Raw genomic sequence first — 57,671 nt, forward strand, 5'->3', positions numbered from 1 at the left:
CCCCCAGCGCGCCCAGGCCCGCGACCAACTCCGACGGATCGGCACCCCACACCACCGCCCGGTGCTCCAACACCGACCGCGACGACACGAGGCTCCACCCCACGTCCACCGCGTCCAGCCCGCCCACCGCAGCGGCCAGCCGCTCCGCCTGCCCCGCCAACGCCTCCGGGCCACGGGCCGAGAGGACCCACGGCAGCGTCGCGCCGCGCCAGGAACGCTCCTCGCCGGCTCCGGCGGCGGCCTGCTCCCCGCCACCCTCACCGGACTCGCCCGACTCGCCGGACTCGCCCGACTCGGCGGAGTCGGCGGGCCTGGCGGCCTCCTCCCCCGTCGGCTGTTCGAGGATCACGTGGGCGTTGGTGCCGCTGATGCCGAACGACGACACACCCGCCCGCCGCGGCTGCCCGTCCGCCTCCCACTCCCGCGCCTCGGTGAGCAGCGACACCGCGCCCGCCGACCAGTCGACGTGGGGCGTCGGCTCGTCGATGTGCAGGCTGCGCGGCATGACGCCCTCGCGCATCGCCAGCACCATCTTGATGACGCCCGCGACGCCCGCGGCGGCGCCGCCGTGCCCGAAGTTGGACTTGATGGAGCCGAGCCACAGCGGCCGGTCCTCGGGCCGGTCCTGGCCGTAGGTCGCGAGCAGCGCCTGGGCCTCGATCGGGTCGCCGAGGGTGGTGCCGGTGCCGTGCGCCTCGACGACGTCGACGTCCGCGGTGCCCAGGCCGGCGTTGGCCAGCGCCTCCTGGATGACCTGGCGCTGCGCCAGCTCGTTCGGCGCGCTCAGTCCGTTGGAGGCGCCGTCCTGGTTGATGGCCGAACCCCGGACGAGCGCGAGGACGGGGTGGCCGTTGCGCCGCGCGTCGGAGAGCCGTTCCACCAGCAGCATGCCGACGCCCTCCGACCAGATGGTGCCGTCGGCCTTCGCGGAGAACGTCTTGCACCGGCCGTCGGCCGCGAGTCCACGCTGCTGGCTGAAGCCGGTGAAGGGGGTCGGGGTGGGCATCACGTTGACGCCGCCCGCGAGGGCGAGGTCGCAGTCGCCCTGACGCAGTGCCTGCACCGCGAGGTGGAGGCAGACCAGCGACGAGGAGCAGGCGGTGTCGACGGTGACCGCGGGGCCGTGGAGTCCGAGGGTGTAGGCGACCCGTCCGGAGATGACGCTGGCCATGGTGCCGGTGGCCATGAAGCCGTCCACGCCGGGCGGCACGGCGCGGCCGGCGACGTAGTCGGAGGAGACGGCGCCCGCGAACACGCCGGTGCGGCTGCCGCGCAGCGACATCGGCGGGATCCCGGCCCGTTCGAACGCCTCCCAGGACGCCTCCAGCAGGAGCCGCTGCTGCGGGTCCATCGCGAGGGCCTCGTGGGGGGAGATGCCGAACGCCTCGGGGTCGAAGTGGCCGGCGTCGGGCAGGAAGCCGCCCTCCACGACGTAGGTCCTGCCCGGCTTGTCGGGGTCCGGGTCGTAGAGGTCGTCGGGCCAGCCGCGGTCGTCGGGGAACGGGGTGATGCCGTCCCTGCCCTCGCTGACCAGCCGCCACAGCCCGTCGGGGGAGTCGGCGTCGCCGGGGAACCGGCAGGCCATGCCCACGATGGCGATCGGCTCGTGTTGCCGGGCCTCGAGGTCGCGCATGCGCCGGCGGAGCTGGCTGAAGTCTGCGGTGACCCGCTTCAGATAGTCACGGAGCTTGGCTTCTGTGGTCGACATCGTCGGCACTTCCTACGGGGCGGGGCGGAACGTCGGGAGGTGGTGGGAGGGGTCGGGCGCGGCGGGTGGCCGGGTGCCGACGGGCTGGTCAGAGCTCACCCAGCTCCCGATCGATCAGTTCGAACATCTCGTCGTCGGTCACCGAGTCGAGGACGGTGTCGTCGAGGACGGCCTCGGCGGGCGTGTCGTCCGCGTCCGGCCGGCTGCCCAGGCGCCAGGCGAGGGCCTGGAGCCGCTTCGCGATCCGGGAGCGGTCGGTGTGGTCCGCGTCGAGTGCGGCGAGGGCGACGTCGAGACGTTCGATCTCGTCGAGGAGGCGGCTGCCGACGGTGTCGGTCGGCTGGAGACGGCCGCCGAGGTAGCCGGCCAGGGCGGCCGGGGTCGGGTGGGCGAACGCCAGGGTGGTGGGCAGGTCGAGTCCGGTCTCGGCGACGAGCCGGTTGCGCAGCTGGACGGCCATCATCGAGTCGAAGCCGAGGTCCTTGATGGGGCGTTCGGGGTCGACCTCCTGCGCCGAGGAGTGGCCGAGGACGGCGGCGATCTGCTGGCGCACCAGCAGCGTGAGGGCGCGTTCGCGGTCGGCCTCGGTGAGGTCCGCCAGGCGGCGGGCCAGTGCCTCGCCGCCGTCGGTGCCGGCGGCCGGGCCCGTGCCGCCCGCGGCGACGCGGCGGCCCGGTGGGGCGGTCTCGGTGGCCGCCGCGAGGGCGCGGAGTTCGGCGGGGAGGGTGCCGGCGTCGGACGCGCGGCGCAGGGCGGCGCCGTCGAGCCGGGTGACGACGGCGGCGGGCCGGTCGAGGGTCAGGGCCTGCGGCAACGCCTGGGCCAGCGCCTCGTCGGCGGGCTCGGTCGCGGCGTCCGAGGGGAGGTCGACACCCGACAGGGCCAGGGCGGGCAGGCCATGGGCGCGGCGGCGCCGGGCGAGCGCCTCGACGCGCGGCTCGGGGCGCCCGGTGCAGCAGGCGAACGCGCCGAGCGGCAGGTCGGCGGTGAGCCGGTCGAGGTGATGGACCGCCTCGACGCTGCCGCTGGTGTCGATGACGGCGGTGAGGGGTTCCTCGGCGGCGGCGCCCTTGAGGACGGCCGCCAGCCAGGCGGCGTCCACGGGGTCGCCCACCACGGTCTCCAGGTCCACCGGCAGCGCGCTGAGTTCGGCGGCGAGGGCGGTGAGGCCCTCGGCGTCGGGACCGGCGACGGTCAGGCGGCGCGGGGCGGCCTCGGACGCCAGGTGGCGGGCGACGGCCGCGGTCAGGGGGCCGCTGCCGGTCAGCAGCACCGTGCCGCCGAGGGCGGCGCGGCGCGGGTCGTCGGCGCCGGGGGCGGCGGGGGGCAGCGCCCGGTGGAGGCGGGGGACGAGGACCGTCTCGCCGTGCACGGCGAGCCTCGGCTCGTTCGCGGCCAGGGCGGCCGGGACGGCCTCCGGCAGCAGGTCGGCGGCGAGGGGGCCGTCGAGGTCGACGAGCAGGAAGCGGTGGGGCGTGGTGTGTTGGGCGGCGTGGACGCGCTGCCAGACGGCCGAGCCGGCGGGGTGGGCGGGCTCCGCGTCGGGCGTGGTGGCGAGGGTGCCGTTGACGACCACGACGAGCCGTGAGTCGGCGAGTCGCTCCTCCGCGCGCCACCGCTCCAGCAGCCGCGCGGCCTCCTCGGCCGCGCCGTCGCCGACGCCGTCGCCGTCGCCGTCGCCGTCGATGCCGCCGAGACCGTCGTGGCCGTCGCGTCCCGTGGCGGGCCGGGGGGCGTGGACGGCGAGGACGAACTCCGGCGCCGGGATGCCCACGTCGAGGGCGGCGAGGATCGCGTCCAGGTCGGTGTAGGAGTCCACGGCGTGCCCGCCGTCCTGGATCGCGGCGCCGACGCCGAGCCCGTCGTGCCCGAGGACCGCCCAGCGCCGGCCGGCCGGCGGCTCGTCCACCGGCGGCGTCGCCAGCGGCGTCCACTCCCTGACGAGGAGGGCGGGGCCGTCGCCTCCGCCCGCGCGCGCAGCGTCCGCGAGGGCGCGGGCGAGCTGCTCGGCGTCGACGGTGCGCTGGACCAGGGTGTCGACGGTCGCGACCGGCAGCCCCGCCGGGTCGCTGAGGGTGATCCGCAGGCTGTCCTGGCCGACGGGGGCGAGCCTGACCCGTACCTCGGTGGCGCCGGTGGCGTGGAGCGTCACGCCGTTCCACGCCATGGGCTGCCGCAGCGTCCCCGGCTCGGTCGTGCCGTCGAGGGCGACGCCCGCGGCGTGCAGGGCGGCGTCGAGGAGGGCGGGGTGGAGGCCGTAGCGGGCGGCCTCCGAGCGCTGCGCCTCCGGCAGCCTGGCCTCGGCGAGGATGTCCTCGCCGCGCCGCCACACCGCGGTCAGGCCCTGGAACGCCGGGCCGTAGCCGTAGCCGGCGGCCCGCGCGACGGCGTAGAAGTCCGTGACGTCGACGGGTTCCGCGCCCAGCGGCGGCCAGGCGGCCGGGTCGGACGTCGTCGCCTCCGCGGGCGGGGCGTCGGCCGGTTCCGGGGCGAGCGTGCCCTCGGCGTGCAGCGTCCAGGGCTGGTCGGCGGGGGCGTCGTCGGGCCGCGAGTAGATCCGCAGCTCGCGGCCGTCGTCGCCGGCGGTGGAGCCCACCACGATCTGCACCCGGACGCCGCCCCGGCCCGGCAGGGCGAGGGGCGCGAGCAGCAGCAGCTCGCGGACGTGCCCGCAGCCGACCTCGTCGCCGGCGCGGACGGCGAACTCGGTGAGCACCGAGCCCGGCAGGAGGGCGTGGCCGGCGACGGTGTGCTCCGCCAGCCACGGGTGGGTCTGCGCGGAGAGCCGGCCGGTCAGCAGCAGCCCGTCGCCGGCGGCGAGGCTGACGGCGGCGCCGAGCAGCGGGTGGCCGGTGTCGCCGAGGCCGAGGCCGGCGGGGTCGCCGCTCGCGGCGGCGGCGTTCAGCCAGTACCTGCGCCGCTGGAACGGGTAGGGCGGCACGTCGACGCGGCGCAGGGTGCGGCCGTGGTAGAGGGCCCGCCAGTCGACGGGGACGCCGCGCGTCCACAGGCTGGCGGCGTTGGTGACGAACCGCTGGGGGCCGTCCTCGGCGCGGCGCAGCGTGCCGACGGCGACGGCGTGGGCGCCGTGGGCGTCGATGATCTCCTGCATGCCGACGTTCAGCACCGGGTGCGGGCTGATCTCGACGAGGGCGGAGCAGCCGAGGTCGAGGGCCGTCCCGAGGGCGCGTTCGAACTCGACGGTCTCGCGGAGGTTGGCGTACCAGTAGTCGGCGTCCATGGCCTCGCCGTCGTGGACCGCTCCGGTGACCGTGGAGACGACCGGCACGCGGGAGGCGCGTGGCCGCACCGGCGCGGTGGCCGCCAGCAGGTCCTCCCGCAGCGCCTCCATCTGCGGGGAGTGCGCGGGGTGGGTGCCGGGCACGCGGCGGCACCAGACGCCCTCCGCGGCCAGCAGCTCCGCCAGCTCGTCGAGGGCGTCGAACGCGCCGGACACGACGACGCTGGAGGGCCCGTTGACGGCGGCCACCGACAGCTGGCCGGGCCAGCGCTCCAGCCAGGGGTCGACGCGGTCGCGGCCGGCGGCGACCGTCAGGAGGGTGCCGCTGTCCCTGGTCGGCACGACCAGCGCGGCGCGGGCCACGATGACGCGGGCGGCGTCCTCCAGGCTGAGGGCGCCGGCGACCGCGGCGGCGGCCAGCTCGCCCTGGGAGTGCCCGATGACCGCCGACGGCACGACCCCGAGGGCCTCCCAGACCGCCGCCAGGGAGACCATCACGGCCCACAGCGTGGGCTGGAGCACCTCGACGTTCTCCATCCAGCCCGGGTCGGAGTCGTCGGTGAGCACCTCGGTGACCGACCAGTCCACGAACGGCGCGAGCGCGGCCTCGCACTCGGCCATGCGGGCGGCGAACACCGGGGAGCCGGCCAGCATGTCCCTGGCCATGCCGATCCATTGCGAGCCCTGGCCGGGGAAGACGAACGCGACGCCGCCGGCCAGGTCGGCGGTGCCCTGGACGACGTTCCCCGCGCGGTCGGCCACGGCGGCCGTCGCCGTGGCGTCGCCGTCCGCGCCGGGGAGGGCGTCGGGGTCGGCGGCGAGGGTGTCGGCGCCGGCCCGCAGTTCGGCGAGGTCCCGGCCCCACACCAGCGCGCGGTCCTCGAACGCGGACCGCTGCGTGAGCAGCGCGTACCCGAGGGCGGCCGGGTCCTTGGCGTGGGCCGCCACGTCGCGCGACACGGCACCGGCCCGCGCCCGCAGGGCGGCGCCGCCCCGGGCCGTCAGCGCCCACGGCAGCAGGGGCGGCGAGAAGACGACGGGCCCCTCCGGGGTGCTGACCTCCTCCTGCTCCGGCTCGGCCTCCTCCAGGATCACGTGGGCGTTGGTGCCACTGATGCCGAACGACGACACGCCGGCGCGGCGCGGACGCCCCTCGGAGGTCCACGGACGGGAGGCGGTGAGCAGCGACACCGGGCTGGCCGACCAGTCGATGTGCGGGGACGGCGCCTCGACGTGGAGCGTGGGCGGCAGGACGCCCTCACGCATCGCCATCACCATCTTGATGACGCCCGCGACGCCGGCCGCCGCCTGCGTGTGACCGATGTTCGACTTCACCGAGCCGAGCCACAGCGGTCGGTCCTCCGCCCGGTCACGGCCGTAGGTGGCGATCAGGGCCTGCGCCTCGATCGGGTCGCCGAGCGAGGTGCCGGTGCCGTGGGCCTCGACGGCGTCGACGTCGCCCGCCGCCAGGCCCGCGTTGGCCAGCGCCTGCCGGATGACGCGCTGCTGCGAGGGCCCGTTCGGCGCGGTCAGGCCGTTGCTGGCGCCGTCCTGGTTGATCGCGGAGCCGCGCACGACCGCGAGGACGCGGTGGCCGTTGCGCCGCGCGTCCGACAGCCGCTCCAGCAGCAGCATCCCGACGCCCTCCGCCGGGCCGAAGCCGTCGGCCGACGCGGCGAACGCCTTGCAGCGGCCGTCGGGGGCGATGCCGCGCTGGCGGCTGAACTCCACGAACATCGCCGGGGTGCTGAGGATCGTGATGCCACCGGCCAGCGCGAGGTCGCTCTCGCCGCGGCCGAGGGACTGGGCGGCGAGGTGGAGGGCCACCAGCGAGGCCGAGCAGGCCGTGTCCACCGTCATGGCGGGCCCTTCCAGGCCCAGGGAGTAGGCGACGCGCCCGGAGGCGACGCTGGCCGCGCTGCCGGTGCCGATCACGCCCCCGAGCTCGTCGGGGATCTGCGCGGGCGAGGTCGACAGGCTGCTGCTGAGGGCGACGAGCCCGGTGTACACGCCGGTCTGGCTGCCGCGCAGCGTGGTCGGGTCGATGCCGGCGCGTTCGATGGCCTCCCAGGACGCTTCGAGCAGGAGCCGCTGCTGCGGGTCCATCGCCAGCGCCTCGCGCGGCGATATGCCGAAGAAGGCGGCGTCGAAGTCGCCGGCGCCGTCGATGAAGCCGCCCTCGCGGCTGTAGGTGGTGTTGGGCCGGTCGGGGTCCGGGTCGTAGTAGTCGTCGATGTTCCAGCCGCGGTCGGCCGGGTAGGGCGTGATGGCGTCGCCGCCGTCGGCGACCAGGCGCCACAGCTCCTCGGGGGAGGCGACGCCGCCGGGGAAGCGGCAGGCCATGCCGATGATCGCGATCGGCTCGTCCGTCGTGCCCGCCCCGGACCTGGCGGCGGCGCGGGGTGCGGCGGCCTGGCCGGCGGGCTGGTCGTCCGTCAGCAGCTCGGCCTTCAGGTAGCGGGCGACGGCGAGCGAGGTGGGGTGGTCGAAGACCAGGGTGGCCGGCAGGGTCAGGCCCGTGGTGGCGATCAGCCGGTTGCGGAGCTCGACGGCGGCGAGCGAGTCGAAGCCGAGCTCCTTGAACGGCTTGTCCTGGGCGATGGCCTGGCCACTCGCGTAGCCGAGGACGGCCGCCACCTGGCCGCGCACCAGCTCGACGATGGCGCGCTCCCGTTCCGTGCCCGGCAGCGCGGCCAGGCGGCGCAGGAGTTCGCCGGACTGCTCGGTGGCCTCGGCGCCGGCCCCGGCGCCGCGCTCCGCCAGCCGCCGCACCTGGGGCAGCTCGGCGAGCAGCGGGCTCGGCCGGAGCGCGGTGAAGACGGTGGCGAACTGCTCCCAGTCGACGTCGAAGACGGTCAGCGAGGGGTCCCCGTCCCGGACGACCTGCCGAAGCGCCGCGAGCGCCCGCTCCGGCACGAGCGGCGTCAGGCCGGTGCGGCGCATGCCGCGCTCCACCGTGGTCTCGCCGGCCATGCCGGCGCCGGCCCACGGGCCCCAGGCGACGGAGACGGCGGGCAGCCCGGCGGCGCGGCGCTGCTCGGCGAGGGCGTCGAGGAACGCGTTCGCCGCCGCGTAGGCGGCCTGGCCGGGGGAGCCGAAGGTGCCGGCGAAGGAGGAGAACAGCACGAACGACGACAGCTCGTGGTCGCGCGTCAGCTCGTGGAGGTTGAGCGCCGCGGTCACCTTGGGGCGCAGCACCCGCCGCATGGGCTCGGGGGTGAGCGCGTCCAGGACGCCGTCGTCGAGGACGCCGGCCGCGTGGACGACGGAGCGCAGCGGGTGCTCGGCCGGGATGTCGGCCAGGACCTCGGCCAGGCGGTCGCGGTCGGCGGCGTCGCAGGCGGCGATCGTCACCTCGGTGCCGGACGCGCGGAGTTCCTCGGCGAGGTCGGCGGCGCCGGGCGCGTCGGGGCCGCGGCGGCTCAGGAGCAGCAGGTGGTCGGCGCCGGCCGCGGCGAGGGAGCGCGCGAGTTCGGCGCCGAGGCCGCCGGTGCCTCCGGTGACGAGCACGGTGCCGGCCGGGGGCCACGGGGTGTCGCCGGCCTCCGGCGCCGCCGGGGCGGCGACGACGCGGCGGGCGAGCACGCCGGAGCGGCGCACCACGACCTGGTCCTCGCCGCCACGGACGGACAGCAGACCGGCCAGGAGCCGGGCGCCGCGGCCGTCGATGTCCTCGTGCTCGTCGAGGTCGTCGGGGAGGTCGAGCAGGCCGCCCCAGCGTTCGGGCGCTTCGAGGCCGACGACGCGGCCGAGGCCCCAGAGCATGGCCTGCGCGGCGTCGGGCGCCGGGTCGCCCGGCGCGGCGGCGACCGCGCCACGGGTGACGCACCACAGCGGGGCGGTCACGGCGGCGTCCGCCAGGGCCTGCGCCAGCGCGACGGTCGCGGACAGTCCGTGGGGCAGCTCGTCGGCGGCGAGGTCGGTGCCGTCCTCGAGGGCGAGGAGCGACAGGACGCCGGCGACGGCGGCCTCGGGGGCGCCGGGCTGTTCGCCGTCGGCGGGCCGCGGCGCCAGGTCCAGCAGCACCTCGCCGAGTTCGTCGGCGAGCTCCATGCGGTGGGCGTGGGCCGGGTCGACGGTGAGCGTCAGCACCTGGGCGCCGTGGCGGGTGAGGGCCGTGCGGCAGGCGTCGACGAGCCGGGGCGCGGTCGGCGCGGAGGGCACCACGAGCAGCCACGTGCCGTCGAGCGAGGCGGCGGGCGCCTCGACGGGCCGCCAGGAGACCTGGTAGCGGTAGTCGTTGAGAAGGCTGCGCTCGCGACGCTCGCGGCGCCAGGCCGACAGCGTGGGCAGCACGTCGCGCAACGGCTCGTCGCCGTCGACCTGGAGGGCGTCGGTGAGGGCGGCGAGGTTCTGCTGCTCGACCGCCTCCCAGAAGCGCGCCTCCTCCGGGTCGACCGCGAGGGATTCGGGGTGGACGGCCCCGGGGTCCTCGTCCTGAAGCCAGTAGCGCTGGTGCTGGAAGGCGTAGGTCGGCAGCTCGGCGCGGTGGACGGCGCGTCCGGCGAAGGCCGTGCGCCAGTCGACGTGGACGCCGCGGGTCCACAGGCGGGAGAGGGCGGCGGTGAAGCTCTCCACCTCGTCCCGGTCCCGGCGGGCGGAGGGGACGAACGCGGCGGTCGTGTCGCCCGCGTCGAGGCACTCGGCGCCCATCGCGGTCAGCGTGGCGTCGGGGCCGAGCTCCAGGAACGTGACGGCGCCCGCGCGGCGAAGGGCGGTGACGCCGTCGGCGAACCGGACGGTCTCCCGCACGTGCCGCACCCAGTACTCGGGCGTGGCGATCTCGGCCTCGGCGAGTTCGGCGTCGACGAGTTCGCCGGTCACGTTGGACACCATCGGGAGCCGGGGCGTCTGGTAGGCGACCTCTCCCGCGACGCGGCCGAACTCGGCCAGCATCGGCTCCATGAGGTGGGAGTGGAACGCGTGGGAGACCGTCAGGCGGCGCGTCTTCACCCCGGCGTCGGCGAAGGCCCAGCCCGCCTGCTCAAGCTCGGCGGTGGGGCCGGCGAGCACGACGGAGGTCGGGCCGTTGACGGCGGCGACGTCGACGCCGGGTATGCCGTCGAGCGTCTCGCGGACCTGGTCGAGGGTGGCCTGGACGGACAGCATCCCGCCGCCCGCAGGCAGCGCCTGCATCAACGACCCACGCGCGGCCACGAGCCGGCACGCGTCCGCCAGATCGAACACCCCCGCCACGTGCGCGGCGACGATCTCACCAATCGAATGACCCGCCACAAAGTCAGGACGGACACCGAACGACTCCGCCAGCCGCCACGCGGCCACCTCCACCGCGAACAGACCAGCCTGCGTGAAGACGGTCTGATCCAGCAAAGCGGCCGTGTCACTGCCCGGCTCCGCGCCCAACACCTCAGCCAGCGGACGCGGCAACAGACCCTCAAAGCCCGCACACACCTCGGCAAGCGCCTCAGCAAACACCGGGAACCCAGCCGCAAGCCCAGCGCCCATCCGCGCACGCTGCGCACCCTGACCCGTGAACACAACAGCCAGACGACCCTCGACCACACCACCCACCGGCGCGCCGTCCGCGACCGACCGCAGACCGGCCAGCAACTCCTCGCCGTCCCGACCCCACACCACCGCACGGTGCGACAGCTCAGCCCGACCCGACACCAACGACCAACCCACATCCACCGCGTCCAACTCACCCACAGCGTCCGCCAGGCGCCCGGCCTGCGCCGCCAACGCCTCGGTCGTCGCCGCCGACACCACCCACGGCACCGTCGGCAGCTTCTCCCCGGGGACCACGACCGGGCCCGGCACCGCGTCCTCCGGCGCCTCCTCGATCACCACGTGCGCGTTCGTGCCACTGATCCCGAACGACGACACACCCGCACGCCGCGGACGGTCATCCGTCTCCGGCCACTCCCGGCCCCGCGTCAGCAGCTCCACCGAGCCCGCCGACCAGTCGACGAACTCCGACGGCTCGTCCACGTGCAGCGTCGGCGGCAGCACACCCGCCCGCATCGCCATCACCATCTTGATGACGCCCGCCACACCCGCAGCCGCCTGCGTGTGACCGATGTTCGACTTGATCGACCCCAGCCACAAAGGACGGTCCTCCGGCCGCCCCTGCCCGTACGTCGCCAGCAGCGCCTGCGCCTCGATCGGGTCACCCAGCGAGGTGCCCGTCCCGTGCGCCTCCACCGCGTCGACGTCGTTCGTCGTGAGCCCGGCGGCGGCCAGCGCCTGACGGATGACGCGCTGCTGCGACGGCCCGCTAGGGGCCGTCAGACCATTGCTCGCACCATCCTGGTTGATCGAGGAGCCGCGCACGACCGCCAGCACCCGGTGCCCGTTGCGCCGCGCGTCCGACAGCCGCTCCACCAACAGAACGCCGACACCCTCGCCCCAGCCCGTCCCGTCCGCAGCCGACGCGAACGACTTGCACCGGCCGTCCGCCGCGAGCCCGCGCTGCCGCCCGAACTCCACGAACGTGGCCGGTGTCGACATGACGGTGACACCACCGGCCACCGCCATGTCGCACTCGCCGTTGCGCAGCGCCTGCGCCGCCAGGTGCAACGCCACCAGCGACGACGAACACGCCGTGTCCACCGTCACCGCCGGACCCTCAAGACCGAAGGAGTAGGCCACCCGCCCCGACAGGACGCTGCCCGCGGTGCCGGTGCCGACGTACCCGCCGACCTCGTCCGGCACCCGCGACAGGCGGCTGCCGTAGTCGTGGTACATCAGGCCCGCGAACACGCCGGTCCGGCTGCCGCGCATCTCCTCCGCCGGGATGCCGGCCCGCTCGAACACCTCCCAGGTGGCCTCCAGCAGCAGCCGCTGCTGCGGGTCCATCGCCAGCGCCTCGCGCGGCGCGATCGTGAAGGGTTCGCCGTCGAACTCGGCCGCCTCGTAGAGGAAGCCGCCCTCCCGCGTGTAGCTCTTGCCCGGCACGCCCGGCTCCGGGTCGTAGATGCCCTCCACGTCCCAGCCACGGTCCCCGGGAAACTCGCCGATGGCGTCGGTGCCCGTGCTCACCAGCCGCCACAGGTCCTCGGGCGAGGCGACCCCGCCCGGGTACCGGCAGGCCATGCCGACGATCGCGATCGGCTCGCGGTGCGCGGTGAGGAGCTGCTGGTTCTGTCGGCGCAGCTGGTTCGCCTCGGTGAGCGAGGCCCGCAGAGCCTCGACGATCTTCTCATTGCCGATGGGGGTCGCCATGAGCGCTCAGCTTTCTCGTGGATGCGGTCAGGAGTCGGAGTCGCCGAGTGCCATGCGCACGAGGTCGTCGACCCCCATGTCGGCGATGCCGAGCTCCGGATCGGCCTGAGACGACGGGGCCTTCTCCTCTTCCGGCCGCGCCAGGTGCATCAGTGCCTCCATGAGCCCGGCCGCGCGGAGTTGGGCGAGCGGGATCGAGGCCAGCAGCTGGCGGATCTCGGTCTCCTGCGCGTCCTCGGCGGGCTCGGCGCCCCGAGGTGCGAGCTGGGCGAGGATCTCGCGGGCGAGTCCGGCCGGGGTCGGGTGGTCGAAGACGAGGCTCGCGGCCAGACGCAGGCCGGTCGCGGCGTTGAGCCTGTTCCGCAGGTCGACGGCGGTGAGGGAGTCGAAGCCGAGGTCCTTGAACTGCCGCTCGACGTCCACGGCGTGTGCCTCGGCGTGGCCGAGTACCGCCGCCACCTCCGCCCGCACCAGGTCCGTGGCCAGCCGGTTCCGTTCCGCCTCGCCGAGCTCCGCGAGGCGGCGCTTCAACGCGGCCGGGTCCGCCGCGCCCGCGCCGTCCGCGACGGCCGCCCTGCGGGTCCTGACCCGGGGCGCCAGGCCGCGCAGAACGCCCGGCAGCATGCCCCGCTCCGCCTGCTGTCGGAGCGCCGCCGCGTCCAGCGGGACACCCACCAGCAGCGGTTCGTCGGCGTTCCACGCCTCGTCGAAGAGGGCCAGCCCCTGGGCCGCGGGCAAAGGCAGCATGCCGCTGCCGGCCATGCGACCGCGTCCGCGATCGCCCGCGACGCGGGACATGCCGCCCCCGGCCTCGCCGGTCTCCTCCCACAGACCCCAGGCCAGGGAGACGCCCGGCAGGCCGAGGCCGCGGCGGTGCGCGGCCAGCGCGTCGAGGAAGGTGTTCGCGGCGGCGTAGTTGCCCTGTCCCGGGCTGCCGAGTACGCCGGCGACCGAGGAGTACAGCACGAACATGCGCAGGTCGGCGTCGCGGGTCAGCTCGTGCAGGTTGACCGCCGCGTCGACCTTCGGCCGCAGGACCGCCCGGACCTGCTCCTCGGTCAGCGAGCCGATCAGCGCGTCGTCGAGGACGCCCGCCGCGTGGACCACGCCCGTCAGAGGGCGGTCGGCGGGGATCGCGGCCAGCACGGCGGCCAGCTGCTCGCGGTCGGCGGCGTCACAGGCCGCGACGCGCACCGTCGCGCCGTGCTGCTCCAGCTCCCCCGCCAGCCCGGCCGCGCCCGGCGTGTCCGGCCCCTGACGGCTGGTCAGCACCAGGGAGCGGACCCCGTGTGTGGTCACCAGGTGCCGCGCCAGCAACGACCCGAGCGCGCCCACGCCACCGGTGATCAGCACGGTGCCGTCGGGGTCGAGCCCGTCGGGAACGGCGAGTGGGAGAGGTCCGCCGGAGGTCGCGCGGGTCAGCCGTGGCGCGAGGACCTGGCCGCCGCGGACCATCAGCTGGGACTCGCCCGCCGAGGCGGCGAGCTCGACGACGTCCGGAAGCGCGACGCCCTCCCCCTCGCCCGCACCGGCGGAGACGTCGGGGTCGAGGTCGACGAGCAGGAACCGGCCGGGGTTCTCCGACTGCGCGGAACGCACCAACCCCCATACCGGCGTGTGCATCAGATCCCCTACATCGTGCCCAAATCCAGTAACCGCACCGCGGGTGACCACGACCAGTCGTGCCGTGGCCAACCGTTCATCAACCAAGCACGCCCGCAAGATCGTCAACACCCCAGTTACGGCATCCCCCACCCCTATGTTCAGAGGCTCACTCCCCGCAGCGGGGAGGCAGGGAAGCACGAGCGTGCCGGGGGCATCCTGGCCTGCATCAAGGGCTGTGACGAGGGAAGACAGGTCGTCGTACACCGTGACGCCGGCTTCGTCGCCGACGATGCTCGCACCCGGATCGGATCCGAGGACACCCCAGTCACGGACTGGGGTCGCCTCACCACCCTTCAGGGGTATCCATTCCAGCCGGAAGAGCGCGTCCTGGCCGGGCGTGGCCACGGCGGCGAGCTGGTCGCTCGTCACCGTGCGCAGCAGCAACGACTCCACGGCCGCGACCGGGCGGCCCGTCGCGTCGGCCAGCTGGAGCGCGAACTCGTTCGTACCCGTGGGGGTGACGCGTGCGCGAAGGGTGGTGGCGCCGGAGGCGAGCAGGGTCACGCCCGTCCACGCGAACGGCAGGCGCATCCCTCCCTCGCCACGGTCGCCGTCGTTGTCGCGGCCGGCGGCCAGCGCGAGCGCGTTGGCGTGCAGGACCGCGTCGAGGAGGGCGGGGTGCATGCCGTAACGAGCCGCCCGGCCGTGCTCGTCCACGGGTAGCGCGATCTCGGCGAAGATCTCGTCGCCGCTCCGCCAGGCCGCCCGCAGGCCCTGGAAGACGGGGCCGTACGCGTAGCCGGCGTCGGCGAAGCCCTCGTAGAGCCCCGACGGGTCCAGCGCCTCGGCGTCGGCCGGTGGCCAGGTCGCGAGGTCGAACTCGGTGGTGACGGAGGCCCCGGAGGTCACGCCGTCCGGTGACTGCTCCCGTTCGAGCGCGCCTTCGGCGTGGCAGACCCACGGTTCGTCGTCGGCCGCCTGCTCCGGGCGGGAGTAGATCCGCAGCTCGCGCTGCCCGGTGTCGTCGGGCGAGCCGACGACGACCTGGACCTGCACTCCCCCGCGCTCGGGCAGGACGAGCGGCGCCTGCAACGTCAGCTCCCGCACGTGCCCGCAGCCGACCTCGTCGCCCGCACGAACGGCGAGCTCGACGAAACCGGTACCCGGGAAGAGGACCGTGCCGCCGATGGCGTGATCCGCCAGCCACGGGTGGTTCCGCAGCGACAGTCGGCCCGTGAGGACGACGCCGCCCTCGGCGGCGAGGCTCACGGCCGCGCCGAGCAGCGGGTGACCAGCGGCCTCCAGCCCCAGGCCGGCCGCGTCGCCGCCGAGGTCACCTTCCAGCCAGTAGCGGCGGCGTTGGAAGGCGTAGGTGGGCAGGTCGACGCGCTGGACAGCGCGGCCGGCGAAGGCCGTACGCCAGTCGACCGTGACGCCGCGCTGCCACAGGCGGGACAGGGCGGCGGTGAAGGTCTCCACCTCGTCCCGGTCCCGACGGGTGGAGGGAACGAACGCGGCCGTGTTGTCCTCGGCGTCGAGGCACTCGGCACCCATCGCGGTCAGCGTTGCGTCGGGGCCGAGTTCCAGGAACGTCGTCACCCCGGCACGACGCAGCGCGGTGACACCATCGGCGAACCGCACGGCTTCCCGCACATGCCGCACCCAGTACTCGGCCTCGGTGACCTCCATGTCGACGACCTCACCGGTCACGTTCGACACCAACGGGATGCGGGGCGCGCGGTAGGTGATCTCACCCGCGACCTGACCGAACTCGGCCAGCATCGGCTCCATCAGACGCGAGTGGAACGCGTGCGAGACGCTCAGGCGACGCGTCTTCACTCCGTCTTGAGTGAACCGCTCGGCGACCTCGTCCAGCGCCTTCACCGGACCGGCGAGGACCACCGACGTCGGGCCATTGACGGCCGCAATGTCGACATCCGCGACCGTGTCGAGCACGCCACGGACCTGGTCGAGGGTGGCCTGGACGGACAGCATCCCGCCGCCGGCCGGCAAAGCTTGCATCAACGAACCACGCGCGGCGACGAGTCGGCACGCGTCCGCCAGATCGAAGACGCCCGCCACGTGAGCGGCGACGATCTCACCAATCGAGTGACCGGCGACGAAGTCCGGACGGATACCGAAGGACTCCGCCAGCCGCCACGCAGCCACCTCCACCGCGAACAGACCAGCCTGCGTGTACACCGTCTGATCCAGCAACGCGGCCGTCTCACTACCCGGCTCCGCGCCCAACACCTCAGCCAGCGGACGCGGCAACAGACCTTCAAAGCCCGCACACACCTCCGCCAGCGCCTCAGCGAACACCGGGAACCCAGCCGCAAGCCCAGCGCCCATCCGCGCACGCTGCGCACCCTGACCCGTGAACAGCACAGCCAAGCCGCCGTCCACCACACCGGCACCCAGGTCGTCACGGCCCTCGGCCAGGGACCGCAGACCAGCGACCAGCTCCTCGCCGTCCCGGCCCCACACCACCGCACGGTGCGACAGCTCAGCCCGGCCCGACACCAACGACCAACCCACGTCCGCCGCGTCCAACTCGCCCGCAGCGTCCGCGAGTCGCCCGGCCTGCGCCGCCAACGCTTCCCCGCTCCGGGCGGAGACGACCCACGGAACGGTCGGCAGCCGGTCACCGGGCAGCACGACCTCGCCCGGCACCGCACCGTCCTCAACCGGTGCCTGCTCCAGGATCACGTGCGCGTTCGTGCCGCTGATACCGAACGACGACACACCCGCCCGACGCGGACGGCCAGCCGTCTCCGCCCACTCCCGCGCCTCCGTCAGCAGCGCGACCGTGCCCGCCGACCAGTCGACCTGCGAGGTCGGCTCGTCCACGTGCAGCGTCGGCGGCAGCACGCCCGCCCGCAGCGCCATGACCATCTTGATCAGCCCGGCGGCGCCGGCCGCCGCCTGTGTGTGGCCGATGTTCGACTTGATCGACCCCAGCCACAGTGGCTGGCCCTCCGGCCGCTCCTGGCCGTAGGTCGCGATCAGCGCCTGCGCCTCGATCGGGTCGCCGAGGCGGGTGCCGGTGCCGTGGGCCTCCACCGCGTCCACGTCAGCCGGGGACAGGCCAGCGTTGGCCAGCGCCTGCCGGATGACGCGCTGCTGCGACGGCCCGTTCGGCGCCGTCAAACCATTCGACGCACCGTCCTGGTTCGTCGCCGAGCCGCGCACCACCGCGAGCACCTGGTGCCCGTTGCGCCGGGCGTCCGACAGCCGCTCGACGACGAGGACGCCGACGCCCTCGCCCCAGCCGGTGCCGTCGGCCGCCGAGGCGAACGGCTTGCACCGCCCGTCGGCCGCGAGCCCGCGCTGCCGGCTGAACTCCACGAACGCGCCCGGCGTCGCCATGACGGTGATGCCGCCCGCGAGCGCCATCTCGCACTCGCCGTTGCGCAGCGCCTGCGCCGCCAGGTGGAGGGCGACGAGCGACGACGAACACGCCGTGTCCACCGTCACCGCCGGACCCTCGAGACCGAGGACGTAGGCGACGCGACCGGAGATGACGCTGGTCGTCGTGCCCGTCAGCGCGTATCCCTCGGCGCTGTCGGAGATGCGCTGGATTCCGGTGCCGTAGTCCGACTGGACACCGCCGACGAAGGTGCCGACCGGCCGGCCGCGCAGCGTGCCCGGGTCGATGCCGGCGCGTTCCAGGGACTCCCACACGACTTCGAGCAGCATTCGCTGCTGCGGGTCCATCGCCAGCGCCTCACGCGGCGAGATGCCGAAGAACTCGGCGTCGAACTCGGAGGCGGCGTAGACGAAGCCGCCCTCCTGGACGTAGGAGGCGCCGGACGCGTCGGGGTCGGGGTTGTACAGCCTCTCCAGGTCCCAGCCGCGGTCGTCGGGGAAGCCTCCCATGGCGTCGACCCCGTCGTTGAGCAGGCGCCACATCGCCTCGGGCGAGTCCATCCCGCCGGGGAAACGGCAGGCCATGCCGACGATCGCGATCGGCTCGTCCAGGGCGGCGGCGCCGACGGCGGTCGCCGTCCCGGAGGCGTGTGTGGCGCCCGTGGCGGCGTCGCCGCCGAGCTCGCTCAGCAGGTACGCGGCGAGCGCGGCGGGCGTCGGGTAGTCGAAGACGAGCGTGGCCGGCAGGCTCATGCCGGTCGCGGCGTTCAGACGGTTCCGCAGCTCGACGGCGGTCAACGAGTCGAAGCCGAGGTCCTTGAACTGCCGTTCGGCGTTGACCGCCTGGGCGTTCGAGTGGCCGAGGACGGCCGCGACGTGGGTGCGCACGAGTTCCGACACCAGCTTCTCGCGGTCGGCGGCGGCAAGGCCCGCCAGCCGGGCGGCGAGCGAGGAGCCGCCGCCCGCCAACGCCGCGCCGCCGTCGGCCGCACGGCGGCCGACCACACGCACCAGGCTGCGGAACAGTGGGTGCACCGCCTGCTCGGCGCCGGCCGTCTGTGCGTGCTTGCGCATCGCCGCCAGGTCCAGGCGCATCGGGACGGTGATCGCCTCGTCGAGCCGTTGCGTGAGGTCGAACAGCGTCAGCCCGTGCGCTGCCGAGAGGGGCAGGAGGCCGCCTCGGGCCATGCGCGCCAGGTCGGCGGCCGATAGGTTGCCGGAGACGTCGCTCGTTTCCTCCCACAGGCCCCAGGCCAGGGACGCGGCGGGCAGGCCGAGGCTGCGGCGGTGGGCGGCCAGCGCGTCGAGGAAGGTGTTCGCGGCGGCGTAGTTCGCCTGTCCCGGGTTGCCGAGGATGCCGGCGCTGGAGGAGTACAGGGCGAACATGCGCAGGTCGGCGTCGCGGGTCAGCTCGTGGAGGTTGACGGCGGCGTCGATCTTCGGGCGCAGGACGCGGCGGACCTGCTCCTCGGTGAGGGAGCCGATCACGCCGTCGTCCGCGATGCCGGCGGCGTGGACCACGCCGGTCAGGGGGTGCTCGTCGGGGATGGCGGCCAGGACGGCGGCCAGTTGTTCGCGGTCGGCGGCGTCACAGGCCGCCACCCGCACCCGCGCGCCGGCCTCCTCCAGCTCCGCGGCCAGCTCGGCCGCGCCCTCGGCGTCCGGGCCCCGGCGGCTGGTCAGCACGAGCGACCGCACGCCGTGCTCGACGACGAGGTGGCGTGCCAGCAGGGCGCCGAGCGTCCCGGTGCCACCGGTGACCAGCACCGTGCCCTCCGGGTCCAACCCCGCCGGGATCGTCAGCACGATCTTCCCCACGTGCCGGGCCTGGCTCATGAAACGGAACGCCTCCGGCGCCCGCCGCACGTCCCACGTCCGCAGCGGAAGCGGCCGGACCTCATCTCGTTCGAGGAGACGGACGATCTCGGTCAGCATCTCGTTGATGCGGTCGTGGCCGGCCTCCAGCATGTCGAAGGCGCGGTAGCGGACGCCGGGGTGCTCCTCGGCGACCTGTTCCGGGTCGCGGATGTCGGTCTTGCCCATCTCCAGGAACCGCCCGCCGCGCGGCAGCAGCTCCAGCGAGGCGTCGACGAACTCCCGCGCCAGGGAGTCCAGCACCACGTCCACACCATCGCCACCCGTCGCGTTCAGGAACGCGTCACGGAAGTCCAGATCACGCGAGGACGCGATCCGGTCGTGCTCCACACCCAGCTCCGCCAACACCCGCTGCTTCGGCTCACTCGCCGTCGCGTAGACGGTGGCACCCAGGTGCTGGGCGAGCTGCACCGCCGCCATGCCCACACCACCGGCCGCCGCGTGAATCAGCACCGACTCACCCGCCTGAAGGCCCGCGAGGTCCACCAGCCCGTAGTAGGCCGTCAGGAAGACCACCGGAACGGAGGCCGCCTGCTCGAACGACCAGCCCTCCGGCATGGGCACCACGAGCCGCGCGTCGACCACGGCCAGGGGACCGAAGCCGCGGTGCACCAGGCCCATCACGCGGTCGCCGACGGCGACGTTGGTCACGCCCTCGCCGACCTCGACGATGACGCCGGCAGCCTCGCTGCCCAGCATCACCGTGTCCGGATACATGCCGAGGCCCATCAGCACGTCGCGGAAGTTCAGGCCCGCGGCGCGGACCGCGACCCGCACCTCGCCGGCGGCCAGCGGCGCGGCCGACCCGGGGGCCGGGACCAGCGCCAGCGCGTCCAGCGTTCCCGCGCCGGCGCCCGTGCCGACGTCGAGGCGCCACGCGGCCTCGTTCGCCGGCGGGACCAGCCCGCCGCCCGAGGTCACGCGCACCAGCCGCGGCACGAACACCTCGCCTCCGCGGACCGCGACCTGCGGCTCGTCGACGCCGAGGCCGGCGACGACGGCCGCGAGGGCGTCCTCGCCCTCCGTGCCCGGTTCCAGGTCGACGAGCGTGAGCCGTCCGGGGTTCTCGGACTGGGCGGAGCGCACCAGACCCCAGGTCGGGGCGCTGGCCAGGTCGGTCACGTCCTGCCCGGACCGGGTGGCCACGGCGCCGCACGTGACGACGACGAGTCGGGAGTCGGTCATGCGCTCGTCGGCCAGCCAGTCGCGGACCGTCCGCCAGGTGCGCAGCGCGATCTCGTGGGTGGAGGCGGCGAGGCCCTCGCCGGTCTCGCCCGTGTCGCCCACGGCGAGAAGCGTCACGCCGGAGCCGGCGTCCTCGTCCTTGTCCTCCCTGTCCTCGCCCTCGGGCAGTTCGTCGAGTTCGGGGCAGGGGCGGAGGCCGAGACCGAGCGGGTCCCCGCCGAGGGCCAGCCACTGCGAGGTGGGGGGTGTGGCGGCGGCGTCCGCCGTTTCTGCCGGGGTCCAGTCGACGCGGAAGACCGAGTCGAGCCCGGCCGTGTCGGTCGCGAGCTGGTCGGTGGTGACCGCCCGCATCGCCAACGACTCGACCCGTGCCACCGGCCGTCCCGCGCCGTCGGCCAGTTCGATCGACGTGGAGTCCTTGCCCACCGTCGCGCAACGGACGCGCAGCGACGTGGCTCCCACCGCCAGCAGTGACACGCCCGACCAGGCGAACGGCAGCCGCAGCGTGCCGTCACCGTTGCCGTCGGCGTTGCCGTTGCCGTTGGCGTTGCCGCGAGGGAAGGAGCCGAGCCCGTGGGCGTGGAGGGCGGCGTCGAGGAGGGCGGGGTGGAGGCCGTAGCGCGCGGCCTCGGCCTGCGCCGACTCCGGCAGCGCGACCTCGGCGAAGATCTCCTCGCCGCGCCGCCACACCGCCCGCAGACCCTGGAAGACGGGGCCGTAGCCGTAGCCGGTCTCCTCGACGCCCGCGTAGAACCCCGAGACGTCCAGCGCCTCGGCGTCGGCGGGTGGCCAGTTCGCGAAGTCCGTTTCGAGCGAGGGCGCGGTGCGCGGCTCCAGGCTGCCTTCGGCGTGGCAGGTCCACGCCTCCTCGTCACTGGCCTGCTCGGGCCGGGAGTAGACGCGCAGCTCCCGCCGGCCGGTGTCGTCGGCGGCACCGACCACGGCCTGGACCTGTACTCCCCCGCGTTCGGGCAGGACGAGCGGTGCCTGAAGCATCAGTTCGCGCAGGTGCCCGCAGCCGACCTCGTCACCGGCGCGGACGGCCAGCTCGACGAAGCCGGTGCCCGGGAAGAGAACGGAGCCACCGATGGCGTGGTCGGCCAGCCACGGGTGGGTCCGCAGCGACAGGCGACCCGTGAGGACGACGCCGCCCTCGGCGGCGAGGCTGACGGTCGCGCCCAGCAGCGGGTGGCCGGCAGCGCTCTGCCCGAGACCGACCGGGTCGCCGGCCGTCTCGTTCTCAAGCCAGTAGCGCTGGCGCTGGAAGGCGTAGGTGGGCAGGTCGACGCGCTGGACGGCGCGGCCGGCGAAGGCCGTACGCCAGTCGACGTGGACGCCGCGGGCCCAGAGGCGGGAGAGGGCGGTGGTGAAGGTCTCCACCTCGTCGTGGTCGCGACGGGTGGAGGGAACGAACGCGGCGGTCGTGTCCCCGTCCTCCAGGCACTCGGCACCCATCGCCGTCAACGTTGCGTCGGGGCCGAGCTCCAAGAACGTCGTCACCCCGGCACGACGCAGCGCGGTGACACCGTCGGCGAACCGCACGGCCTCCCGCACATGCCGCACCCAGTACTCCGCCTCGGTGACCTCAAGCTCCGCCAGCTCACCCGTCACGTTCGACACCAGGGCGATCGCCGGAGCCCGGAACGTGACACGGCCGACCACCTCAGCGAACTCCGCCAGCATCGGCTCCATCAGACGGGAGTGGAACGCGTGCGAAACCGTCAGACGACGCGTCTTCACCCCGTCCTGGCCGAAGCGGTCGGCGACCTCGTCCAGCGCCTCCACCGCACCGGCGACGACCACCGACGTCGGGCCGTTGACGGCCGCGATGTCGACATCCGCGACCGTGTCGAGAACCTCCCGCACCTGATCAGCAGCGGCCTGAACGGACAGCATCCCACCGCCCGCAGGCAGCGCCTGCATCAACGAACCACGCGCGGCCACGAGACGACAGGCGTCCGCCAGGTCAAAGACCCCCGCCACATGCGCGGCCACGATCTCACCAATCGAATGACCCGCGACAAAGTCAGGACGGACACCGAACGACTCCGCCAGCCGCCACGCAGCCACCTCCACCGCGAACAGACCAGCCTGCGTGAACACCGTCCGGTCGAGCAGAGCAGCCGTCTCACTGCCCGGCTCCGCGCCCAACACCTCAGCCAGCGGACGCGGCAACAGACCCTCAAAGCCCGCACACACCTCGGCAAGCGCCTCGGCGAACACCGGGAACGCCTCAGCGAGCCCGGCGCCCATCCGCGCCCGCTGCGCACCCTGACCCGTGAACACAACAGCCAGACGCCCCTCGACCACACCACCCACCGGCGCGCCGTCCGCGACCGACCGCAGCCCGGCGATCAGCTCGCCAGACTCCCCGCCCCACACCACGGCACGGTGCGACAGCTCAGCCCGGCCCGACACCAGAGACCAACCCACGTCCGCCGCGTCCAGGTCGGCCGCCGCGTCGGCCAGGCGTCCGGCCTGCGCCGCCAACGCCTCACCACTCCGGGCAGAAACCACCCACGGAACGACCGGCAGCCGGTCTCCACCGAGGACAACAGGACCGGATGCCGTCTCCTCCGCCGGCGCCTCCTCGATGACCACGTGCGCGTTCGTGCCACTGATCCCGAACGACGACACACCCGCCCGACGCGGACGACCACCCGTCTCCGGCCACTCCCGCGCCTCACTCAAGAGCGCGACCGTGCCCGCCGACCAGTCCACGTGCTCCGACGGCTCGTCCACGTGCAGGCTCTGCGGCAACACGCCCTCGCGCATCGCCATCACCATCTTGATGACACCCGCGACACCCGCCGCCGCCTGCGTGTGACCGATGTTCGACTTGATCGACCCCAGCCACAACGGCCGGTCCTCCGACCGCTCCTGGCCGTAGGTGGCCAGCAGCGCCTGCGCCTCGATCGGGTCACCGAGGCGCGTCCCGGTGCCGTGGGCCTCCACCGCGTCCACGTCCGTCGGGGACAGGCCACCGTTGGCCAGCGCCTGCCGGATGACGCGCTGCTGCGACGGCCCGTTCGGCGCCGTCAAACCATTCGACGCACCGTCCTGGTTCATCGCGGAGCCCCGCACGACCGCCAGCACGCGGTGCCCGTTGCGCCGCGCGTCCGACAGACGCTCCACCAGCAGAACGCCGACGCCCTCGCCCCAGCCGGTGCCGTCGGCCGCCGACGCGAACGGCTTGCACCGGCCGTCCGAGGCGAGCCCGCGCTGCCGGCTGAACTCCACGAAGGTGTTGGGCGTCGGCATCATCGTCACGCCGCCCGCGAGCGCCATGTCGCACTCGCCGTTGCGCAGCGCCTGCGCCGCCAGGTGGAGGGCCACGAGCGACGACGAACACGCCGTGTCGACCGTCACCGCCGGGCCTTCGAGACCGAAGGTGTACGACACGCGGCCCGACGCGAGGCTGACCATGGTGCCCGTGCCCAGGAAGCCTTCGATGTGCTCCGGGATGCTGGTCAGGCCGGTCGCGTACCCGGTGGCGAGGACGCCGGCGAACACGCCGGTCCGGCTCCCCCGCAGCGACTCGGCGGGAATCCCGGCCTGCTCGAACACCTCCCACGACGCCTCCAGCAGGAGCCGCTGCTGCGGGTCCATCGCCGTGGCCTCGCGCGGCGAGATGCCGAAGAACTCGGCGTCGAACTCGGTGGCGTCGTGCAGGAACGCGCCCTCGCGGGCGTAGGTGGTGCCGTGCCGCAGCAGCTGGGGGTCGTAGAGCGCGTCGACGTCCCAGCCACGGTCGGTGGGGAAGTCGCCGACCGCGTCGACCCCGTCGCGCACCAGGCGCCACAGGTCCTCCGGCGACTCGACGCCACCGGGGAAGCGGCAGGACATGCCCACGATCGCGATGGGTTCGTTGCTCGCGATGCCGACCGTGACCGCGGAGGACTCCTTCGCGCCCTCCGGGCCCTCCGCACCCCAGACCTCCCCGAGGACGAAGCCGGCCAGGGCGGCCGGGGTCGGGTGGTCGAAGACGAGCGTGGCCGGCAGGCGCAGCCCGGTCGCGGCGTTGAGGCGGTTGCGCAGTTCGACCGCCGTCAGCGAGTCGAAACCGAGGTCCTTGAAGCGGCGTTCGGCGTCGATGGCGAGCGCGTCGGCGTGGCCGAGCACGGCGGCGACGTGGGTGCGGACCAGGTCGAGCACGGCCTGCGTCCGCTCCGCCTCGTTGAGGCCGGTGAGCTGGCGCCGCAGCGAGGAGGACTCGGCCGAGCCGGCGGCGCCTCCGGCCGCCGTCCGCCGGGTGCGCGCCGGGCGGACCAGACCGCGCAGGAGCGGCGTCACGCTTCCCTGGTCGGCCTGGGCCTGGGCGGCGGCCATGTCCATCGGGCTGGCGACGAGGAGGGCGTCGTGGGCGGCGCTGGCCGCGTCGAAGAGGGTCAGGCCGAGTTCGGACGAGAGCGTCGGCATGCCGCTCTGGGAGACGCGCGCCCGGTCCTGGTCGGCCATGTGCGCGGTCATGCCGCTGGCTTCCTCCCACAGGCCCCAGGCGAGCGACAGGCCGGGCAGGCCCAGGCTGCGACGGTGCGCGGCGAGCGCGTCGAGGAAGGTGTTCGCGGCGGCGTAGTTCGCCTGGCCGAGGCTGCCGAAGACGCCGGCGGCCGAGGAGTACAGCACGAACATGCGCAGGTCGGCGTCGCGGGTCAGCTCGTGGAGGTTGACCGCGGCGTCGACCTTCGGCCGCCACACGCGGTGGACCTGCTCCTCGGTCAGCGAGCCGATGATGCCGTCGTCGAGGACGCCCGCCGCGTGGACCACGCCCGTCAGGGGGTGCTCGGCGGGGATCGCGGCCAGCACGGCGGCCAGCTGCTCGCGGTCGGCGGCGTCACAGGCCGCGACGCGCACCGTCGCGCCGTGCTGCTCCAGCTCCGCCACCAGCTCGGCCGCGCCCGCGGCCTCGCCGCCGCGGCGGCTGGTCAGCACCAGCGACCGGACGCCGTGCTCGACGACGAGGTGGCGTGCCAGCAGGGCGCCGAGTGTCCCGGTGCCGCCGGTGACCAGCACCGTGCCCTCCGGGTCGAGGCCGGCCGGGACGGTCAGCACGATCTTGCCGATGTGCCGGGCCTGGCTCATGTACCGGAGTGCCTCGGGTGCCCGCCGCACGTCCCACGTGGTGACCGGCAGCGGCTGGAGCGCGCCCTCCTCGAAGAGGCGGACGATCTCCGTGAGCATCTCGCCGAGGCGCTGCGGGCCGGCGTCGAGCACGTCGAACGCCTGGTAGCGGACGCCGGGGTGGTCCTGTGCGACCTGCTCCGGGTCCCGGATGTCGGTCTTGCCCATCTCGACGAAATGTCCGCCGCGCGGCAGCAGCTCCAGCGACGCGTCGACGAACTCCCGCGCCAACGAGTCCAGCACCACGTCGACGCCCGCGCCGTCCGTCGCGGCGAGGAACGCGTCGCGGAAGTCGAGGTCGCGCGAGGACGCGATCCGCTCGTCGGGGACGCCGAGCCCGCGCACCACGTCCCACTTGGGCCGGCTCGCCGTCGCGTAGACCGTCGCGCCGAGGTGCCGTGCGAGCTGCACGGCTGCCATGCCCACACCGCCGGCGGCGGCGTGGACCAGCACCGACTCCCCTGCCTGGAGACCGGCGAGGTCCACCAGGCCGTAGTAGGCCGTGAGGTACACGATGGGGATAGCGGCGCCCTGCTCGAACGACCAGCTGTCCGGCATGCGGGTCAGGGTCCGGTGGTCGGTCACCGCAAGCGGGCCGAACGACCCGGGCAGCACGCCCAGCACACGGTCGCCCGGAGCCAGGCCCCGCACCTCGTCGCCGACCTCCACGACCACGCCCGCGGCCTCGCCGCCGAGGTTCGCGGCCCCGGGGTACATGCCGAGGCCGATCAGCACGTCGCGGAAGTTCAGGCCCGCGGCGCGGACCGCGACCCGCACCTGGCCCGGCTCCAGCGGGGCACTCGCCTCGGCGCTGGGCAGCAGAGCCAGGCTCTCCAGCGTGCCGGCGCCGGTGGAGTCCAGGCGCCAGGCCCGCTCACGGACCGGCGGCAGCAGGGCGGAGCCGGTCGAACCGGCGCGCACCAGTCGCGGCGCCCTGACGCGGCCCCCGCGCACCGCGAGCTGCTGCTCGTCGGAGGCGAGCGCGACGGTGACGGCGGCGGCGAGCGCGGCGGGGGCGGTGAGATCCGCTCCGGCAGCGGCCTCGGCCGTCTCGTTCGTCTCGTTCGTTTCGGTTGCCTCGGTAGCCTCGGTCTCGGCCCGTGCGTCGGCGGGATCGAGGTCCACCAGCAGAAGGCGGCCGGGGTTCTCCGACTGGGCGGTCCGCACCAGGCCCCACACCGGGGCGAGGTGCAGATCCTCGACGTCCTCGCCGGTCGCCGTGGCGACGGCGCCACGGGTCACCACGACCAACCGCGCCTCGGCAAGGGTCTCCCGCGCGAGCCACTCCCGCACCGTCGCCAACGCGTCGAGCACGGCGGACTCGGCGGCCCGAGCCGGCTCGTTCAGGCTGTCCTCAGCCGCCGCCGGGCAGTACACGACGACCGGCGGCACGTCCTCGGCGAGCTCGGACAGGTCGGCGACCCGCCGGGAGAGCCCACCTCGGGAAGACCCGGAACCCAGCCCGTAGCGGTCCTCGCCCAGCAGCGCCCAGCCCGCGACGGCATCCTCGCCGTCCTGCCGGTCCGAGGCGTCCACCGGGAGGCTGGTCCAGTCGACGCCGAACAGCGCGTCCCGCTCGGGCGCGTCCTCGGCGCCGAGCTGACCGGCCGCCACCGCGCGGAGCACCAGCGACTCGACCCGGGCGACGGGCTGTCCCGCGCTGTCGGCGGCCTCGATCGCCACGCCGTCCTGGCCGTTCGGGGTGATCCGCACCCGCAGGGAGGTCGCGCCGGCGGCGAAGAGGGACACACCGGTCCACGCGAACGGCAGCTTCGCGCCACCTCCCTCGGCGGCGATGGGGCCGAAGCCGTTGGCCTGGACGGCGGCGTCGAGGAGGGCGGGGTGGAGGCCGTAGCGCGCGGCCTCGGCCTGGGCCGCCTCCGGCAGCGCGACCTCGGCGAACACCTCGTCGCCGCGCCGCCATGCGGCGCGCAGGCCCTGGAAGACGGGACCGTAGCCGTAGCCGGCGTCGGCGACGGCGGGATAGAAACCGGAGACGTCGACGGCCTCGGCGTCCCGGGGTGGCCAGGTCGCCAGGTCGGTGCCGTGGCCAGCGGCGGGGGCCTCCCGCGCGAGGACACCCTCGGCGTGAAGGGTCCACGGCCGGTCCGCGTCGGCGCTCTCCGGGCGCGAGTACACCCGCACGTCGCGTTGACCCGTGTCGTCGGCGGCGCCGATGACCACCTGGACCTGGACGGCTCCCTGTTCGGGCAGGACCAGCGGCGCCTGAAGCATCAGTTCGCGCAGCTGACCGCAGCCGACCTCGTCACCGGCGCGGACGGCCAGCTCGACGAAACCGGTGCCGGGCAGGATCACCGTGCCGCCGATGGCGTGGTCGGCCAGCCACGGGTGGGTCCGCAGCGACAGGCGACCCGTGAGCATGGCGCCTTCCTCGGCGGCGAGATGCACGGCCGCGCCGAGCAACGGGTGCTCGGCGGCGGCCAGCCCGGCGCCACTGACGTCGGCCGCGCCGCCGGTCGCGTCCTCAAGCCAGTAGTGCCGGCGTTGGAAGGCGTAGGTGGGCAGGTCCACCCGGTGAACGGCGCGGCCGGCGAAGGCCGTACGCCAGTCGACCGTGACGCCGCGCTGCCACAGGCGGGAGAGGGCGGTGGTGAACGTCTCCACCTCGTCGTGGTCGCGACGGGTGGAGGGAACGAACGCGGCCGTGGTGTCCTCGGCGTCGAGGCACTCGGCACCCATCGCGGTCAGCGTGGCGTCGGGGCCGAGTTCCAGGAACGTCGTCACCCCGGCGCGGCGAAGTGCGGTGACACCGTCGGCGAACCGCACGGCCTCCCGCACATGCCGCACCCAGTACTCGGCCTCGGTGACCTCAAGCTCCGCCAGCTCACCGGTCACGTTCGACACCAACGGAATGCGGGGTGCGTGGAAGGTGATCTCACCCGCGACCTGACCGAACTCGGCCAGCATCGGCTCCATCAGATGAGAGTGGAACGCGTGCGAGACGCTCAGGCGACGCGTCTTCACACCGTCCTGGCCGAAGCGGTCGGCGACCTCGTCCAGTGCCTCGACCGGACCGGCGAGGACCACCGATATCGGGCCGTTGACGGCCGCAATGTCGACATCCGCGACCGTGTCGAGCACGCCACGGACCTGGTCGAGGGTGGTCTGGACGGACAGCATCCCGCCGCCGGCCGGCAAAGCTTGCATCAACGACCCACGCGCGGCCACGAGACGACAGGCGTCCGCCAGATCGAAGACCCCCGCCACGTGAGCGGCGACGATCTCACCAATCGAGTGACCGGCCACGAAGTCCGGACGGATACCGAAGGACTCCGCCAAGCGCCACGCAGCCACCTCCACTGCGAACAGACCAGCCTGCGTGAAGACGGTCTGGTCGAGCAACGCGGCCGCCTCACTGCCCGGCTCCGCGCCCAACACCTCCGCGAGCGGACGCGGCAACAGACCTTCGAAGCCCGCACACACCTCGGCAAGCGCCTCAGCAAACACCGGGAACCCAGCCGCAAGCCCAGCGCCCATCCGCGCCCGCTGCGCACCCTGACCCGTGAACAGCACAGCCAAGCCGCCGTCCACCACACCGGCACCCAGCTCCACGGACCGCAGACCAGCCACCAGTTCCTCGCCGTCCCGGCCCCACACCACCGCACGGTGCGACAGCTCAGCCCGGCCCGACACCAGCGACCAACCCACGTCCGCCGCGTCCAACCCCTCCACGGACTCCGCCAGGGTCTCCACCTGCGCGGCCAGAGCCTTGGACGTGGACGCCGAGACAACCCACGGAACCGTCGGCAGCCGGTCGCCGGACAGCACGACCTCGCCCGGCACCGCACCGTCGTCCGCCGGTGCCTGCTCCAGGATCACGTGCGCGTTCGTGCCACTGATCCCGAACGACGACACACCCGCCCGACGCGGACGACCACCCGTCTCCGCCCACTCCCGCGCCTCGCTCAGCAGCGCGACGGCGCCGGACGACCAGTCCACGTGTTCCGACGGCTCGTCGATGTGCAGGCTCTGCGGCAACACGCCCTCGCGCATCGCCATCACCATCTTGATGACACCCGCCACACCCGCCGCCGCCTGCGTGTGACCGATGTTCGACTTGATCGACCCCAGCCACAAAGGACGGTCCTCCGGCCGTCCCTGCCCGTACGTCGCCAGCAGCGCCTGCGCCTCGATCGGGTCACCCAACGTGGTGCCCGTCCCGTGCGCCTCCACCGCGTCGACGTCGTTCGTCGTGAGCCCGGCGGCGGCCAGCGCCTGACGAATGACACGCTGCTGCGACGGCCCGTTCGGCGCCGTCAGACCATTGCTCGCACCGTCCTGGTTGATTGCCGAGCCGCGCACGACCGCCAGCACGCGGTGCCCGTTGCGCCGGGCATCCGACAGACGCTCCACCAGCAGAACGCCGACACCCTCGCCCCAGCCGGTGCCGTCGGCCGCCGACGCGAACGGCTTGCACCGGCCGTCCGCCGACAGCCCGCGCTGCCGGCTGAACTCCACGAACGTCCCAGCCGTGGGCATCACCGTCGCGCCGCCGGCCAGCGCCATGTCGCACTCGCCGTTGCGCAGCGCCTGAGCCGCCAGGTGCAACGCCACCAGCGACGACGAACACGCCGTGTCCACCGTCACCGCCGGGCCTTCGAGCCCGAACGTGTACGCCAGGCGACCCGACACCACGCTTCCGGAGGCACCGACGCCGAGGAAGCCCTCGACCTCCTCCGGCACGCGGTTCAGCCGGGTGGCGTAGTCGTAGTACATCGCGCCAGTGAAGACCCCGGTGCGGCTGCCGCGCATCGACTCGACGGTGATGCCGGCCCGCTCGAACGCCTCCCACGACGCCTCCAGCAGCAGCCGCTGCTGCGGGTCCATCGCCAGCGCCTCACGCGGCGACACCCCGAAGAACTCGGCGTCGAACTCCGCCGCGTCGTACAGGAAGCCACCTTCGCGGGCGTAGGTCGTGCCGTAGTGGCCCGGGTCCGGGTCGTACAGCGCGTCCAGGTCCCAGCCGCGGTCGTCGGGGAAGCCACCGATGGCGTCGGTACCGGTGCTCACCAGCCGCCACAGCTCCTCGGGCGAGGTCACCCCGCCCGGGTACCGGCAGGCCATGCCGACGATCGCGATCGGCTCGTCCAGGGCGGCGGCGCCGGCGGCGAGGAGCGGCCCCGGCGTCTCCGCCGCCAGCCCCAGCACCTCGCCCTGCACGAATCCGGCGAGGACCACGGGGGTGGGGTGGTCGAAGACGAGCGTGGCCGGCAGCCGGAGGCCGGTCGCCGCGTCGAGTCGGTTCCGCAGCTCCAACGCGGTCAGGGAGTCGAACCCGAGGTCCTTGAACTGGCGGTCGACGTCAACGGCCCGGGGGCTGTCGTGCCCGAGCACGGCGGCGACCTCGCGCCGCACCAGGTCGAGGACGAGCTTGTCGCGCTCGGCGCGTTCGAGACCGGCCAGCTGGCGTCGCAGCGGCGACTCGCCCGCGCGCCCGGCGCCGAGGCCGGCCGCCGCCCGTCGGAGGGTCCTGGCGCGGACCAGGCCGCGCAGCAACTCGGGGACGGGCCCCCGGTTGGCCTGGGCCTGGAGCGCCGCCAGGTCCAGCGGGTTCGCCACGAGCAGCGCGTCGACCGAGGTACCGGCGACGGCCGTGTCGAAGAGGTCCAGGCCCTGGTCGGAGGAGATCGGCAGCATGCCGCTCTGCGACATGCGGGCACGGTTCTGTCGGTCGAGCTGACCGGTCATGCCGCTGTCCTGCTCCCACAGGCCCCAGGCGAGCGACAGGCCGGGCAGGCCGAGGCTGCGACGGTGCGCGGCGAGCGCGTCGAGGAAGGTGTTCGCGGCGGCGTAGTTCGCCTGGCCGGGGTTGCCGAAGATGCCGGCGGCGGAGGAGTAGAGGACGAAGAGCCGCGGCTCGGCGTCGCGCGTCAGTTCGTGGAGGTTGACGGCGGCGTCGATCTTCGGGCGCAGGACGCGCCGGAAGCGCTCGGGGCTCAGCGAGGCGACGAGGCCGTCGTCCAGCACGCCCGCGGCGTGCACGACACCCGTCAGCGGGCGGTCTCGCGGCACGAGGTCGAGCGCGCGGGCCAGTTCCTCGCGGTCGGCGGCGTCGCAGGCCGCGATCCGGACGGTGGCGCCGTGCTGCTCCAGCTCCGCCACCAACACGGCGGCGCCCGGGGCGTCCGGGCCCTTCCGGCTGGTCAGCAGGAGGGAACGGACGCCGTGCGTGGTGACCAGGTGACGTGCCAGCAGTGCGCCGAGCGTCCCGGTGCCACCGGTGATCAGCACCGTGCCGCTCGGGTCCACTCCCGCCTGCGGCACGACCGTCCCGGCCTCACTGGCCTTGCTGGTCTCACTGGCCGCGCTGGTCTCACTGGCCTCGCCAGCGTCACCCGCCCTGCCGGAGTCGTCCATGCCGGCCTGGGCCGTTTCGCCGGTCACGCGAGCCAGTCGCGGGACGAGCGTCTGACCGTCGCGCACGGCGGCCTGCGCCTCGCCCGTGGCGAGCGCTGCGCTCAGCGCCTCGGCGGCCACCGCCGCCCGCGACCCGGTCCCGGCTCCCGCTTCTGTTCCTGCTTCAGACGTCTCGGAAGAGGTTTCGAGGTCGACGAGAACCAGCCGGCCCGGGTACTCCGACTGCGCGGACCGCACCAGGCCCCAGACCGGCGCGTGCGCCAGGTTCACGTGCTCCCCGTCGGGGCGAACGGACACGGCGTTCCGCGTGACCAGCACCAGCCGGGAGGCGGCCAGCCGCTCGTCCGCGAGCCAGTCCCGCACCAACTCCCACACGCGCACGGAGGCCGCGTGCGCCGCCTCCACCAACGCGTCGCCCTGGCCATCGCCGGCCGGCGCCGGCTCGTCGACGGCCAGCACCACGACGGGCGGAACACCGGCATCGGCCGCGGTCGCGGTCGCGCCCGTCGCCGTGCCACCCACCTCGGACGGATCGGCGGCCTCGGGAGACCCGTCGGTCGGCGACGCCGCGATGTCGGCGAGCCCGGCGTAGCCGCGAACGCCGAGGCCGAGACGGTCCTCCCCCAGCACCGCCCAGTGCGTGAGCGGAGCCACCGCGTCACCGGCCGGGCTGCCCACGGCCGGGGTCCACTCCAGGCGGAAGAGCGAGCTACCGCCGCTCGAACCGGCGGCAGCGGCCACCTGCTCGGCGGAGGCGGGCCGCACGATCAACGACTCGACAACCGCGACCGTCTGGCCGGCGGCGTCCGCCACGTGGAGGGAGACGGCGTCCTCGCCGGCCGGAACAAGCCGCGCCCGGACGGCCGCCGCACCCGAGGCCACCAGCGACACACCCGACCAGGCGAACGGCAGCCGCATGCCGTCGTCCTCACCGGCCGCCAGGCCGTGGGCGTGGAGCACGGCGTCGAGGAGGGCGGGGTGGATGCCGTAGCGGGCCGCCCCCGACTGTTCCTCCTCCGGCAACGCGACCTCGGCGAAGATCTCCTCGCCGCGCCGCCAGGCGGCACGCAGCCCCTGGAACACGGGGCCGTAGCCGTACCCGGCCTCGGCAGCCGCCTCGTAGAGGCCGGACACGTCGACGGCTTCGGCGTCGACGGGCGGCCAGTCGGTCAGGTCCGACGCGGAGTCGGGAGCCGACTCCTGTGGTTCGAGGGCGCCCTCGGCGTGGCAGACCCACGGGTCCTCGGGAGCGGCGTGCTCCGGACGGGAGTAGACGCGCAGCTCACGCCGGCCGGTGTCGTCGGCGGCACCGACGACGACCTGGACCTGCACGCCGCTGCTCTCGGGCAGGAGGAGCGGCGCCTGCAACGTCAGCTCGCTCACCCGCGCGCAGCCCGCCTCGTCGCCCGCGCGGACGGCGAGTTCGACGAAGCCGGTGCCGGGGAAGACGGCCGTGCCGCCAATGGCGTGGTCGGCCAGCCACGGGTGGGTGTGCAGGGACAGGCGGCCCGTCAGCATGAAACCGCCCTCGGCCGCGAGGTTGACGGCGGCACCGAGCAGCGGGTGGCCGGCAGCGACGAGGCCCGCGGAACTGACGTTGGCCGCGCCGCCCTCCTCCCGCAGCCAGTAGCGGCGGTGCTGGAAGGCGTAGGTGGGCAGGTCGACCCGGTGGACGGCGCGGCCGGCGAACGCGGCGCGCCAGTCGACGTGAACGCCGCGCTGCCACAGGCGGGACAGGGCGGCGGTGAAGGTCTCCACCTCGTCCCGGTCCCGACGGGTGGAGGGAACGAACGCGGCCGTGGTGTCCTCGGCGTCGAGGCACTCGGCACCCATCGCGGTCAGCGTTGCGTCGGGGCCGAGTTCCAGGAACGTCGTCACCCCGGCACGACGCAGCGCGGTCACTCCGTCGGCGAACCGCACGGCTTCCCGCACATGGCGCACCCAGTAGTCCGCCTCGGTGACCTCCATGTCGACGACCTCACCGGTCACGTTCGACACCAACGGAATGCGGGGTGCGTGGAAGGTGATCTCGCCCGCGACCTGACCGAACTCGGCCAGCATCGGCTCCATCAGATGAGAGTGGAACGCGTGCGACACGCTCAGGCGACGCGTCTTCACCCCGTTCTCGGTAAAGCGCTCCGCGACCTCGTCCAGCGCCTCCACCGGACCGGCCACCACGACGGAGGCCGGGCCGTTGACAGCGGCGACGTCCACACCGGAAACGGCTTCCAGCGTCTCCCGCACCTGCTCGGCGCTCGCCTGGACCGACAGCATCCCGCCACCAGCCGGCAACGCCTGCATCAACGACCCACGCGCAGCCACCAGACGACAGGCGTCCGACAGGTCAAAGACCCCCGCCACATGCGCGGCCACGATCTCACCAATCGAATGACCCGCGACAAAGTCAGGACGGACACCGAACGACTCAGCCAGCCGCCACGCAGCCACCTCCACCGCGAACAGACCAGCCTGCGTGAACACCGTCTGGTCGAGCAAAGCGGCCGTCTCACTACCCGGCTCAGCCGTCAGCACCTCCGCGAGCGGACGCGGGAGCAGACCATCGAAGCCCGCACACACCTCCGCCAGCGCCTCAGCGAACACCGGGAACGCCTCAGCCAAACCAGCGCCCATCCGCGCCCGCTGCGCACCCTGACCCGTGAACAGCACGGCCAGACGACCCTCGACCACACCACCCACCGGCGCGCCGTCCACGACCGACCGCAGACCGGCCAGCAACTCCTCGCCGTCCCGACCCCACACCACCGCACGGTGCGACAGCTCAGCCCGACCCGACACCAACGACCAACCCACATCCACCGCGTCCAGCTCAGCCGCCGCCTCCGCGAGGCGCCCGGCCTGGGCGGCAAGCGCGTCCGCGCTCCGGGCAGAGATCACCCACGGAACGGTCGGCAGCCGATCGCCCGGCAGGACCACAGGGCCGGATGCCGTCTCCTCCGCCGGCGCCTCCTCGATGACCACGTGCGCGTTCGTGCCACTGATACCGAACGACGACACACCCGCCCGACGCGGACGGTCATCCGTCTCCGGCCACTCCCGGCCCCGCGTCAGCAGCTCCACCGCGCCCGCCGACCAGTCCACGTGCTCCGACGGCTCGTCCACGTGCAGCGTCGGCGGCAGCACGCCCGCCCGCATCGCCATCACCATCTTGATGACGCCCGCCACACCCGCCGCCGCCTGCGTGTGACCGATGTTCGACTTGATCGACCCCAGCCACAGCGGCCGGTCCTCCGACCGGCCCTGCCCGTACGTCGCCAGCAGCGCCTGCGCCTCGATCGGGTCACCCAGGGTCGTGCCCGTGCCGTGCGCCTCGACAGCGTCGACATCAGCCGTCGACAGACCGGCACTGCTCAACGCCTGCCGGATCACCCGCTGCTGCGACGGCCCGCTGGGCGCCGTCAAACCGTTCGACGCACCGTCCTGGTTGATCGCCGAACCCCGCACCACCGCCAACACCCGGTGCCCGTTCCGCCGCGCGTCCGACAGACGCTCCACCAGCAGAACGCCGACGCCCTCACCCCAGCCCGTCCCGTCGGCCGCCGACGCGAACGACTTGCACCGGCCGTCCGCCGACAACCCACGCTGCCGGCTGAACTCCACGAACGTCCCAGCCGTCGGCATCACCGTCACGCCACCCGCGAGCGCCATGTCGCACTCGCCCTGTCGCAGCGCCTGCGCCGCCAGGTGCAGGGCCACCAGCGACGACGAACACGCCGTGTCCACCGTCACCGCCGGGCCTTCGAGCCCGAACGTGTAGGCCAGGCGTCCGGACAGGATGCTGCCGGAGTTGCCCGTGCCCAGGAACCCCTCGACGTCCTCGGGGACCTGGTTCAGGCGGCTGGCGTACTCGTGGTACATCACGCCGGCGAACACGCCGGTCCGGCTGCCGCGCATTGTCTCCGCCGGGATGCCGGCCCGCTCGAACGCCTCCCACGACGCCTCCAGCAGCAGCCGCTGCTGCGGGTCCATCGCCAGCGCCTCACGCGGCGAGACCCCGAAGAAGTCGGCGTCGAACTCCGCCGCGTCGTAGAGGAAGCCGCCCTCCCGCGTGTAGCTCTTGCCCGGCACGCCCGGCTCCGGGTCGTAGAGGCCCTCCACGTCCCAGCCACGGTCCCCGGGGAAGCCACCGATGGCGTCGGTGCCGGTGCTCACCAGCCGCCACAGGTCCTCGGGCGAGGCGACCCCGCCCGGGTACCGGCAGGCCATGCCGACGATCGCGATCGGCTCGTCGGTGACGGTCGCCAGTGGCAGGGTGGCCGGGGCGCCCGCCTCGCCGCCCGTGACCTCGTCGCGGACGAACGAGGCGAGCGCGGTGGGGGTCGGGTGGTCGAAGACGAGCGTGGCCGGCAGGCGCAACCCGGTGGCCATGGTCAGGCGGTTGCGGAGTTCCACGGCGGTGAGGGAGTCGAAGCCGAGGTCCTTGAAGGAACGTTCGGCGTCGACGGCCAGCGCGTCGACGTGGCCGAGGACGGCCGCGACGTGGGTGCGGACCAGGTCGAGCACGAAGCGTTCGCGCTCGCTGTCCTCCATGCCGGCGAGGCGGCTGGCGAGGGGCGTTCCGGCGCCGGCGGCGTTCGCGCCCTCCGCCGTACGGCGGCCGGGTGTGCGGGTGACGAGCGCGGAGAGCAGGGGTGGGACGCCACTGTCGGCGGCGCGGGCCCGCAGCACCGGCAGGTCGAGGCGGGCGGGGACCAGCACGGCGTCATCGCTGTCGCCGAGGGCGGCGGCGTCCAGCGCCGTGTCCAGCAGTTCGAGCCCGTGGTCCCGGGAGAGGGTGAGCAGGCCGCTCTGCGACATCCGCGCGCGGTTCTGCTCGTCCAGCTGGCCGGTCATGCCGCCGTTCTGCTCCCACAGGCCCCAGGCGAGCGACAGGCCGGGCAGGCCGAGGGCGCGGCGGTGCGCGGCGAGCGCGTCGAGGAAGGCGTTCGCGGCGGCGTAGTTCGCCTGGCCGGGGCCGCCGAAGACGCCGGCGGCCGAGGAGTAGAGCACGAAGAAGCGGAGGTCGGCGTCGCGGGTCAGCTCGTGGAGGTTGACGGCCGCGTCCACCTTGGGGCGGAGCACGCGTCGGACCTGCTCGTCGGTCAGCGCTCCGATCACGCCGTCGTCGAGGAGGCCGGCCGCGTGGATCACGGCCCTCAGGGGCTGTTCGGCGGGGATCGCGTGGAGGACGGCGGCGAGTTGCTCGCGGTCGGCGGCGTCGCAGGCCGCGACGCGCACGGTCGCTCCGGCCTGCTCCAGTTCGGCGGCGAGGTCGGCGGCGCCGGCCGCGTCGGGGCCCTGGCGGCTGGTGAGGACGAGGGAGGTCACGCCGTGCTCGGCGACGAGGTGGCGCGCCAGCATGGCGCCGAGGGTGCCGGTGCCGCCGGTGACGAGGACGGTGCCCTCGTAGTCGCCGCGTCCCGCGGCGTCGTAGGGCGCCGCGGCGTCGGCGCGCACGAGACGGGGTGCGAGGACCTCATCGTCGCGGACGGCGAGTTGGGGTTCGCCGGAGGCGAGCGCCGCGGTGAGGCCGGCGGTGGGATCGGCGGTGGGGTCGAGGTCGAGGTCGACCAGCACGAACCGTCCGGGGTTCTCGGACTGGGCGGAGCGCAGGAGACCCCACACGGCGGCGGCGGCCGGGTCGGCCACGGGCTCGCCCGGGTGGGCGGCCACGGCGCCGCGCGTGACGACGACGAGGGTGGAGTCGACGAGCGCGGGCTCGTCGAGCCACGACCTGACGACGCCCAGCGCGTGGAGCACCAGGCTCTCGACGGACGCGGCCGTCCCGTCGGCACCGGCCGCCCCGGCGGCTCCGGCTGCCTCCGCGACGAGGATCGCGACGGAGGGAGGCTCCGCGCCGCTGGCGGTGGTGTCCGTCAGCGCCTCGACGGTCGGGTGGGCCGGGACGCCGAGCGCGAGGGTGTCGGCGCCCAGAACGGCCCACTGGGTCGAGGGCGCCGGCTCGTGCTTCGCGGTGGTCGGCTGCCAGTCCAGGCGGAAGAGGGAGTCGCGCGTGGCGGCGGAGGCGGAGGTGAGCTGGTTGGCCGTCACGGGACGCGTCACGAGGGACGCGACGTTCATGACCGGCTGCCCCGCGCCGTCGACGATCTGGATGCTGACGGCGTCCGGGCCGCCGGCGGGCGTGAGCCGCACCCGTACCGCCTCGGCACCCACCGCCGCCAGTGAGACACCCGACCAGGAGAACGGCAGGCGAAGGGCGGCAGCGTCCGCGTCGGCGTCGCTGCCGGTCTCGGCGGCGAGCCGGCCGGCGTGGAGAACGGCGTCGAGGAGGGCGGGGTGGATGCCGTAGCGGGACGCCTGGGGCTGTGCGCTCTCGGGCAGCGCGACCTCGGCGAAGACCTCGTCGCCGCGCCGCCATGCGGCGGCCAGGCCCTGGAAGACGGGGCCGTAGCCGTAGCCGGCGTCGGCGGCGGCGGGGTAGAAGCCGGTGACGTCGACCGTCTCGGCGCCGGGGGGCGGCCAGGCGGTGGCGTCGAACGCGGTGGTGGTCGGCGCGGTGTCGGCCTGCGCGTGGTCCCGGTCGAGCGCGCCTTCGGCGTGGCAGACCCATGCCTCGTCGTCGGCCGCCTGCTCCGGGCGGGAGTAGATCCGCAGCTCGCGCTGACCCGACTCGTCGGGGACGCCGACGATCACCTGGACCTGGACCCCGCCCCGTTCGGGCAGCACGAGCGGCGCCTGCAACGTCAACTCGCTCAGCCGGGCGCAGCCCGCCTCGTCTCCGGCGCGGATGGCGAGTTCGACGAAGCCGGTGCCGGGGAAGAGGACCGTGCCGCCGACGGCGTGGTCGGCGAGCCAGGGGTGTGTGTTCAGGGAGAGTCGGCCGGTGAGGACGACGCCGCCCGCGGCGGCGAGGCTGACGGTGGCGCCGAGCAGCGGGTGGCCGGCCGCGCTCTGGCCGACGGTCGCCGGGTCTCCGATGGCCTCGTGCTCCAGCCAGTAGCGCTGGCGCTGGAAGGCGTAGGTGGGCAACGACGCCCGCCGCACGGTACGGCCGGCGAACGCCGTACGCCAGTCGATCGTGACGCCGCGCTGCCACAGGCGAGAGAGGGCGGTGGTGAAGATCTCCACCTCGTCCCGGTCCCGACGGGTGGAGGGCACGAACGCGGCGGTCGTGTCCCCGTCCTCCAGGCACTCGGCACCCATCGCGGTCAGCGTTGCGTCGGGGCCCAGCTCCAGGAACGTCGACACCCCGGCACGGCGAAGGGCGGTGACACCGTCGGCGAACCGCACCGCCTCCCGCACATGCCGCACCCAGTACTCGGCCTCGGTGACCTCCATGTCGACGACCTCACCGGTCACGTTCGACACCAACGGAACACGGGGCGTGTGGAAGGTGATCTCACCCGCGACCTGACCGAACTCGGCCAGCATCGGCTCCATCAAATGAGAGTGGAACGCGTGCGACACGCTCAGGCGACGCGTCTTCACCCCGTCCTGGCCGAACCGCTCCGCGACCGCATCCAGCGCCTCCACCGGGCCCGCGAGGACCACCGATATCGGGCCGTTGACGGCCGCGATGTCGACATCCGCGACCGTGTCGAGCGTCTCGCGGACCTGGTCGAGGGTGGCCTGGACCGACAGCATCCCGCCACCCGCAGGCAACGCCTGCATCAACGAACCACGCGCAGCCACCAGCCGGCACGCATCCGCCAGATCGAAAACCCCCGCCACATGCGCGGCGACGATCTCACCAATCGAATGACCCGCGACGAAGTCCGGACGGACACCGAACGACTCCGCCAGCCGCCACGCCGCCACCTCCACCGCGAACAAACCAGCCTGCGCGAACACCGTCTGATCCAGCAGAGCAGCCGTCTCACTACCCGGCTCCGCGCCCAACACCTCAGCCAACGGACGCGGCAACAGCCCGTCAAAGCCCGCACACACCTCGGCAAGCGCCTCAGCAAACACCGGGAACCCAGCCGCAAGCCCCGCGCCCATCCGCGCCCGCTGCGCACCCTGACCCGTGAACAGAACCGCCAGACGCCCCTCGACCACACCACCCACCGGCGCGCCGTCCGCGACCGACCACAGCCCGGCCAGCAACTCCTCGCCGTCCCGGCCCCACACCACCGCACGATGCGACAGCTCAGCCCGCCCCGACACCAACGACCAACCCACATCCACCGCGTCCAACCCCGCGACGGACTCCACGAGCCGCCCGGCCTGGGCGGCAAGCGCGTCCGCGCTCCGGGCAGAAACCACCCACGGAACGGTCGGCAGCGCCTCACCCGGCAGCACGAGCTCACCCGGCACCGCACCGTCCTCAACCGGCGCCTGCTCCAGGATCACGTGCGCGTTCGTCCCGGACACGCCGAACGCCGACACGCCCGCGCGGCGCGGCCGGTCGTCCGTCGTCGGCCACTCCCGCGCCTCCGTCACCAGCGTCACGGCGCCCGCCGACCAGTCGACGTGCGGCGTCGGCGCCTCGACGTGGAGGGTGGGGGGCAGCACACCCTCCCGCAGCGCCATCACCATCTTGATGACACCCGCGACACCCGCAGCCGCCTGCGTGTGACCGATGTTCGACTTGATCGACCCCAACCACAACGGCCGGTCCTCCGACCGGTCCTGACCGTAGGTCGCCAGCAGCGCCTGCGCCTCGATCGGGTCACCCAGCGAGGTTCCCGTCCCGTGCGCCTCCACCGCGTCCACGTCCTCGGTGGTCAGCCGGGCGTTGTCCAGCGCCTGCCGGATGACGCGCTGCTGCGACGGGCCGTTCGGCGCCGTCAGACCGTTGGACGCGCCGTCCTGGTTCACGGCCGACCCCCGCAGCACGGCGAGGACCTCGTGGCCCTTGCGCCGGGCGTCCGACAGCCGCTCCACCAGCAGCAGGCCGATGCCCTCGGCCCAGCCAGTGCCGTCGGCCGCCGCCGCGAACGGCTTGCACCGCCCGTCGGCCGCGAGTCCACGCTGCCGGCTGAACTCCACGAAGACGCCGGGGCTCGGCAGCACGGTGACGCCGCCCGCGAGCGCCATCTCGCACTCGCCGTTGCGCAGCGCCTGCGCCGCCAGGTGGAGGGCGACCAGCGACGACGAACACGCCGTGTCCACCGTCACCGCCGGACCCTCAAGACCGAACGTGTACGACACGCGGCCGGAGAGGATGCTCGTGGCGACGCCGGTCATCGAGAAGCCCTCGGCGCTCTCCGGCACGTGCAGCATGTCGATGTACCCGAAGTGGGCGCCGCCGACGAAGACGCCCGTGCTGTGCCCCTTCAGCGAGGTGGGCGCGATGCCGGCGCGCTCGAACGCCTCCCAGGCCGTCTCCAGCAGGAGCCGCTGCTGCGGGTCCATCGCCAGCGCCTCGCGCGGCGAGATGCCGAAGAAGTCGGCGTCGAACTCGGCGGCGTCGTAGAGGAAGCCGCCCTGGTCGGCGTAGCTGGTACCGGAGTGGTCGGGGTCCGGGTGGAAGAGCTCCTCCAGGTTCCAGCCGCGGTCGTCGGGGAAGTCGCCGACCGCGTCGACCCCGTCGCGCACCAGGCGCCACAGCTCCTCTGGGGTGGTGGCGCCGCCGGGGAAACGACAGGCCATCCCGACAATCGCGATCGGCTCGCTGTTCCTCGCCTCGGTGATCTGAAGGCGCTGACGGGTCTCCTTCAGGTCAGCCGTCACCAGCTTGAGGTATTCGCGGAGCTTCTCTTCGTTGCTGGGCATTGAGCCTCGTCTCCCAGGACGGTCGTGGTGGGGCAACAGGGGTGAGGAGTAAGGCGGCTCAGCCGAGGCCGAGCTCTTTGTTGATCATGTCGAACAGGTCTTCGTCGCTGGCCGCGTCGATCGACGGCGCTTCGCTCTCGGTGCCGGGTTCGGCGTCGTCCGCGGGGCGGTCGGTGTCGAGCTTCCACAGCAGGGACTGGAGCTGCTTGACCATGCGCACACGGCTGTCGTCGTCCAGTGGCGCGGCGGTGAGGGCCGCCTGGAGCCGTTCGAGGTCGGCGAAGGCCGCCGGCTGGGCGGCGCCTCCGTCGCCGTCGGCCGGCTCGAACTGGTCGTCGAGGTAGGCGGCGAGCGCTGCCGGGTTCGGGTAGTCGAAGACCAGCGTGGCGGGCAGCCGGAGCCCGGTGGCGCCGCTGAGGCCGTTGCGGAGTTCGACGGCGGTCAGCGAGTCGAAGCCGAGTTCGGCGAACTCGCGAGCCGGGTCGACGGTCTGCGACGTGCCGTAGCCGAGGGCGGTGGCCACGTGGTGGGCGACCAGGTCGACGAAGAACGTGGTCCGCTGCTCGGCGGTGAGGCCGGCGATCCGCTGGGCCATGCTCGTCCCGGCCTGCTCCGCGCCTCGCGCACCGCCTCCGGCGCCGGTGCTCGCGGGGCGGCCAGCGCCCGCGGGCTTCGGCGTGATGTCCCGCAGCATGGGCGGCAGGAGTCCGGCCTGGGCGATGTCGCGCAGGGTGGTCCTGGCGATCGCGGCGGCCAGCACGAGCGCCTCGCCGCTGGTGTCGGCGGCGTCGAGCAGGGTCAGGCCGGTCTCGGCGGTCAGCGGCTCGATGCCGGACTGGGTGATGCGGTCCCGCTCGCCCTGGCTGAGGGCGCCGGCCATGCCGCCGGTGTGCGCCCACAGTCCCCACGCGATCGAGGTGGCCGCCCGGCCCATGGCCCTGCGGTGGTGGGCCAGCGCGTCGAGGAAGGTGTTGGCCGCGGCGTAGTTGCCCTGTCCCGCGCCGCCGAGCACGCCGGCGATCGAGGAGAAGAGGACGAAGGCTGCGAGGTCGTGTCCCTCGGTCAGCTCGTGGAGGTTGAGCGCGGCGTCGACCTTCGGCCGCATGACCTGCGTCAGCTGCTCGGTGGTGAGGGCGGCGCAGACGCCGTCGTTGACGACGCCGGCCGTGTGGTAGACGCCGGTGAGGGGCTGGTCCGCCGGGATGGCGGCCAGCAGCGCGGCCAGCGCGTCGCGGTCCGCGGCGTCGCAGGCCACCACCTCGACGTGGGCGCCGGCGGCGGACAGTTCGGTGACGAGGTCGTCGGCGCCGGGTGTGGACGGGCCACGCCTGCTCGTCAGGACCAGGCGGCGCACGCCGTGGGCGGACACCAGGTGGCGGGCGACGAGGGCGCCGAGGGCGCCGGTGCCGCCGGTGACGAGCACGGTGCCGGCGGCCAGCCGGTCCCGCCGTTCCGCGAGGTCCTCGGCCGTCGGCTCCTGGGTCGCGGCGCCGGTGGCACCGGGAGCGCCGGCACCGGTGAGGCTGGCGGGGCGCCGGGCGCCGTGGGGGGCGACGCGCGGGGCCAGGACGTCGCGGCCGCGGATCGCGACCTGCGGCTCGCCCTCGGCCACGGCGCGGGCCACCGCCTCGACGAGCGACTCGTCGGCCGTGCCGACCCTGCCGTCGACGTCGACCAGCAGGAAGCGGTCGGGGTTCTCCGTCTGGGCGCTGCGCATCAGCCCCCAGACGGGCGCCCCCGCCAGGTCGGTGACGTCCTCGCCCGCGGCGGTGCCGACGGCGCCGCCGGTGACGACGACCAGCCGCGTGTCGGCCAGCCTGGGATCGGCCAGCCACGTCTGGACGGCGGCGAGCGTCGCCCGAGTCGCGCGGTGCGCGGCCGACGCCCGGTCGTCCTGGGTGCGCTTGGGCGCGATGGGCGTCAGCAGCACCACCTCGGGCGCGGGGATGCCCGCGTCGAGCGTGGCGGTGAGGTTCTCCAGGTTCTCGTAGGTGCTCACCATCATGTCGGCGTACTGGAGGGCGGCGCCGATCGAGAGCGGGTCGGCGCCCAGCGTGGCCCACGTCGTGAACGCGGGAACCTCGTCGTCCGTGGTGCCGGCCTCGGGCAGCGGCGTCCAGTCCAGGCGGTACAGCTTGTCGGTGGCCGCCGACGCGGAGGTCAGCTGGTCCCGCGAGATGACGCGGAAGGCGAGCGACTCCGCCGTGAGGACCGGCTGGCCGGCCGTGTCGGTGACGGTGACGGTCAGGGCCTCGGAGCCGGCCGCCGCGCTGAGTGCGACACGCACACGGTTGGAGCCGGTGGCGTGGAGGGTGACCTCGTTCCACGTGAACGGCAGGCGCAGCGCGTTGCCCTCGGTCTCGATGAACCGGCCGGCGTGCAGCACGGCGTCGAGGAGGGCGGGGTGGATGCCGTAGCGGCCGGCCTGGCCCTCCTCCGCCTCGGGCAGCGCGACCTCGGCGAAGACCTCGCCGTCGCGCCGCCAGGCGGCGCGCAGGCCCTGGAAGACGGGGCCGTAGCCGTAGCCGGTCGCGGCGGCGGCCGGGTACAGCTCGGAGACGTCGACCGCTTCGGCGCCGGACGGCGGCCAGACCACCAGGTCGGTGGCGGTCGTCGCCGCTCCCTCGGGCGCGAGGAGGCCCTCGGCGTGGCAGGTCCAGGCGTCGTCCGCGGCGGCGTGCTCGGGACGGGAGTAGACGCGCAGCTCCCGCAGGCCGTCGTCGTCGGGCGAGCCGACCGTGACCTGCAACGCGACGCCGCCCTGCTCGGGGAGCGCGAGGGGCGCCTGCAGCGTCAGTTCGCGCAGCTGCGCGCAGCCGACCTCGTCGCCCGCGCGGACGGCCAGCTCGACGAAGCCGGTGCCGGGGAAGAGGACCGTGCCGCCGATGGCGTGGTCGGCCAGCCACGGGTGGGTCCGCAGCGAGAGGCGCCCGGTCAGCATCGCGCCATCGCCGGCCGCGAGCCGCACGGCGGCGCCGAGCAGCGGGTGCCCGGCGGGCGCGAGCCCCAGGCCGGCGGGGTCGCCGGTGGTGACGGCGGGGCGCAGCCAGTAGCGCTGGCGTTGGAAGGCGTAGGTGGGCAGGTCGACACGCTGGACGGCACGGCCGGCGAAGGCCGTACGCCAGTCGACGGGGACGCCGCGCTGCCACAGGCGGGAGAGGGCGGTGGTGAAGATCTCCACCTCGTCCCTGTCCCGGCGGGCCGACGCCACGAACGCGGCGGTCGTGTCCCCGTCCTCCAGGCATTCGGCGCCCATCGCGGTCAACGTGGCGTCGGGGCCGAGTTCCAGGAACGTCGACACCCCGGCGCGGCGAAGGGCGGTGACACCGTCGGCGAACCGCACCGCCTCCCGCACATGCCGCACCCAGTAGTCCGCCTCGGTGACCTCCATGTCGACGACCTCACCGGTCACGTTCGACACCAACGGAATGCGCGGCGCGTGGAAGGTGATCTCACCCGCGACCTGACCGAACTCGGCCAGCATCGGCTCCATCAGACGGGAGTGGAACGCGTGCGACACGCTCAGGCGACGCGTCTTCACCCCGTCCTCGACAAAGCGCTCCGCGACCGCATCCAGCGCCTCCACCGGGCCCGCCACCACGACGGAGGCCGGGCCGTTGACGGCCGCAATGTCGACATCCGCGACCGTGTCGAGCACGCCACGCACCTGCTCGACACTCGCCTGGACCGACAGCATCCCGCCACCCGCCGGCAACGCCTGCATCAACGACCCGCGCGCGGCGACGAGACGACAGGCGTCCGACAGATCGAACACCCCAGCCACATGCGCGGCGACGATCTCACCAATCGAGTGACCCGCCACGAAGTCCGGACGGACACCGAACGACTCCGCCAGCCGCCACGCCGCCACCTCCACCGCGAACAAACCAGCCTGCGTGAACACCGTCTGATCCAGCAGAGCAGCCGTCTCACTGCCCGGCTCAGCCGTCAGCACCTCCGCGAGCGAACGCGGCAGCAGACCCTCAAAGCCCGCACACACCTCCGCCAACGCCTCAGCGAACACCGGGAACGCCTCAGCCAAACCAGCGCCCATCCGCGCCCGCTGCGCACCCTGACCCGTGAACAGCACAGCCAGACGACCCTGGGTCACCGCCTCACGCGCGCCACCACCGTCGGCGAACCCACGCAGCGCCGCGACCAACTCCTCGCCGTCCCGGCCCCACACCACCGCACGGTGCGACAGCTCAGCCCGACCCGACACCAACGACCAACCCACATCCACCGCGTCCAGCCCACCCGCAGCGTCCGCCAGGCGCCCGGCCTGCGCCGCCAACGCCTCACCACTCCGGGCAGAAACCACCCACGGAACGGTCGGCAGCGCCTCACCCGGCAGGACCACCGGACCCGGCACCGCGTCCTCCGGCGCCTGCTCCAGGATCACGTGCGCGTTCGTGCCGGACACGCCGAACGCCGAGACGCCCGCGCGCCGTGGACGGCCGCCGTCGTGCTCCGGCCAGTCCCGCGCCTCCGTCAGCAGCTCGACCTCGCCGGCCGACCAGTCGACGTGCGGCGTCGGCTGGTCCACGTGCAGCGTGGGCGGCAGCACGCCCTCCCGCATCGCCATGACCATCTTGATGACGCCGCCGACGCCCGCGGCGCCCTGCGTGTGGCCGATGTTCGACTTCAGGGACCCGAGCCACAGCGGCTGGCCCTCCGGCCGGTCCTGCCCGTAGGTCGCCAGCAGCGCCTGGGCCTCGATCGGGTCACCCAGGGTGGTGGCGGTGCCGTGGGCTTCCACGGCGTCCACCTCGCGGGGGGTGAGCCGCGCGCTGCCGAGGGCCTCGCGGATGACGCGCTCCTGCGAGGGGCCGTTGGGGGCGCTCAGGCCGTTGGAGGCACCGTCCTGGTTGATGGCGGAGCCGCGGATCACCGCGAGCACCGGGTGTCCGTTGCGCCGGGCGTCGGACAGGCGTTCCAGCAGCACCATGCCGGCGCCCTCGCCCCATCCGGTGCCGTCGGCCGACGCGGCGAACGAGTGGCACCGGCCGTTGGCGGACAGGCCGCCCTGGCGGGAGAACTCGATGAAGGCGCTGGGCGTGGCCATGACGGTGGCGCCGCCGGCCAGGGCCAGCGAGCACTCGCCGTTGTTGAGGGAGCGGGCGGCCAGGTGGATCGCGACCAGCGACGAGGAGCAGGCGGTGTCGATGGTGATCGCCGGCCCTTCGAGGCCGAGGGTGTACGCGACCCGGCCGGAGATGACGGCGGCCGAGCTGCCGGTCACCCGGAAGCCCTCGACCTCCTTCGTCTCCTGCTGGAGGCGCTGGTTGTAGTCGTGACCGACGACGCCGGCGAAGACGGCGGTCTTGCTGCCGCGCAGCGTCTCGGGGTTGATCCCGGCCCGTTCGATGGCCTCCCAGGAGGTCTCCAGCACCAGCCGCTGCTGCGGATCCATGGTGAGGGCCTCGCGGGGGCTGAGTCCGAAGAACGCCGGGTCGAAGTCGCCCGCGTCGTGGACGAAGCCGCCGTGGCGGGTGCGGCTGGTGCCGAGGCGGTCGGGGTCCGTGGCGAACAGGGCGTCCAGGTCCCAGTCGCGGTCGGTCGGGAACTCGGACATGGCGTCGGTGCCGGAGGCGACCAGGCGCCACAGCTCGGCGGGGCTGGTGACGCCGCCGGGGTAGCGGCACGCCATGGCCACGATCGCGATCGGCTCGTCCTCGGTGGTGGCGGGGACGGCTGTGTGTTCGCCGGCCCGCGGGTCGGCCGTGTCGGCGGTGGTGGTGTCGTCGCCGAGCAGCGAGGTCCGCAGGTGGTCGGCGAGGACCTCCGGGGTCGGGTAGTCGAAGACGAGGGTGGCGGGCAGCCGCAGGCCGGTCGCCGCGCTCAGCTTGTTCCGCAACTCGACGGCGGTGAGCGAGTCGAAGCCGAGGTCGCGGAACGCGCGGTCGGCGTCGATCGCGTCGGCGTCGGCGTGGCCGAGGACGACGGCGGCCTGGTCGCGCACCATGTCGCGCAGGATGACGGTCCGTTCGGCCGGAGAGGCGGACGCCAGGCGTTCCGCCAGTTCGCTGTCGACGCCCTCGGCGACGGTGTCGGCCTCCTCTGCGGCGCGCCGTGCCTCGGGGATGTCGCTGAGCAGCGGGCTGCGGCGCGCGGCGGTGTAGCCGACGACGAAGCGGGACCAGTCGATGTCGGCGACGACGAGGTCGGGCTGCTCGTCGCGGATGGCGAACTCCAGCGCCTGGAGGGCCAGTCGCGGTTCCATCGGCGACAGGCCGCGCCTGCGGAGCTGGGCGCCGCCTTCGCCGCTGCCCATGCCGCCCTCGTCCCACAGGCCCCAGGCGACGGAGGTGGCCGGCAGGCCGCGGGCGCGGCGGCGCTGCGCCAGGGCGTCGAGGCGGGCGTTGGCCGCTCCGTAGGGGCCCTGGCCGCGGCCGCCCCAGATCGCGGCGCCGGAGGAGAAGAGGACGAAGGCTTCGAGGTCGGAGTCGTCGCCGAACAGCTCGTCGAGGTGGGCGGCGCCGGCGGCCTTGGCGCTGGTTGCCTCGGTGAGCGCCTCGGGGGTGGCGTCGTTCAGCGTGACGGTCGTGCCCATGCCGGCGGCGTGGAAGACGGCGCGGAACGGGGTGCCCTCGGCCGCCATGTCGGCGACGAGTCGGGCGAGGGCCTCGCGGTCGGCCGTGTCGCAGGCGGCGACGGTGACCTCGGCTCCCCGTTCCTCCAGCTCGCGCACGAGGTCGGAGGCGCCGGGCGCGTCGATGCCGCGGCGGCTGGTCAGGACCAGGCGCCGGGTGCCCCGGTCCACCAGGTGGCGGGCGAGGTGGGCGCCGACGGCGCCGGTGCCGCCGGTGATCAGGGCCGGTCCGGTCAGCGGCTCGGGCTGGCCCGTGGGCGCGACGGCGTGGGGGGCGCGGCGCAGGCGGCGGGCGAAGATGCCGGTGCGCAGCGCGATCTGGTCCTCGCCGCCGTCGAGTCCGGCGAGCACGTGGCAGAGCCGGGTGAGGGCGCGGTCGTCGGGGGCCGTGGCGGGCAGGTCGATCATGCCGCCCCAGCGCTCGGGGTGTTCGAGGGCGGCGACGCGGCCGAGGCCCCAGACCATGGCCTGGGTGTCGTCGCGGACGGGGTCGCCGTTGCCGATGGAGACCGCGCCGTCGGTGAGGCACCACAGGCGGCCGGTGATGCCGGCGTCGCCCGTGGCCTGGATGAGGGCCATGGTGGCGGGGAGGCCGGCGGAGTAGGAGGGGTCGGCCTGGGTGGCGGCCGTCGCGGCGGTGGCCGTCGCGAGGGTCGAGACGATGCCGGCGACGGGGATGGCCCGCCCGCCTGGCTGCTCGCCCGTCTGGTCCCCGGTCTGGTTCCCGGTGCTGGTCGCGGCCCGCAGCAGCACGGTCAGGGCCTCGCGGTCGGCGACGGCGTCGGCCGGCACCGGGAGGTGGGTGACGGTGGCGCCGTGGGCGGCCAGGCCGTCGCGGAGCGCGCGGGTCCAGTCGTAGCCGGTCTCGGTCGTCTCCTCGGGGGTGACGAGGAGCCAGGTGCCGGTGAGGTCGGGGTTGCGGCCGTCGGGCAGGGGCGTCCAGGCGACGCGGTAGCGCCAGCTCTCGACGGTGGTCAGCGAGTGCCGCTGCCGTCGCCAGGAGGCGAGTTCGGGGAGGATCGTCTGCCAGCGGTCGTGCTCGCCGTCGAGGGCGAGGGTCTGCGACAGCGCGTCGACGTCCTCCCGTTCGACGGCCTGCCAGAACGCGGCCTCGGCGGAGTCGGCGCGGGTGGCGGTGGTGTCGCCGTCGGCCTCGGAGGCGGCGGCGGGTTCGATCCAGTAGTGCTGCCGCTGGAAGGCGTAGGTCGGCAGGTCGACGCGCTGGACGGCGCGGCCGGCGTAGAAGGTGGACCAGTCAACGGTGGTGCCGTTGACCCACAGCTCGGCGGCGTTGGCCAGCAGCCGGTTCGTCTCGTCCTCGGCGCGGCGGAGGGTGCCGACCGCGATGGCCGGGCTGTCCAGCGTCTCCTCGGCGATGGCCTGCACGCTCATCGTCAGCACGGGGTGCGCGCTGACCTCGACGAAGCGGCGGTGGCCCTCGGCGAGAGCGGCCTCGACGGCGGTCGCGAACCGGACCGGCTGACGCAGGTTCCGGTACCAGTAGGCGGCGTCCATGCCGGACGTGTCGAGCGTCTCGCCCGTCACCGCGGAGATCAGCGGAACCCGGGAGGCGACCGGACGCACCGGCGCCAACACCTCCGCCAGCCGGCCCTCGATCGCCTCCACGTGTGCGGAGTGCGAGGCGTAGTCCACGGGAACGCGCCGTGCCCGGACGTCGGCCGCCTCGGCGGCGGCCATCAGCGTCTCCAACGCCTCCGCGTCACCCGCCACCACCGTCGCCGAGGGACCGTTGAACGCCGCCACCGACACCCGCTCCCCCACACCGGCGGAGGACAGCAGCTCCTCTGTCCGCTGGGAGCCGGTGGCCAGGGACACCATGCCGCCCTGGCCGGCGATCGCGCGGATGGCGGCCGAGCGGAGCGCGACGACCCTGGCGCCGTCCTCGACCGTCAGCCCTCCGGCGACGACGGCGGCCGCGATCTCACCCTGGGAGTGGCCGATGACGGCCGACGGGCGCACGCCCACCGACTCCCACACGGCCGCCAACGACACCATCACCGCCCAGAGCACGGGCTGCACGACGTCGACCTGCTCCAGCCAGCCGTCGTCGTCCGACGCCAGCACCTCGCTCAGCGACCAGTCGACGAACGGCGCGAGCGCCGCCTCACACGCGGCGATCCGTGCCGCGAAGACCGGGGAGGTCTCCAACAGCCCACGCCCCATGCCGATCCACTGCGACCCCTGGCCCGGGAACACGAACACCACACCGGACTCGGCCGACGCGACACCACGCGCCGCGTTGGCCGCGGCCTGGCCGTTCGTCAGCGCGCCAAGCCCAGCGACCAGCTCCGACGCCTCGGCGCCCCACACCACGGCCCGGTGCTCCAACACCGACCGCGACGACAACAGACCCCAGCCCACGTCGACGGCGTCGAGTTCGCCCGCCGTCTCGGCCAGCCGCTCCGCCTGCCCCGCCAGGGCCGCGGCGCTGCGCGCCGAGAGCAGCCAGGGCACCAGCGGCGAACCGGGCAGCGCGGCCTCGCCGGACAGGATCCGCGGGCTGTCGGCCGCGGCCTCGACGTCGGCGGGCGGCTGCTCCACGATCACGTGGGCGTTGGTGCCGGACATGCCGAAGGCGGAGACGCCGGCGCGGCGCGGGCGGCCGTCGGCCTGCCACTCCCGCTCCTCGGTCAGCACGCGGACGGTGCCGGCGGACCAGTCGACGTGCGAGGAGGGCTGCTCGGCGTGCAGGGTGCGCGGCAGGACGCCCTCGCGCATCGCCATCACCATCTTGATGACGCCCGCGACGCCGCCGGCGGCCTGGGTGTGGCCGATGTTCGACTTCACCGAGCCGAGCCACAGCGGCCGGCCCGACGGCCGGTCCTGGCCGTAGGTGGCGATCAGGGCCTGCGCCTCGATCGGGTCGCCCAGCGGGGTGCCGGTGCCGTGGGCCTCGACGGCGTCGACGTCCGCGGTCGTCAGGCCGGCGTTGGCCAGGGCCTGGCGGATCACGCGCTGCTGCGACGGGCCGTTCGGCGCGGTCAGGCCGTTGGATGCGCCGTCCTGGTTGGTGGCGGAGCCGGAGACGACCGCGAGGACGCGGTGGCCGTTGCGTCGCGCGTCGGAGAGCCGCTCCAGCAGCAGCATGCCGACGCCCTCGCCCCAGCCGGTGCCCTCGGTGCCGTCGGCGAAGGCGCGGCAGCGGCCGTCGCGGGCCAGGCCGCGCTGCTTGCTGAACTCGACGAACGCGCCGGGCGTCGACATGACGGTGACGCCGCCGGTCAGGGCCATGTCGCACTCGTTGTTCCGCAGCGCCTGCACGGCCAGGTGCAGGGCGACGAGCGACGAGGAGCAGGCCGTGTCCACCGTCACCGCCGGGCCCTCGAGACCCAGGGCGTAGGCGATGCGGCCGGAGGCGACGGCGGCGGCGCTGCCGGTGGCGCCGTAGCCCTCGGCGAGTTCACCGGCCTGGTGCAGCAGCGTGCCGTAGTCCTGGAGGTTGGAGCCGATGAAGACGCCCGTGTCGCTGCCGCGCAGCGTGTGCGGGTCGATGCCCGCCCGCTCCAGGGTGTGCCAGGACGTCTCCAGCAGGAGCCGCTGCTGCGGGTCCATCGCCAGCGCCTCGCGCGGCGAGATGCCGAAGAACGCGGCGTCGAACTCGGCGACCCCGGCGAGGAAGCCGCCCTCGCGCACGTAGGAGGTGCCGGGGCGTTCGGCCTCGACGTCGTAGAGCGCGTCGACGTCCCAGCCGCGGTCGGTCGGGAAGGAGGTGATGGCGTCGTCGCCGTCGCGGATCAGGCGCCACAGGTCCTCGGGGGACTCGACGCCGCCGGGGTAGCGGCAGGCCATGGCGACGATGGCGATCGGCTCGCGGGTCGCGGCCTCCCACCCGTCGGTGCCGGCGGCCGTCGCGTCGGTCCGCGCCGCCGGGGCGGCGGAGTCCTGGCCGGTGCCGAGGAGTTCGCCGCGCAGGAAGCCGGCGAGGGCTCCCGGCGTCGGGTAGTCGAACACCATGGTGGCGGGCAGGGACAGGCCGGTCACGGCGTTGAGCTTGTTGCGCAGTTCGACGGCGGACAGCGAGCTGAAGCCGAGGTCCTTGAAGGTCTGGCTGCCCTCGATCCGGTCGGTGGAGGCATGGCCGAGGACGGCGGCGACCTCGGTGAGGACGATGCCGGTCAGCAGCTGGTGCTGCTCGGCGGCGGGCAGCGCGGCCAGGCGACGGACGAGGTCGGAGTCGCGCGGCGCGGCGGGCCGCTCGGAGGTGTCGGGCTGCTCCAGGTGGCGGCGCGCGTCGGGGAGGTCGGCCAGGAGGGCGCTCGGGCGCATCAGCGTGAACGCGGGGACGAACCGTTCCCAGTCGATGTCCGCGACGGTGACGGTGGCGTCGCCCTGGTCGAGGGCCAGCTGGAGCGCGGCGATGGCGAGCGCCGGGTCCATCGGGCGGATGCCGCGCCTGCGCATGTGGTCGCTCATGTCGGCGGCGACCATGCCGCCGTCGGCCCACACGCCCCAGGAGACGGCGGTGGCGGCCAGGCCGCGGGCGCGGCGGTGGGCTGCCAGGGCGTCGAGGTGGGCGTTGGCCGCGGCGTAGGCGCTCTGGCTGCCGCTTCCCCAGATGCCGGAGATGGAGGAGAAGAGGACGAACGCGTCGAGCGGGTGCTCGGCGAGCAGCTCGTCGAGGTGGCTGGCGCCGGACACCTTGGCGGCGAGCATGTCGTTCAGCTCGCCGCGTTCCATGTCGGCGACGGGGGTGAACTGGCCGACGCCCGCGGCGTGGACGACGGCGGTCAGCGGCGGCTGGCCGGTGTCCGTGCCGTCCTCGGGGAGCAGGCTCGCGAGGAGGGCCGCGACGGCGTCGCGGTCGGCGACGTCGCAGGCGGTGACGGTCACATGGGCGCCGAGGGCGGAGAGTTCGGCGGACAGCTCGGCGGCGCCGGGGGCTGCGGAGCCGCGCCGGCTGGTGAGGACGAGGTGCTCGGCGCCGGTGCGGGCGAGCCAGCGCGCGACGTGGGCACCGATGCCGCCGGTGCCGCCGGTCACCAGGACGGTGCCGGAGGGGCGCCAACCGGTGGGGGTCGCGGCCCGGGCCGTGTCACGGCCGGCGGAGCCCTCGACGGCGGCGTCGGCAACGGCAAGGGCATCGGCCTCGCCCGCGGCGAGGGCTGCCGTGTCGGCCGAGGTCACCGTGTCGGCCGGGGTCACCGTGTCCGCCAGCGGCGCGCGGGCGAGCCTGCGCAGGAAGACGCCGGCGGGGCGGACGGCGCACTCGTCCTCGCCCGCCGTGTTGGCCAGGACGTCGGCGAGGCGGCCGGCGGTCGCGGTGTCGACGGCGGCCGGCAGGTCGGCCAGGCCGCCCCACAGCCGCGGGTGTTCGAGGCCGAAGGTGCGGCCGAGGCCCCACAGCTGGGCGAGGTCGGGGCTGGCGATCCGCTCGGTGGGGGTGACGGGGACCGCGGTGCGGGTCACGCACCACAGCGGGGCGTCGAGGCCGGAGCGCACCAGGGCGCGCATCAGGTCGAGCGTCCCGCCGAGACCGGCCGGCACGGCCGGGTGGGCGGACAGCGCTCCCTCGGCGAGCGACAGGAAGGACAGCACGCCGGTGATCGGGGCGTCGGCCGGGGCGTCGGCGGCGGCGTCGGTGAGCAGCCTCACGATCCGGTCGAGCCGGTCGAGGGCGCCGTCGTGGCCCTCGTCGCCGACGTTGTCGACCTTGTCGGACGCCTCGTCGTGGTCGACGACGACCGGTGCGAGGCGGGCGCCGCGCTCGCGCAGGGCGCGCAGCGACGCGGCGGTCCACCCGGCGGCCTCCGCGGCGGCGTCGACGGTGCCCGTCGAGCCGTCCGCGGCTGCGTCCGTCGCGGCGTCCACGTCGAGCCCCACCGGCAGGACGATGAGCCACGTCCCGGTGAGCGGCGCCGTCGGCAGCTCGCTGACCGGCTTCCACTCGACGCGGTACCGCCAGCCGTCGATCGTGGAGCGGTCGCGCTGCCTGCGTCGCCAGGAGGCGAGCGCCGGCAGCAGGGCACCGGACTCCTCGGCGCCGCCGTCGCCCGTGGGCAGGTCGAGGCCGAGCGTTCCGGCGAGGTCCCGGAGGTCGCCGCTCTCGACGGCCTCCCAGAACCGGGCCTCCACGGAGTCCGGCACCGCGGACCCGGCCTCGGGCGCGGACGGAACGGGCGGCGCCTGGAGCCAGTAGCGCTCGCGCTGGAACGGGTACGTGGGCAGCGGCACGGTCCGCGCGCCGGTCCCCGCGTACGGGACGGTCCAGTCGACCGTCACGCCGTGGACGTGCAACTCGGCGAGGGCACGCAGCAGCGCGGTCGTCTCCGGCTGGTCGTCGCGGAGCGCGGGCGTGAGCAGTGCGGTGGAGCCGCTCGCGGCCTCGGTACCGGTGGCGCCGTCGGCGTCGCCGCCCGCGAGGCAGTCGTGCGCCATCGCGGTGAGCGTGCCGTCGGGGCCGAGTTCGAGGAACGTCGTGACGCCCTGGGCGCGCAGCCACCGCACGCCGTCGAGGAAGCGGACGGGCTGGCGGACGTGCCGCACCCAGTACTCCGGCGAGCACAGCTCGTCCGCCGAGATGGCCGAGCCGTGGACGTTGGAGACGACGGGCACGCGCGGCTCGTGGAAGGTCAGCCCGCGCGCGAGGGCGCCGAACTCCTCCAGCATCCCGTCCATGTGGTGCGAGTGGAAGGCGTGGCTGACCTTCAGCCGCTTGGTCTTCCGCCCGCGGGAGCGCCACTCCTCGGCGACCTCCGTGACGGCGTCGGCGTCACCGGCGATCACGAGGGACGCGGGGCCGTTGATCGCGGCGATGCTGACGGTCTCCTCGCGGCCGGCCAGCGTTTCGAGGACCTCGTCCTCGGCCGCCTGGATCGCGACCATGGCACCGCCCTCGGGCAGCGCCTGCATGAGCCGGCCGCGGGCGGCGACCAGCGCCGCGGCGTCGGCCAGCGAGAGGACGCCGGCGACGTGGGCCGCGGCCAGCTCGCCGATGGAGTGGCCCGCCACGAAGTCGGGGCGCACGCCCCAGCGCTCGACCAGGCGGAAGAGCGCCACCTCGATGGCGAACAGGGCGGGCTGCGTGTAGGCGGTCTGGTGCAGCAGCTCGGCGTCCGGGGTGCCCGGCGTCGCGTGCATCAGCTCGCGGATCGGCCGCTCGAGGTGCTGGTCGAGCTCGTCGCACACGGCGTCGAGGGCTTCGGCGAAGACGGGGTGGGCGGCGGCCAGTTCGCGGCCCATCCCGAGGCGCTGGCTGCCCTGGCCGGTGAAGAGGAACGCGACGCCGCCGGCCACGGCCTCGGTGCTGCCCTGGACGAGTTCGGGGGCGCTGCCGCCCGAGGCGAGCGCCGTCAGCGCGCGCTCGACGCCCGCCTGGTCCTCGGCGAGGACGAGGGCGCGGTGTTCGAGAGCGGACCGGGTGGCGGCGAGCGAGTACCCGACGTCGGCGAGCCAGGCGCCGGTTCCCGCCTGGCCGGCGTGCTCCGCGAACGCCGCCAGGCGCTCGGCCTGGGAACGCAGCGCGGCCGCGGTCTTGGCCGACACCGGCCACGGCGTGACCGCCAGGGTCGGCGCGGCGGCGAGGGCGGGGGCGTTCGGGCTGCTGGTTCCGGTGCCGGCGGCGGTTCCGGCGCCGGCGGTGGTGGCGTCCGGCTGGGCCGGGGCCTGTTCGAGGATCACGTGGGCGTTGGTGCCGCTGATGCCGAACGACGACACGCCGGCACGGCGCGGCCGGTCGTCGGCTGCGTCCCACTCCTGCGCCCCGGTCAGCAGCGCGACGCCGCTGGTCTCCCACTCCACCTGCGGCGACGGCTCGTCGAGGTGGAGGCTGCGCGGCAGCACGCCCTGGCGCATGGCCATCACCATCTTGATGACGCCGGCGATGCCGGAGGCGGCCTGGGTGTGGCCGATGTTCGACTTCACCGAGCCGAGCCACAGCGGCCGGTCCTCCGGCCGGTCCTGGCCGTAGGTGGCGATCAGGGCCTGCGCCTCGATGAGGTCGCCCAGCGGGGTGCCGGTGCCGTGGGCCTCGACGGCGTCGATGTCACCGGCCGTCAGGCCGGCGTTGGCCAGGGCCTGGCGGATGACGCGCTGCTGGGAGGGGCCGTTCGGCGCGGTCAGACCGTTGCTGGCGCCGTCCTGGTTGGTGCCGGAGCCGCGGACGACGGCCAGGACGTGGTGGCCGTTGCGCTGCGCGTCCGACAGCCGCTCGACGACGAGGACGCCGACGCCCTCGCTCCACGCGGTGCCGTCCGCGCCCGCCGCGAACGTCTTGCAGCGGCTGTCGGGCGCGAGCCCGCGCTGCCGGCTGAACTCGACGAACATGTACGGCGAGGGCATGACCGCCACGCCGCCGACCAGGGCGAGGCTGCACTCGTCCTGCCGCAGCGCCTGGGAGGCCAGGTGCAGGGCGACGAGGGCCGAGGAGCAGGCGGTGTCGACGGTGACGGCGGGACCTTCGAGCCCGAAGGTGTAGGCCAAGCGGCCGGAGGCGACGCTGGAGGCGTTGCCGAGGCCGAGGTAGCCCTCGACGTCCTCGGGGATCTCGTTCAGCCGGGAGGCGTAGTCGGCGGACACCATGCCGGCGAACACACCGGTCCTGCTGCCCCGGAGGGACGTCGGCGGGAGTCCGGCGCTTTCGAGTGCTTCCCAGGCGCTTTCGAGGAGGAGGCGTTGCTGGGGGTCCATCGCGAGGGCTTCGCGTGGGCTGATCCCGAACAGCTGCGGATCGAAGTCCGCCGCGTCATAGAGGAAGCCACCCTCACGGGCATAGCTCTTCCCGTGCGCGCCGGGGTCGGGGTCGTAGAGGTTGTCCAGGTCCCAACCACGATCGGTCGGGAAACCACCGATGGCGTCCACGCCCTCCTCGACCAGCCGCCACAGATCCTCCGGCGAGGCCACCCCGCCCGGGAACCGGCACGCCATCCCGACGATCGCGATCGGCTCGTCCACCGCCACAACCGAACCGGACACCGCCGGACGGCCGCCAGCCACCGTGACGTCACCGGACTGGTCGTCGTGGTCGGTCCAGACCTGGCCCAGGACGAAGGCGCCCAACGCGGCCGGGGTCGGGTAGTCGAACACCACACCCGCCGGCAGCCGCAGACCTGTCTCCGCGTTCAACCGGTTCCGCAGCTCCACCGCCGTCAGCGAATCGAACCCGAGATCCTTGAACGCCCGATCCGCCGCGATCGACTGCGCGGACCCATGCCCGAGGACCGCCGCGACGTGACCGCGCACGACGTCGACGACGTGACGCTCCCGCTCCCCGGCCGTGCCCAACGCCGCCACCACCCGGGCCAACTGCCCGCCCGCACCACCCGCACCAGCACCCGCCCGCTCGACCGCACGCCGACCCGACACCCGCACCAACCCACGCAACAACCCCGGAACCACACCCTCCCGCTCCGCACGCCGCCGCAACCCCGCCACATCCAACCGCGCCGCAACCACCAGGCCCTCATCCACCGAACAGGCGACATCGAATGCCGCGAGGCCGTCGGCGTTGGAGAGCGGCAGGAATCCGCTGCTTGCCATGCGGTTGAGTTCGGCCGCTCCGAGGTGACCGGTCATTCCGCTGGCCTCCTCCCAGAGGCCCCAGGCGAGGGAGGTGGCGGGAAGGCCATGCGCACGCCGATACGCAGCCAACGCATCCAGGAACGTGTTCGCCGCCGCGTAATTCGCCTGCCCCGCATTACCAAACACACCAGCAGCCGACGAATACAACACAAACAACCGAACATCCAACCCACGCGTCAACTCATGCAAATTCACCGCCG

General features: G+C 74.3%; 4 protein-coding genes and 4 pseudogenes (1 of these 8 running past the window's edge). All 8 read right to left on the reverse strand.

All coding sequences use genetic code 11. The features are described from left to right. Positions 1-1,708 (reverse strand): type I polyketide synthase (locus tag ACTWP5_RS27770; RefSeq protein WP_443223898.1); only part of this gene is annotated, 1,708 nt, incomplete at its 3' end. Between the two features lie 88 nt (positions 1,709-1,796). Beyond that, a complete protein-coding gene (locus ACTWP5_RS27775) occupies positions 1,797-3,617 on the reverse strand; it encodes a beta-ketoacyl reductase (protein ID WP_443223901.1) in 1,821 nt (606 codons plus the stop codon). Between the two features lie 102 nt (positions 3,618-3,719). Then, positions 3,720-4,271 (reverse strand): annotated as a pseudogene (locus ACTWP5_RS27780) (polyketide synthase dehydratase domain-containing protein); the annotation flags it as partial. After that, positions 4,266-4,649 (reverse strand): annotated as a pseudogene (locus tag ACTWP5_RS27785) (polyketide synthase dehydratase domain-containing protein); the annotation flags it as partial. The pseudogenes ACTWP5_RS27785 and ACTWP5_RS27780, both read right to left, overlap by 6 nt. Positions 4,650-4,760: 111 nt before the next feature. Further along, positions 4,761-5,615: pseudogene (locus tag ACTWP5_RS27790) on the reverse strand (acyltransferase domain-containing protein); the annotation flags it as partial. A 381-nt stretch (positions 5,616-5,996) separates the two neighbouring features. Then, positions 5,997-12,095: pseudogene (locus tag ACTWP5_RS27795) on the reverse strand (type I polyketide synthase); the annotation flags it as partial. A 66-nt stretch (positions 12,096-12,161) separates the two neighbouring features. Further along, positions 12,162-41,342, reverse strand: coding sequence for an SDR family NAD(P)-dependent oxidoreductase (locus ACTWP5_RS27800; RefSeq protein ID WP_443223899.1), 29,181 nt, complete (start codon positions 41,340-41,342; stop codon positions 12,162-12,164). A 58-nt stretch (positions 41,343-41,400) separates the two neighbouring features. Next, positions 41,401-57,671, reverse strand: part of the annotated coding region (locus ACTWP5_RS27805) for a type I polyketide synthase (protein WP_443223900.1) (this coding region is incomplete at its 5' end). Its footprint extends 24 nt past the window's final position; 16,271 of its 16,295 annotated nt are in view.

The organism is Streptomyces sp. 4N509B, assembly GCF_052245655.1.
Taxonomy (GTDB): Bacteria; Actinomycetota; Actinomycetes; order Streptomycetales; family Streptomycetaceae; genus Streptomyces.

Excerpts from the sequence above, each read along its gene's own strand:
- ACTWP5_RS27800 (WP_443223899.1), bottom strand. The coding sequence starts at position 41,342 with ATGCCCAGCAACGAAGAGAAGCTCCGCGAATACCTCAAGCTGGTGACG.